Below are 57,671 nucleotides of genomic sequence, written 5' to 3' on the forward strand. Positions count from 1 at the left end.
ACCCGGTCGGCGGCGCCCCACAGCACCAGGGTCGGCACCGGCAGCCGGGACAGCCGTTCGTCCCGTGTGAAGTCCATCTTCCACAGCGCCTTGAGTGACTTCGGCCGCCGCAGCGGCGGGGCCGCGACGACCTCGGGGTCGATGCTGTCGCGGTAGCGGGCGTCAATGACGCTGTCGGGGACGTCGGCGGCGTTGAAGACGAGGTACTGACGGATGAACTTCTCCAGCTTCAGCCGCGAAGGGCCGTCCCCGCCGTAGTAGTTGAGCAGCGAGTTGAGGCCCGGCGTGGGCAGCCCGCGGGTGGTCCCGATGCCGCCGGGGCCCATGAGGACCATGCGGTCGACGCGGTCGGGGGTGTCCAGGGCGAGCCGGAGAGCGCAGGCCCCGCCGTAGGAGTTGCCGACCAGGTGGGCCTTGTCCAGACCGAGTTCGTCGAGCAGGCCGCGGATGCCTGCGGCGAGGCTGCCGAAGGGGTCGGCGGGGTCGATGCCCTTGGAGCTGCGGCCGTAGCCGGGCAGGTCGGGGACGATGACCCGGTGTTCCTTGGCCAGCTCCGCGATGTTGCGGCTGTAGTTGGAGACGCCGGAGGCGCCGGGGCCGCCGCCGTGCAGCAGCAGGACGGGAGGACCGTCCCCGGTCTCGGCAACGAAGATCTTCTTGCCGGCGACGTCGAGCAGGGACTCCCGCATCGACGGCAGTTCGGTGTGCGTGGTCATGACGGTCCTTACCGGGTGAGGGAGGCGGACTTGCGCGGTGAGGGGGTGAATCCGGCCGGAGGCGGGGGGAGTTCGGCACCGGCGGGCGCGGCGGCGTAGACGTAGCCGTCCGGGCGCAGGACGAGGGTGGTGACGCGGCGTTCGGCCATCCAGGGCAGCAGGACACCGTCATCGTCGACGAGGGCGCCCCCGGCCGGGCGGGAGCCGGCGGTAGTGATCCTGAGCGAGGGAATGCCGAGGTGCTCCCATGCGGGCTGGGGCGCGGGCAGTCCTCCGTGCAGGAGCAGCCACCGGCTATCCAGGGCGTCGTCCAGGCGGGCCCGGCTGCCGTCGGGGGTGGTCACCCAGGGCTGCGGTATCTGCTGCCCGGTCGCCTTGGTGCGGGGGCGTGCCTGGAAGCCGTCGGCGTAGTGGGCTATGGGGATCCAGTTGGAGTCCTGGAGCCACTGGCTGAAGCGGGGGACTCGGTTCACGACGGGCAGCACGGAGTCGCGGACCCGGGTGACGGCCGAGCGTCGTTCGGTGATGATCCGCCCGACGAACACCGCACGTCTGGTGATCTCCTTGACGTGCGGTTTGCGTTCGGCCTCGTAACTGTCCAGCAGGCTCTCCGGCAGCTCGCCGCGCAGCACGGCATCCAGTTTCCAGCACAGGTTGGCCACGTCGCGCACGCCGGCGGCCATGCCCTGGCCGATCCACGGCGGCATCGCGTGGGCTGCGTCCCCGGCGAGGAAGACCCGGCCGACCCGGAAGCGGGCGGCGAAGCGGACGTGGTGGCTGTAGACAGTCGCCCGAAGGATCTTGATCTGGTCCCGGCCGATCCCGTACCGCGCCACCATCGAGTAGATCGCCTCGTCGGTGGTCAGGTACGTCTCGTCGTCACCCGGCAGGATCGGGAACTCCCAGCGGTGGTGGCCGAGGGGCGTCGGGCAGTCCACTGCCGGGCGGGCCGGGTCGCAGCGGAAGCGCAGCCGGTCGTGGTCCGGCCAGGGCTTGAGCATCTTGGTGTCGATGACCACCCAACGGTCTTCGTACGTCCGTCCCTCGTAGCCCACGTTCAGCTGTGCGCGGGTGAGGCTGGAGCCACCGTCGGCCGCGATGACGTACGCGGCACGCAGTCGTCGTACCGTGTCGTCGGCGGTACCCACCACCGTCAATTCGACGCCGTCGGCGTCCTGGCGCAGCCGCACGCACTCCTGGCGCAGCAGCACCTCCACGTTCGGGTAGCGGCCGACTCCCTCCCGCAGTACCTGCTCCAACGCCGGCTGGTAGATGAACATCTGCGGTGGATGGCCGTGGCCGCGCGGGGTGGGGTGCGCGCTGATGAAGGCGCGGCCGCGTGCGTCCACGAAGTCCAGCGGCCGCTCGGCCAGCATGTCCCGCTTCAGCCGTTCGGCCAGGCCGACGCGCTGCCAGACCCGTACGACCTCCTCGTCCGTGGAGATCGCCCGGGCACGGGCGAACACTTCGGCGTCGCGCTCCAGCACGACGACCCGGAGGCCCATTGCCCCGAGCAGGTTCGCCGCGGTCACGCCCGTCGGCCCGTAGCCGATCACCGCCACGTCGTACGTACTGCTCTCGCTGCCCTCGGCTCTGTCCTTGGCACTGATACCGCTCACCAGGCCACCTCACTGTCGTCGTCCCTGACGGCTCTTGCTGTATCGTTCATTCCAGTTGGAATGGCCGCTACAGTAAGTTGAGGGGCAGATACGGTCAAGGGCCGACAGCAACAGGAAGGGCACCTTCATGACCACCAGGCCGCAGACAACGCGCAAGAAGCGTGCGAACGGGGTGGAGTCGCGGCAGCGGATCCTGGATGCCGCCGTGGAGATCGCGGGCGAGCGGGGGTACGAGGGCACGTCCATCGCGGCGGTCAGCGCCAAGTGCGGACTGCCCGCCAGCTCGATCTACTGGCATTTCAAGGACAAGGACGACCTGATCGCCGCGGTCATCGAGCGCAGCTTCGAGACCTGGCTCGCGGCCGTCGAACTGCCGGGGGAAGAGACGGGTACGCCCCTGGAGCGGGTCACGGCCATGGCCGCGAACGTGGCGAAGTCGCTGGTCGACGCGCCGGACTTCCTGCGCCTGGGCCTCATGCTCGCCCTGGAGCGGCGGCCCACGGAGCCCCGGGGCCGGACCGCGTTCCTTCAGGTCCGCGGCATCGCGAGCGAAAAGATCACCGAAGTCATCCGGACCTTGCTTCCCGACCTGGACGAAGGCGCCGTGCACACCCTCACGACCTATGCCGTCGCCGGCGCCGACGGGCTGTTCGTCCAGCGGGAGATCAGCGGCGACGCCGTCGACCTGGTGGCCATGTTCGAACTGCATGCGCAACTGGTCTACGAGGCGGCCATGCGCATGGCAGCGGCGAACTCCGGACGTCGCTGACCGACCGGCGGCGAGCCTGCGCCTGAAGAGGCCGGTCAGGAAGGCGTGGCCGAGTCCGACTTGGTCGCGAGCAGATGGCGGTTCAGGGCCACCACCAGCTTGGTGTACCGGCGCGGCATCAGCCGTACGAGGAGGTCGGTGATCTTCGCGTCGGTGCCGACGAGGATCCGCAGACGCTTGGCTTCGATGCCATCGACGATGATCCTGGCCGCCTTGGCAGGGTCCACCTTGAGCACCTTGTCGTTGATGACCTTCGCGCGGGCCCGGTCTCCCGCGGTGGGCTCCAGGCCTTGAGGCTGGACACGTTGATGACGTGGCCGTCGCCCGAGGCGATCAGGTGGGGCAGGAACGCCTTGGTTCCGTGGATCACACCCCAGAGGTTGACCCCGAGAACCAGCTCGTAGTCGCGCAACTCGCTGTCGAGGAAGGCACGCCCGGCACCGATACCAGCGTTGTTGTAGATCTGGTGGACCACACCGAAGTGCTCGGCAATCGTGTGCGCGTAGGTCTCGAACGCGACGGCGTCGCTCACGTCCAGCAGTTGTTGATGCACGCGCGCACCGAGTGCCGCGACCTTGCCCCTCACTGAACTCATAGCGTCATGTGCCCCTGTGCTCGGCGACTGTGATGAGACTCTGGACTTCCTCGCTACTGCGTTCTAAGCAGCAACCAGCGCCGAACCGACGCGGATGACCGGCACGCTTCGCTCCACGGTGTAGGCGTGGACGGCCGTCAGCACTGTCCGCTGCTCGGCCACAATGCCGGCGACCTGCTCGGACTTGAGCAGGTCGTCCATGGCGGCACGGCTGTCGGCTCCCACGACGACGCTCGCGTGATAGCGGCGGAAGGTCGGGTTGTCGTGACAGACGCCGAGCGTGGGGTGCACGAAGCGCGACCAGGGCAGGAAGGTGTACGTCCGCAGATCCTGCGCGCCGGCCTCGTGGAGCGCCGGGCCGATACGGTCGTGGACGAATCGCCGGAAGGTACGGCCGCTCACGCCTCGGCGCCGCCGCAGCATCAGAACGGTGCGATGGCCTACGGCGTCGTCGTGTCCGTCGGTCCACCAGCGGCCTCCGCCGGGACCGGTGACCTGTCCGAGGACGCGTTCGAAGACGTTCTGTTCGTCCAGGTAGACCTCCCGCATGTGCATCGGCATGCCCAGCGCGGCGGCGGTGCTCCCGAACCGGACCTCGGCCACGCCGTCGCAGCGCCAGCTCGGCGGGATCACCGTGCCCACGGTGGGGGACGACGGCCAGTAGCCGTGGTCGGTGGGCGAGAAGTGCCGTTGCACGTACTCGGCCATGTTGGGCAGGCGCCCGGCGATCTGTGCGTGCGGCCCGGACCAGTACCCGAGGGCTGCCTCCCGCGGCAGATCCGCGCGCAGCCAGACGGGGGACATGTAGGAGGTGGTCTTCACAGGTCGGCTCATGTCTACTCCTGTACGGACTGGCGAACGGCAAGGCCCGGGCCCGTCCGGGCACTTGCCGCTCGCCGGGCGCGCGCTCAGCGGCGGGCGCCCCGGATACGGTCGATGACGTGCAGCGGGTCGGCGGGCGCGGTGTCTCCGCGCCAGGCGACGTGCTGGTCCGGTCGTACGAGGACCAGGTCCCGTTCGTAGAGGGTGTGGGCGTGCGGGTCTCGCACGTCGACGACCTCCAGGGGGACGCCACGCTCGGCGGCGGCGTCGGTGAGCGCGGTGACGTCGTGGTCGGCGAAGCGCAGCAGGGTGAAGCCGGTCGGGTGGAGGAGGTCGAACAGCGCGCTGCCGTCGGCCAGCAGGACGCTCGGCGGCCGTGCGCCCGGCCAGGTGCTGGGCACGTACTCGTCCATCGGCTGGCGCGGTGCCCGGGCACCGGGTGCGGTGTCGGGGCAGACGACGGGTGAGGTGTCGTAGCGGTAGCCGAGTTCGATGCCGAGGGCCTCGTTCTCCAGGTTGCCGAGGTCGAGGATCTCGCGGCCGACGCGCTGGCGGGTGCGGGCGCCGAGCCAGCGTTCGCTGTGCAGTTCGGCCCGGTTGGCGGTCATGATGGCGGCCCGGACGAGGGCGTGCCGGGCGGCGGCCGTCCGGTTGCGCAGGGCCACGGCTCGGCGCTCGTGTTCGTAGGCCTCCAGGAGGTCGGGGGTGCCCCAGCCCTGGAGTACCGCGGCGAGGGCCCAGCCCAGGCCGATGGCGTCGCCGACGCCGGTGTTCATGCCGTAGCCGCCGGTCGGGGTCACCTGGTGGACGGCGTCGCCCGCGAGCCAGACCCGGCCACGCCCGAACGAGTCGGCGACGGTCAGGCGCGGCGTCCAGGCGTTGGCGACCAGCACGTCCGCCTCGAAGCGGCAACCGAGGCGGTCGTAGAGGAACTCTCGTGGGTCGATGCGGTCGGCGTCGGTGCCCATGCCGAGCGGGGCGTGGAGGGTGAAGGTGTCGCCGTCGTTCTGCGAGATCAGCGTCCAGCCGTCCGGGGACTGGAGGTGCCAGACGGTGCCGAACCGGTTCAGGACCGCGGGGTCCTTGGTGGTGAAGTGCACCAGGTAGAAGCGGCCGTCCGCGGGTCGTTCGCCCCGCTCCCGGAAGGCGCGGGCGAGGGCCGCCACCGTGCGGGGCAGGCCGATCTCCTTGACGACCAGCTTGCGCAGGTCGATCTCGTCCAGGCCGATGCCCAGCTGTCTGCGGGTGCGGCTGCCGGCGCCGTCGCAGCCGGCGAGGTAGCGGGCGCGGACGGTGCGGCGGCCCGTGCCGTCGGCGGAGACCAGGTGGGCGGTGACGCCGTCGGCGTCCTCCTCGTAGCGTTCCAGGCCCCATCCGTACTGCACGCTCACGTGCTTGGCGCGGTCCTCCAGCAGGTCCCGCAGCGCCGGTTCGAGGATGACCTGGGAGACCCGCATCCAGGGCTCCAGGGGCCCTGTGCCGTCGTTGCGCTCGCGGTTCTTCGCCCGCAGGTCGTCGACGCTGGGGTATTCGAACGACGCCAGTTCCCAGCCGGCCGCGTTCGTCGCCCACGTCACCTTGGTGCGGCGGTCGCCGGGGATGGCGACCTTGCGCAGGTCGTCGGCGACGCCGAGGCGGCGGTAGAGCTCCATGCTGCGGCCGTTGGTGACGTCCATCTTCGGATGCCGGGTGGTGGAGGCGTTCCGCTCCACCAGGAGGGTCTGCACCCCGTGCTGCTCCAGCTCCAGGGCCAGGGTCAGGCCGACCGGGCCCGCCCCGACCACGAGCACCGCGGTCTGCTCGACCGTCGGAGGTGTCGGCTCATTCGTCGCGTGGCTCATCTCGTGGCTCATTTCTGGAGGAGGGCGATCAGGTAGGCCACGACGAGGACGGCCGAGCCGATCGCCGGTGCCGCCGCGGGCAGCCGGTCTCCGGCGCGCAGGTGCGCCAGGACCGCGCCGGCGAGCAGGAGAAGGAAGCCGGCCGCCGCCGCGATCCCCAGACCGGTGACCGCCCATCCGGCGAAGAGGCCGAGAACACCGGCGAGTTCGAGCGCGCCGATGACGCGGTAGCCGCCGACGGTGAATCCCAGATGGGCTGCCCGCTCGGCCATCTGAGCCGTCCCGATGAGTTTTCCGGCGCTCAGCAGCGTGAACCAGAGGGCCAGGAGACAGGTGAGGATGGTGTCGAGAGCGGTCATGTCAGTCGCCCTCCAGCGTGACGATGCGGCAGGGCACGGCGAAGTCGCCGAGCCTGCGCGCCACTTCGGCCTCGGCCGCCCGCGCCCGCAGAGTCACGGTCACCGTCACCGTTCCGGAGTCGGCGTCGGCGCGGATCTCCTCGACGTCGTCGAGGTCGACGAGGGCTTCGGCCAGCACACGGCGGGTGGCGTCGGCACGCAGCGGAAGCTTGTAGGGCTTGCCGACCGCGGTGATGGGCAGAGCGTCGAGGATGCGTACGGCCTTGGGGGCGGCGGCCTTCTCGCCGACGTGTTCGGCGGCCCAGACGAGGAGGTCGGCCTCGCTGACCATGTCGTTGCCGACCGTCACGTATGCCACCGGTACCTCGCCCGCCCGCTGGTCGGGCTGGCCGACGGCCTGGGCGCCCGTGACCGCGGGGTGTGAGAGCAGGGCGTCCTCGATGACCCGTGGGTCGATGTTGTGGCCGCCGCGGATGATGAGGTCCTTCGCCCGCCCGGTGAGGTGGAGGAAGCCGTCCTCGTCCAGGTGACCGAGGTCGCCGGTGTCCAGCCAGCCGTCGACGATCTTGCCCTGTCCGCTGATCCGGTAGCCGTTCTCGTCGCGCCCCTCGACATAGCCGGGGAAGACGGTGGGCCCGCTGATGAAGATGGTGCCGACCTCCCCGGGCGGCAGTCCGTCCCCGATCCGGATGTGCTGGTACGGCATCCGCTGCCCGACCGATCCGGGCCGGCGCACGTCCAGGAAGCTGCGGACGCTGGCGCAGGTCGCCTCGGTCAGGCCGTACCCCTCCAGCAGCGTGATCCCGGTCGCCGTCTCGAAGCTCGTCCGCACTCCCTCGGGCAGTGCGGAGGCGCCGACCACCGCGCCGCGCATCGAGCTGATGTCCGCCTCGCCGACGGGGACGGTGGCCAGGACGGCGTACACGGTCGGTACGCCGCTCATCGTGGCGATCCGGTAGTGCTCGACGATGCGCCAGAACTCGCCGTAGAGCGCGATGTCCCGGTAGCCCAACGGCCCAGCCCACACGACCTGTTGGCCCCGGAACAGAGGCGCGAGCAGCGTGACGACGAGCGCGTTGACGTGGAAGAGCGGCAGCGCGGCGAACACCACCGAGTGCTCGTCCAGCAGCGAGTTGGCCGCGATCGACCAGGCATCGGCGATCTCGTTGGCATGGGTGTGGGCGGCGAGTTTCGGTGCCCCGGTCGTGCCGCCGGTGTGGAAGAAGGAGGCGAGGTCCGCGGCGGCGGGCGGCTCTCCGAGGAACCGGTCGCGCGCGCAGTCGGCCACAGCGTCGGCAAGGTACGCCACGGTGGCGTTCTCCACCGTCGGCAGCACGGCGGGAGTCTCGGCGGCGGTCGGACGCAGCACCAGTACGTGGTCCACCAGCCCTGCCTCGGCCAGCGCCGCGCTCGTTGCGAACGCCTCCGCGTCCAGTTCCGGCGAGGCGGTGACGATCACGCGGGCGCCGGAGCGGCGGATCAGCTCGGCGACGTGGTCGCGGGCGAGTGCCGGGTTGACGGGGGTGACGATGCCCGCGAGCTGGGCCGCCAGGAGGGCGGTGAGCAGCTCGTCGCAGTTCGTCGAGAGCAGCGCGACGGTGTCGTGGCGGCGTATGCCGAGCCGGTGCAGGGCGTTGGCCGTCTGGTGCACGTCGGCGAGCAGCTCCGCGTAGGTGCGGTTCTTCGGCGTACGCCAGGACGCGGCGTCGGGCAGGACGGTGAGCGCGGTCCGCTCTGGCCACTGCTCGGCCGCGCGGCGCAGCAGCTCGTACGAGGTGGCGGGCAGGCCTCGATCGGCGAGCGGTGTGGCCTCGATCGCGGCCAGATCGTCGGGCTGGTCGTAGCGCGGCCACGTCATGGCGGTGTCAGTGCTGGTGGTCACGCGTACCTCACCTTGTTCTGCTGGATGCCCAGGTCGATGGTTCCGTCGGGGGTGCGGATGGACAGCTCCACGACGTCGCCGTCGCGGAGGTATTTGTCGTTCTTCGCCTGGGCGTTGAAGAACGCCTTCCACTTGGCCGCGGGGGGCAGGAGGGAGCCGATGATCTCCACCACCTTCGGCGGGGCTTTGAGAGCCGTCCCGCCGGGCGTGCCCGTGAGGATCAGGTCACCAGTCGCAAGGGCCTGGAAGCGAGACAACTCCTGGAGCGCCTGGAGCGGGTTGTAGATCATTTCGGCGAGGTCGCTGTTCTGGCGGATCTCGCCGTTGACCTTGAGGACGAGCCTGAGCTGGGAGAGCCGGTCGAGCTCGTCGGCGTCGAGCAGGACGAGGGAGGGGCCGACCGGGGTGAAGGTCGGGTACGACTTGGCCTCGTAGAACTGGGTCTTGGGCAGCTGGACGTCGCGAGCGGAGATGTCGTTGGTGATGACCAGGCCGGCGACGTGGTCCTTCCAGTTGGCGGGGGTCACGGTGGCGCCGACCTTCAGCGGGCGCCCGATGACCAGGCCGAGTTCGATCTCGTAGTCCAGGAAACGGACGTGCGCGGGCTTCACGATCTCGTCGAAAGGACCGCTGATCGACCCGGAGGTCTTACGGAAGAACGTCAGCGGGACCGTCGCGGGGTCCATGCCCGAATCGCGCACGTGGGAGACGAAGTTGGTCATCTGCGCGACCACCCGGCAGGGCGCGGTGACCGGGGACACCAGCGGGAGGGTGCTGATGCTGCGCGCCTGCGCGGACGACCCGCCCGAACGGGCCGCACTGACCGCTGTCAGGTCGGCCAGCAGTTCGGCGGTCGTGGTCGCGGTGGTGTCGACGGGGACGGCTTCGCGCTGGTCGAGCGCGACCCACCACGAGTCGGCGGTACGGAGGACGGTGATACTCACGAAGAAGCCACTTTCAGAAGGCCGCGCAGGCGGTCGAGGTCGAACTCGTTGTCGTCTTTTCGCAGAGAGGTGAGGATCGAGCGCAGTTCGGCCAGCGCCTCCCGTCCCGGGGCGATGCCCAAGAAATCCTTGGTCGCGGGCGGCCCCCACTGCGCGAGGCCGGAGGCCGTCATCGGCGCCCAGCCGGGTTCGAGGGTGCTGTCGAACATGTCGCCGTCGGTGAAGTGCTCGACGAGGAAGCCGTCGGGGTCCCGCCAGTAGTCGAAGATCTGGCTGCCCTGGATGTGCCGGCCGATCCCCCAGGAACGCCGGTAGCCCTCCCTCAGCAGGTACTGGCCCCCGGCGGCGAGCGCGTCGAGGTCGGTGACCTCGTACGCCGAGTGCACATACCGGTTGGAGGGCCCCAGCGTCAGGGCGAGGGTGTGGTGGTCGGTGAGCGTGCCGCCGCGGTCGCAACGGATGAAGCTCATGGTCGGGCCGCGCTCGCGCTGACCCTCGTAGTAGAGGAAGTCGCTGACGATCAGGCCGAGGTGCTCCAGGTACCAGTCCAGCGTGCGCCGGTACATCGTCGACTGCAGGACGACATGTCCCAGGCGCCGCACGCCGGCCGGCGCACGGGGCGGTCGCTGGGTGCCGTTGACCCGCTCGATGTCACCGCCGAAGTTGAACCGCTGCCGACCCTGACCTGGCAGGGCGGGCAGCTCGTCCGTGTCGGCGATCACCCGCACGCGCAGCCCATCGGGGGCGGACAGCTCGACCACCGACCCGCCCAGCGCCTCGGGCAGTGGATGCACCCGGGCGCCGAGCGCGTCTCCCAGTCGCAGCAGATCGCGGGTGTCGACGGCCCGGAAAGCCGGACCGAGAAATCGTGACCGACGGCCCTTGCGGACGATCACGCACGGGGCTCCCGCCTGGGTGCCCCGCAGATGAAGCTCGCGACCGTCGCGGTAGGACGTCACGAAGCCGAATGCCCTGCCGAAGACCTCGGCGCGGTCCAGGTCGGGCTTGGAGAACTCCAGCCACGCGATGTCGTGGACCTTGATCAGTGGGTTCGCCGCGCGCCCCGGATGCTCTCCAGGCAGCGCGCCCTGCTCGGAGTGCAGGTCGTTGTGGGTGCCGGGGTGAACAGCCATGGTCACCACCTCCTGAGGAAATCGTCACTTCCGAGAGTGATGTCAGTCAATAGAACTGACGAAACATTCAGAAAACGAGACGGACACGTCCGTGAGGCCGGACCAAAAACAGTTGATGATATCTTCAACTCTGAATCGGCGTGTGGCGTGATGGAGGATGCGATGGCCGAGAGGAGCACGTCCCGGCGAGTCGACCAGCGGCGGGCGCGGACGCGGAACGCGCTGGTCTGCGCGGCACAGCGCCTGCTGGCCGAGGGGCGTACCGACGTCGCGGTCCTGGAGATAACGGAGCTGGCCGACGTCGGGGTCGGCTCGTTCTACAACCACTTCACCACCAAGGAGGACCTCTTCCGCACCGCGGTGGAGGAGGCGATGGAGTGGTTCGGCGGCCTGATGGACCAGCTGACCGCGGAGATCGACGACCCGGCGGTCGCGTACGCGCAGAGCTTCCGCATGACCGGCCGCCTGCATCGCCGCTACCCGCAGCTCAGCAGGGTCCTGCTGAAGCACGGAATGGACGTGGTCCACTCAGACCGCGGCCTGGGGCCCCGGGCGCGCCGGGACATCCAGAACGCGACCGAAGCAGGACGGTTCGATGTGGAGGACCTGGACCTCGCCCTGGCGATGACGGTCAGCGCCCAACTCGCCCTGGGTACGCTCCTGCACGCCCAGCCCGACCGCGACGACGCGCGGTCCTCGGACGTGATCGTGCGCGGGCTGCTGCGACACTTCGGCATGACCGCCGAGGAGGCCGCGCGGATCTGTTCGCTCGAACTGCCCGACCTCGACCTGGTCGACACCCTCGTCACCTGAGCGTCCTCGGCCGGTCCGCGAGCCGCACGGCCCTCGTGAAGCCCTCGTCCCGCCCCAACACCCGATCGGACAGCGGGCCCCACAGTCCACGAAAGAGCAGCAGCGCCTTCCAACGCCCCGGGACGACCAGGGTCTTGCGCGGTACGGCGATCACATCCGCCAGGCCCCGGCCTGCCATGGCGGGACTCAGTGGGGTCTTCAGGAAACCGGGAATCGACGCGCTGTAGCTCTGGCCGGCCTCGTCGGCCCAGACGGCCGCGTTCATGGCGGTGTCGATGTAGGCGAAGTAGGCGATCGTCACATCGACTTGCTGAGCGGCCAGTTCACTCCTCAGCGAACGTCCCAGGGACTCGACCGCTGCCTTCGAGGTGGCGTAAGGGGATTGCAGAGCACCGTTGTTGAAGGCGAGGACCGACGAGACGATGACGTACTGGCCGCGTGCGGCGACGACTTGGTCGAGGGATGCCCTGACCGTGTTGGCGGAGCCGTGAAGGTTGACGTCGATGATCCGCTGGAAGTCGCCCGGTGTGGTGGCGCGGAAGGTCCTCATGCCGGTACCGATACCGGCATTGACGACCACGGTGTCGTAGCCGCCGAACGCCTCAGTCACCTGAGCGAAGGCCCGCTCCAGGGACGGAACGTCGCACACGTCCGTGGTCAGACCGAGCGCGGTCGTCGTGTCGCCCAGCTCGGCCGCGGCCCGGGTCACCGCCTCGGCGTGGATGTCGAGCAGGGCAACGCGTGCGCCGCGGCGGACGGCCTCGCGGGCCGTTTCCAGCCCGATGCCCTGGGCGCCACCGGTGATGACTACCGTGCGGCCGGCGAGGTCGATGGCTTCTTCTCGTCTGGTGCGCATGGTCACTCTCCGGTCCTGGCGCGGTGCTTCTCGACCATGACGTCACGGTCGCGGCGGATCTCGTCGCTGTAGCAGTCCACGGGCAGGCCGCTGAAGCGGGCGATGCAGCCGTTGCAGTAGCCGCAGACCGGCCGGTCGGCGACATCGCCGAGGACGTTCCGGTACAGGTAGGGGTCGGCGATCATGGCGCGGGCCGCTGAGACGGCGTCGGTCCTCCCGTTCGCGATGGCTGCTTCCATGCCTGTTCTGGTGTGGAATCCGCCGACGCAGATGACGGGGACATCGAGGGCGCGGGTGAACTGTTCGGCCTGCGGCAGGTTGAAGCCTTCCAGGGGTGGGCGCAGTCGCTCGGCGACGTGTTCGATCAATGGCGCGACGGCGAGGGTGGCCGCTCGGCGCCGCCCCGAGACGTGCTGCCCTGCCCCCTGGGTGAGGCTGGTCCTGATGAATCCCCGGTATCTGCCCTGGATCATGCCGGGCCAGGACTCGTAATGCCCCCGGGAGATCTCGACGGCGTCGATGCCCTCGTCCTGCAGCCGTACGGCGACCCGGACCAGCTCTTCCGTCGTCGCGCCTCGACGGAAGGGAAGGTCGTCGGTGCCGTTGATCTTGACGAGGATCGGATAGTCGTCGCCGAGTCGTGCGCGCAGCCCTTTGAGTACGTCGACGAGTAGCCGGGCGCGGTTGTCGAGGCTGCCTCCGTAGGCGTCGGTGCGGCGGTTGGTGTGCGGGGTGAGGAACTGGCTGAGCAGATAGCCGTGAGCGGCGTGGATCTGCACCCCGTCGAACCCCGCTTCCCGGGCCCGCTCGCCGGCCGCCACGAACGACTCCACCACCCCGGGCATCTCATCCAGCCGTAGCGGGGACGGCTTCGTCCCGTACAGCGGCTCCCGTACGTCGGAAGCGGAGACGATCCGGTCCGCACCCGGTGCCGCCTCGGCGATCTGCCGACCACCATGGTTGAGCTGGGCAACGATCCGGACTCCGTGTCGGTGGGCCAGACCGGTCCACTCGCGCAGGCCGGGGATCTTGTCGTCGGCGTCGATGCCCGCCTGGCGTCCGGCCGACTTGCCCTGCGGGGAGACGTACAGGTTGCCCGTGACGATCAATGGCGTACCGGCCTCGGCCATCGGTTCGTAGAAGGCGAGCAGCTCGTCGGTGACGAACCCGTCGGCGCTGGCGCGGGTCTCGCTGGTAGCGGACTTGAACAGCCGTCCGGCGACCGTCATCGAGCCGATGTCCAGGGGCGTCGCGAGTCGTTCTCGGTGGGGCGATTGGGGCATGTCCGCAGCTCCCTGCGTCGTCGACGTTGACGTACGGCGTGGTCCGCCGGTCCGCAAGGGGGTAGCGGCGGGGTCGGGACACAGCATTCGACACAGTGTCGATTAAGTCAACGCCCTGTCGATAACGTGATTGGTAGGCTCCCGCCATGGACTCCGCACTCGAGCCGCCCCCCGCCCCGTCGACGAGGGGACGCAGGGCGCGCGTCTTCAGCGGAGACGACCGGGAGCGGGCGATCCTCGCCACCGCGGAACGGCTACTGGGTGAGCGGCCGCTGTCCGAGATCTCCGTGGACCAGCTGGCCAAGGGCGCGGGCATCTCCAGGCCGACCTTCTACTTCTATTTCACGTCCAAGGAGCAGGTGCTGCTGGCGTTGTTCGACCGGGTCGTCGAAGAGGCCCGGTCGAACCGTGGCGACGCACTCCAGCGGCTCGCCGAGGACGAGGAACAGGGCTGGCGCGACGCCATCAGCCCGTTCTGCGCGACCTTCTCCAGCCATCGGGCGATCACCTCCGCCGCGGCCGCCACGCAGTACACCAGCGCCGCCGTCAGGGACCTGTGGTCGCAGGTCATGGAGCAGTTCGTGGTGGAGGTGATGGAGGCGATCGAGTCCGAGCGCCGGCGTGGGGCGGCTCCCGACGGCATCCCGGCCCGCGACCTGGCCACCGTGCTGAACTCCATGGTTGAGCGGTCCTTGTTCAGCACGTTCAGCGGTCAGACGCCGGCTGTGGCTGAGGAGCGCCTGTTGGAAACCCTCGTTTCGGTCTTCATGGGTGCGATCTACGGGCGTGCCCAGGAGTGAGGCCCGCTTCCTGACAAGGGCCGAGAAGGACTGAGTCACCAAACCCCGCCCCACCACTCGATGTGGTCGAAGAAACGATCCATCGATGCGTCATGGCCCCGGCCCAGCCCGCTCACAGGAATCTCCCAGGCCCACCACGCATGCTCACAGCATGTCTGCCGCAAGTGGAGTTCGTGAGGTCCGTCAGGGCGCGGTCCGGGTGTTGATCGTCGATGACGAACCCGAGCTCACCGAACTGCTGTCATGGGCCGTCGTCGATGCGGGATGGCAGCCGTTCCTCGCGGCGGACGGGCGCAGCGCGCTCAGTCTCGCGCGTGGCTGTGCCCCGCACGCCGTCGTCCTCGACGGCATGCTGCCCGACCTCGACGGCGTCCAGGTGCTGCGCCGGCTGCGTTACGAGAACGCCGGGCTGCCCGTGCTGATGCTCACCGCCCGGGACGGGCTCGAACACCGTATCGACGGGCTGTCCGCCGGTGCCGACGACTACGTCACCAAGCCCTTCTCCCTCGAAGAGGTCATGCTGCGGCTGCGCGGACTGCTGCGCCGCTCCGGCGCCGAGGCGGCCGCCGCCGACGAGTCCGTGCGTGTGCTCGGCGACCTCGTCCTCGCCGAGAAGACCCGGCAGGTGCGGCGCGGCGGGGAGACGATCGCGCTCACCGCCAAGGAGTTCGACCTGCTGCACTTCCTGATGAGCCACCCCCGCCAGGTGCTCAGCAAGGCGCAGATCCTCGACCACGTCTGGAACAGCTCGTTCGAGAGCGAGGGGAACCTGGTCGAGGTGTACGTGTACAGCCTGCGCGGCAAGCTCGACAAGGGGCGCCGGCCGATGATCCACACCGTGCGCGGCGCGGGATACGTCATCAGGGCGGCGGGCGAAGGCAGATGAAGACCCTCAGGGCCCGGCTGGTGCTGTTCGTGTCCCTGGCCCTGGTCGTGGTCTGCGCGACGATGGCGGTGGCCACCGTCCTCGTCCAGGGCGCGCACCTCCAGGCGGACCTGGACCAGCGGGTCCGGGACGCGGCCGACCGCAGCCAGGGCGGCCTCGAGCGGCGTCCCGGTGACGCCACGGACCTCGGGTTCCTCAACGAGCGCGGCCAGCCCACCGGGACCGTCGCCGCCCGGCTCACCGACGGCAAGGTGGTCGCCGCCGAGGTGGTCACCGAGGACGGCGGCCAACAGGTCCTCACCGCCGCCCAGCGCACCGCCCTCGCCGGCGTCACCGAGGCGGGCACGCTGTACACCCGGACCATCCCCGGCCTCGGCACCTACCGGCTCACCGTCGCGAGCGGCGACGGCCCCGCCGTCCTCGCCGGACTGCCCGCCGCCGAACTCAAGGACACCGTCGACGACCTCGTCGTGGCCGAGGCCGTGATCGCCGTCGTCGGCCTGGCCGGCGTGGGCACGGTCTGCGCCTGGGTCATACGACGCCAACTGCGGCCCCTCGGACAGGTCGCCGCCACCGCCGTCGAGGTGGCGAACGGCCCCCTCGGCACCGGCGAACTCACCCGCGTCCCCGACCCCGACACCGGCACCGAGGTCGGCCAGGTGGGTGCCGCCCTCAACGTCCTCATCGACAGCGTCGAGTCCTCCCTCGCCGAACTGCGGCGCAGCGAGGACCGGATGCGCCGCTTCCTCGCCGACGCGAGCCACGAACTGCGCACCCCGCTCGCCTCCATCGCCGGATACGCCGAACTCATGGACCAGGGCGCCGCGAAGATCGAGCCCGCACTGGTCTGGCAGCGGGTCTCCGCCCAGTCCGCCCGCATGACCGGGCTCGTCGAGGATCTGCTGCTCCTGGCCCGCCTCGACGAGGGACGGCCCCTGGAGGAGACCGACGTCAACCTCGCGACACTGGTCGCCGAGGCGGTGTGGGACGCGCGGGCCGCCGGCGCCGACCACGACTGGCAGCTCGCCCTGCGACTCGACGAACCGGCCGTCGTCACCGGCGACGCCGCCCGGCTGACCCAGGTCGTCGCCAACCTCCTCGCCAACGCCCGCGCCCACACCCCGCCCGGCACCCGGATCGAGGTGGAGGTCGCGGCGGGACGTACCGAGTGCGTGGTCGTCGTACGCGACGACGGGCCCGGCATCCCGCCCGACCTCCTGCCGGCCGTCTTCGAACGCTTCACCCGCGCCGACGCCTCCCGCACCCGCGCCCCGGGCCAGGGCGGCGGCTCGGGGCTCGGGCTGGCCATCGCCGCGGCGCTCACGGAAGCGCACGGCGGGCGGATCGAGGTGGCCAGCGAGGTGGGGCGTACGGAGTTCAGGGTGACGTTGCCGAGAGCCGCGGCACGGTCCACAGCGACCTCGTAGGAACGCCTGCCGGCCTCATAGAAAGCCTGGTCACAGCCGTCGGAGCGGTCACCAGAAGCCGTCGTGACGGTCACGGAAGGCCTTCGTGGCGAACTCGCTTCAGCGCAGCCTCAGTTACGGCCCCCAGGGTGGTTGTCCGGTGGCCGGTCCGCAGGGGACGTGGCCAGGACGAAGGGAGCGGACCACGATGGCCGAGCTCGACACCGGTGGGCAGCCGCAGCAGGAGGCCGAGGTCGCGCGTCGCGCCCACGCGAGCCGCCGCAACTTCATGCGCAAGGTGTTCTTCGCGTCCGGTGCCACGGCCGTCGCCACGATGGGCGGCGCCGGTGCCTGGGCGGCGCTGGCCGACGACAGCACGGGGACGGCCGACGCGAGCGCCACGCCCAGCGGTGCGCCCAGCGGCGGCCCGGGCGGCGGCACGGGCGGTCCCGGCAACCAGTCGATCACCGAGGACTTCTTCGGACTGACGACCGACGGCAACCGGATCGACGACCTGTTCACGATCCACTCCACCGGCGTGGCGACGGCCCCCGTCATCAGCGCCGCCAACGCCTTCCTCGCCGGGCTGACCGACGACCAGAAGACCTCGACCGTCTTCACCGTGCACTCCACCGAGTGGCGGCTGTGGAGCAACATCGACTCCTACGAGCGGCAGGGCGTCTCGCTCGCCGACCTGAGCGACGACCAGAAGGCCCTGGGCACCGCCCTGCTGAAGGCCGCGCTCAGTGCCGACGGGCTGGAGACCACGGAGAAGATCCGCAAGATCAACCAGGCGGCGGGCGAGGCGATCGGCAACACGGACGCCTTCAACGAGGACGCCTACTACTGGACCGTCATGGGCACCCCGTCCGCGACCGAGCCCTGGGGCTTCCAGTTCGACGGGCACCACCTCGTCATCAACTACTTCGTCCTCGGCGACCAGGTCGTGATGAGCCCCTGCTTCTGGGGTTCGGAGCCGACGACGATGGAGATCGACGGCGAGACCGTGACCGTGTGTCACGAGGAGGTCGTCGCCTCCCTCGCCTTCATCAACTCCCTGACGGAGGCGCAGCAGGCGGTCGCCATCGAGTCGGCCACCAAGTCGAACGAGTCGATGAAGGCCGGCGCCTTCTCCGACAACACCGTCCAGGAATACACCGGCCTGCGCGGCAACAAGCTCAATGCCGCCCAGAAGAAGAAGCTCCTCGCCATCGTCGAGGCCTTCGTGGGCCGCGCCAAGGCCGACGCCGCCAAGGTGCGGATGTCCGAGGTCGCCCAGCACCTCTCCGACACCTACGTCACCTGGGCCGGCGGCACCGGCGACGACGACGCCTTCTACGTCCGCGTCCACAGCCCCGTGGTGTGGGTGGAGGTCGACTGCCAGGGCCCCGGCCCGCTGGCCGGCGCGTACGGCGCCACGCAGGGCAGCGGCGCGACCCAGCTGCACGTCCACTCGATCATCCGCACCCCCAACGGCAACGACTACGGAAGGGAGCTCCTCAGGCAGCACTACCTGACGTCACCGCACCACCGGTGACACCCGTTCCCGTCATCCCGTGGGCCCCGTCACGTCGTCCGTGGCGGGGCCCACGGGCGTGTGCAGATGCGCGAACACGTCCTCCAGGGGCAGGTCGAACCGGTCCTTGTCCCCGTTCCAGCGCCGCACCACCGCCGCCGACGCCTCCGCCAGGTCCGGCGGCAGTCCTACGGCGTCCAGGGCGGCCGCGATCTCCGCCATCTCCGGCGCCCAGCGCCAGGCACGGGCGGCCACGCTGGGGAAGTGGTCCACCTCGGCGAGGATGCGTGCCGTCAACGCCCGCCCCTCCTCGGCGAGTTCCTCGCCCACCCCATGGCTCGCGGCGAGGGCGTGCGAGACGGCCGCCAGGACCCGCGCCGACTTCTGGAACGAGGCGTACGCCATCTTCAGCGCGGACGCCGCGCCGATCTCGGCGTCCAGGGGGCGGGCGACGACCTCGGTGCCGTCGAACAGCGCGGCCGTCCTCGCCACCGCCTCCGCGTCACCGCTCAGATAGAGGCGGGGGCCGCTGCCGTCCGTCGGAGGGCCGCCGATGATCGAGCCGTCGACCATCAGCGCGCCGCGCTCGGCGCAGGCCTTGCCGATGCGGGTCGCGCGGTCCGGGCTGATGGCGTTGGCCTCGACGTAGACGCCCCGGAAGTCGTGCTCCAGGACCTCATGGGCGACGTCCTCGGCGGCGTGCGGCGGGCAGATCGAGAGGACCAGGTCGCTGACGGACAGGGCGGATGCGAGGGACTCGGCGGCCTCCAGGCCCGCCTGACGCGCCCGTTCCACGGAGGCCGGGCCGCGGCCTTCGGGAACGTACAGGACACGTACTCCCGTACGGGCCGCCTGACCGCCGACCGGGGCGCCCATCGCCCCCGGGTGCAGGAGCGTCACCGTTGTCGTCATTTCCGCCTCCCGCCCGGCAACCTTCTGGGATCCTGCGGCGACTGTACGTCGAAGGCTTCCGTCCCCGAAGCCCCACCCGACACACAAGGACCTCAGCCGTGGCACCTCCCTCCTCGCACCGCCGTCCTCGCAAGTCACGTGCCCTTCTCATCGCCGTCGCGGTGGGGGCGGTCGCGATCGTCGCGTCCGTGATCGTGGCGCTCCGGCCCGGTGGCGGCTCGGGGGAGGCCGTGTCGGTGGCCGACGCCGGCCGTCCGGCGACCGCCGGGTCCGGCGCGGTGACGCGTACGCCGTCCGCCACCCCGTCACCGACACCGAGCGCGTCGGCCTCCGCATCGGCCTCCGCTTCGGCTTCGGCGAGCAAGAAGGCCTCCCCGAAGGCCACCGCGTCCAAGCGGCCCAAGGCCACCCCCAAATCCCCTGTGAGCACAGGCTCGTTGGCGGGGCGCATCAAACCCGGCGTCACCTACAGCGGAGTCGCCACCTTCTACGACGCCGGGAACGGCGACGGCGCCTGCACCTTCGGTCCGGCCGGCACCGTCATGACCGCCGCCATGAACACCGCCGACTACGAGACGTCCAAGGCGTGCGGGGCGTACGTCCAGGTCCGGGCCGCGAGCGGCGCGTCGATCACCGTACGGATCACGAACGAGTGCCCCGCGCCCTGCCGGGTCGGTCAACTCGACCTCAGCGCCGAGGCGTTCGCGAAGCTCGCCGCGCCGGTCAAGGGCGAGATACCGATCACCTGGAGCCTGGTGAGCCCCAGCACGAGCGACAAGCTCTCCGTCCGGTACAAGACGGGGTCCAGCCGCTACTGGTGCGGCATCCAGGTCCTTGGCCACCGGAATCCGGTGGCGCGGCTGGAGGTGCGTACCAGTGGCGGCTGGACCGTGCTGCCCCGCGCCGAGTACAACTACTTCCTCTCCGAGCAGGGCGCCGGCTGCGGCGGGGCGATCCGCGTCACCGACATCTACGGGGAGCAGCTGACGGTGGACGGGATCGCCCTACGGCCGAACGTCGTCCAGGCGACGGGTGTGCAGTTCGCCCGGCACTGAGCTCAGCTCGTCGTCACCGCCGTGTCGTCGACGACGAAGCTCGTCTGGAGCGAGGAGTCCTCGACCCCGGAGAACTTCAGCGTCACCGTCGTGCCCGCGAAGGCCGACAGGCTGAACGACTTCTGGACGTACCCGGAGGCCGCGTTGAGGTTCGAGTACGTGGCCAGGGTGGTCGACCCGGCGGTGACCGTCAGCTTGTCGTACTGGGTGCTGGTGGTGGTCTCGGCCGTGTCGATGTGCAGGTAGAAGGTGAACGTGGTGCCGGTGCAGCCGCTCGGGATCGTCACCGACTGGGAGAGCGTGTCGGTGTGGGTGGAGCCGTAGCCGTCCAGCCACGCCTTGTAGGAGCCGCTGCGGGCGGCCTCGTCGCTGTCGTTGGTGATGACACCGCTGGTCGCGGTCCAGGTGGTGTTCCCGGACTCGAAGCCCGCGTTGCCCAGCAGCTGCGTGGAGGTGCAACTGCCGCCGCCACCGCTGGAGTTGACGGTCCAGGTGAAGGATGCGGTGCCGGTCGCGCCGGTGCTGTCGGTCACCGTGACGGTGGGGCTGTACGTCCCCGCCGTGGTCGGGGTGCCGGAGATGGCGCCGGTGGAGCTGCTGATCGACAGGCTCGTGGGCAGACCGGTCGCCGCATAGGTCAGCGTGCCGCTGTTGGTCGAGCTGGCGCTGATCTGGAGGCTCACCGCGGTGCCGACGGTCGAGGTCTGGCTGCCCGGGTTGGTGACCGTGACGCCGGTGGTCGGGACCGTGATGTGGCTGCCGACGTTGATGCCCGCGAAGGCGTTGCCGACCCCGGCGTACTGCGTGGAGCTGGTGCCGTAGAGGGCCGCGGCGGCGTTGAGGGCGGCGGTGCGGGCGCCCGCGTAGTTGGTGCTGGACGTCATGTACGTCGTCAGCGCCTTGTACCAGATCTGCAGGGCGGCGGCCCGGCCGATGCCGGCGACGGCGACCCCGTCGGAGGTCGGGCTGTTGTAGGTGACGCCGTTGATGGTCTTGCTGCCGCTGCCCTCGCTCAGCAGGTAGAACATGTGGTTCGCGGGCCCTGACGAGTAGTGCACGTCGAGGTTGCCGACGCCCGAGTACCAACTGTCCGCCGACGAACCGTCCTTGTCGGGCTCGTCCATGTAACGCAGCGGCGTGCCGTCGCCGTTGATGTCGATCTTCTCGCCGATGAGATAGTCGCCGACGTCGGTGGAGTTGTTGGCGTAGAACTCGACGCCGGTGCCGAAGATATCGGAGGTGGCCTCGTTCAACCCGCCTGATTCGCCGGTGTAGTTGAGCCCCGCCGTGTTCGAGGTGACGCCGTGGCTCATCTCGTGGCCGGCCACGTCCAGCGAGGTCAGCGCGTGGGTGCTGCTGGTGCCGTCGCCGTAGGTCATGCAGAAGCAGTCGTCGTCCCAGAAGGCGTTGACGTACGCCGTGCTGTAGTGGACGCGGGAGTAGGCCGCCACGCCGTCGTTCTTGATGCCGCTCCGGCCGAAGGTGTTCTTGTAGAAGTCCCACGTGACCTGGGCGCCGTAGTGCGCGTCGACGCCCGCGGTCTGGGTGTTGGACCCGGAGCCGGTGCCCCAGGTGTCGTCGCTGTCGGTCATCAGCGTGCCGGTGCCGGACGTGCCGTTGTTGAGGCTGTACGTCTTGTGGCCGCCGCGCGTGGTGTCGTACAGCTGGTACGTCGAACCGGACAGCGTGGTCCCGATGGTGACCGTGCCGCTGTACTGGCTGTTGCCGGTGCCGGTCTCGATGCCCTCGAAGCGGGAGAGTTCGGCGCCGGTCGTGGCGTCGGTGATGACGTGCAGCTTGCTGGGGGTACCGTCGTCCTGGAAGCCGGTGACGACCGTCTCCCAGGCCAGCTTCGGGGTGCCCTCGCCGGCCCAGATCACCTTGCGGGCGCTCTCGGCGGCGGGGCTGGTGGCGTCGAGGGCCTTGGCCGTCTTCAGAGCCTTCGACTGCGCGGCGGACTTGCCGAACGTCGCCGTTGTCGACTTGACCGAGACGGTACGGCGGTTGTTGTTGAAGGTGGTGCTCACGGTGCCGGCGGCCCGCGAGGCCGGGGGCGTGTGCACGACCAGGTCGCCGCCGAGGACGGGGAGGCCGGCGAAGGTGCGCTCGTAACGGGTGTGCAGGGTGCCGTCGTTGTCCTTGACGACGTCCTTGACGACCAGCTTCTCCTTGGCACCGAGGCCGAGGGTCCTGGCGGTCGCGCCCGTCTTGGCGTCGGCGCTCTTGATGAGCGCGGTGCGCTGGGCCGGGGAGAGCTTGGCCTCCAGGCCGCCGGTGCGCAGCGGGCTCGGGTGGGGGGACGCGGGCGCGGCGGTCGCGGGGACCGTCTGGAGGCCGAGGGCCAGCAGGGCGGCGGTGGCCGCCAGGGCTCCGGCGGCGGTCGCCGGCCGGGTCGCCGCTCTGGACGCCTGTCTGGGGGTTCGTCTCACTCTTGCTCCTACTGCGACGGCCGCACGCCGGCGGCCGGTGACAGACCGGGCAGACGGATGTGCTGTCCGGGTCGGACTGAGCAGTGCAGGGCTGAGCAGTGCGGGGTGCGGTTCGGAAGAATGACAGGATTGACGTAGGCATGTCATGCGAGGAGCGGTCATTCGAGGGCCGTACGGGAGCCGTCGAGGGTTAACCCTCTGCGTAGCTGTGAACCGCCTGTGGCGTACCGGGTCGCCGACCGCTCAGCGCAGGCAGCGGCCGACCGCCGTGCGCAGGGCCGTGCGCACCGCCTCGGGCGGCGGCGGGCCGCCGGTCCCCGTGCCGGCGGTGAGCGCCGCGGCGACCGTGCGCAGCTTGGTGTTGGACAGCTGGGAGGTCTCGCGCAGGATGTGCCAGGCCTCGTCGGACGTACAGCCGTGGGCGGCCATGAGGATGCCGCGGGCCTGGTCGATCACCGGCCGGGAGACGATCGCGTGCCGCAGCTGCCGGACCTCCGCGCGCAGGACGCACAGCTGCTCCGCGCGCTCCAGCGCCACCGCGGAGCAGGCCGGCGGACCGGGCTCCGGCTCGGGCTCGGGGCCGGCGGGGGGCGGCTCGGCGGACGGGGGCGTGTGCAGCGGGTCGGTGGTGTCGAGGCCGGCGAGCTCCAGGATGCGGCGCGGCTGGCCGTTCCAGTGCGTGGCGGCCACCGGGATGTGCCGGTGCCGGCCGTAGTGGTCGAGGAGTTCCAGGAACTGCAACCCCGCCGTGTCCATGAACACCACGTCGGCCATGTCCAGCTCGACCCGGCGCACATCGGCAGGCAGTGCCGTCAGGGTCTCGTCCAGGACGTCGGCGCAGCCGTGCACGAGCTCGCCGCGCGGCCTCAGTTCGGCGCGGCCCGCGTGCGTACGTCCCTTGATGACCAGGGGGTTGAACCGCCCCGCGAGAGCTGTGTGCGCCGCTGAGATCATGTCCCCGCCTCGTCGGTCCCCGTCCGTCGTCACGACGTCGTACGCCTGGTCCGGCGTCACCGCCGCGGTCCTCGTACCGCCGCGCCCTGCCGTACCCGAGGAGTGTGGAAACCGCTCCGCGAGGGGCCCGGCGGTGCTGACAGGCGCCTGCCCTGCGCGCGGCGGGCTACACCCGTTCGGCGGGGATTGATCGGCCTCGCGGCGGGTACGCGCGGTTTCGTCCAGGACCAGCGGGGAGCGGCATGAGCGGCAGAAGTGGGCCAGGAGGCCTCGACGGACACGGACCGGGCGGCACCCCCAGCCCCTTCGTCCACCCCGCGCTGTTCTACCGCGACACCCAGGACTACCTCGACGGCACCCTCCGCTTCGTCCGCGAGGGACTCGCCGAGGGTGAGCCGGTCGCCGTGGCGGTGCCAGGCCGGAACCTCCGCCTCATCAGGGAGGGCCTCGGCCCCGCGGCCGGCGCCGTCCGCCTCCTCGACATGGAGCAGGCCGGCCGCAACCCCGGCCGGATCATCCCCGGCGTGCTGCGGGCCTTCGCCGACGCACAGCCGCCCGGACGCCGGGTACGGATCATCGGCGAACCGATCTGGGCGGGCCGCACCGCCGTCGAGTACCCGGCCTGCGTCCAGCACGAGGCCCTCATCAACGCCGCCTTCGAAGGCCGTGCGGCGACCATCCTGTGCCCGTACGACGTCCGGCGCCTCGACGACAGGGTGCTCGCCGACGCCTACGCCACCCATCCCACCGTCATCCACGGCGGATGGACCGCGGACAGCGGGAGGTACGCGCCGGACTCGGTGGTCGCCCGCTACAACGAGCCGCTGCCCGTGGTGCCGGAGGCGTCCGCCGCGATCTTCCCCTTCGACTACGACTCGCTCTCCGAGACCCGCCACCGCGCCGCCGACGAGGGCGCCCGCCTCGGCCTCACCGCCGCCCGCGTACAGGATCTGATGCTGGTCACGGCCGAGCTGACGACCAACAGCGTGGTGCACGGGGGCGGGCGTGGGGTGCTGCGGGTGTGGGGGGAGGGTGGGGTGGACGGGGGCGGCGGGTATGGCACGTCGGACGGGCTGTACGGGATGCGCGGCGCGGTGGTGTGCGAGGTGCGGGACTCCGGGCTGCTCGCCGACCCTCTCGCGGGGCGGCGCCCCGCTCCGCTGGACCAGCGTGGCGGGCGCGGGCTGCTGCTGGTGAACCTGGTGGCCGACCTGGTCCGGATGCACACCGGCCGGGCGGGGACGACGGTGCGGTGCTGGTTCGGGCGGTGACCGGCCAGCGCGCGTAGCGTGAGGTCATGCGGGTGCTGGTCGTCGAGGACGAGGCACGGTACGCCGCCGGGCTCAGGGACGGACTGGAGGCCGAGGGCTTCGCCGTCGACGTCGCGCCCGACGGGGTGGACGGCCTGTGGCTGGCCCGCGAGAACACGTACGACGCGATCGTCCTCGACATCATGCTGCCCAGGCTCAACGGCTACCGCGTTTGCCGGGCCCTGCGCGGCGAGGGCGACTGGACGCCGATCCTCATGCTCACCGCCAAGGAGGGCGAGTGGGACGAGATCGAGGGCCTCGACACCGGCGCCGACGACTATCTGACCAAGCCCGTCTCGTACGCCGTACTGCTCGCCCGGCTGCGCGCGCTGCTGCGCCGCGAGGCACGACAGCGGCCCGCCGTGCTCGCCGCCGGCGACCTGCGGCTCGACCCCGCGACCCGGACCGTGACCCGGGCCGGGCGGGACATCGAGGTCACCGCGCGGGAGCTGGCGGTCCTGGAGTTCCTGCTGCGACGGGCCGGGGAGGCGGTGTCCAAGCGGACCATCCTCGACCAGGTGTGGGGCGACGACTTCGAGGGCGATCCGAACATCGTCGAGGTGTATGTACGGCGGCTGCGCAACAAGGTCGACCGGCCGTTCGGGAGGGAGTCGCTGCGGACGGTGCGGGGGCACGGGTATCGGCTGGTGCGGGATGACGGGTGAGCGGCGGGGACGGGAGGGGGTGCGGGGCCTGCGGCGGCGGGCGGTACGGGGCCGGCGGTTGCCGATGGTGGGTGACCGGGGGCTGTCGGCGGTGGGGGACCGGCGGTTGCGGGCGGTGCGGGTGCGGGCCACCGTCATCGCCGTGCTCGCGGTGGCGGTGGCGATGGTCGTGGGCGGTACGGCGCTGGTCCTCGGGTTGCGGACCGAGCTGAGCAACGACGTACGGGACGCGGCCCGCGCCCGCGCCCGGGAGGTGGCCCGGGTGATCGAGGCCGGGCACGGCGTGCCCGTACCGCGTGTGGCGGACCCCGGTGAGGAGTTCCTCCAGGTCGTGGCCGCCGACGGGACGGTGGTCGCGGCCAGCGCCAACGTCCGGGGCCGGCCCGCCTTCGCCGACCTGCGCCCCGGCGGTACCGCGACTGTGGACACCCCGCTCGACGAGGACCCGTTCCTGGTGGTCGCGGTGGGCGCGCGGTACGGCGGCCGGGAACTGGTCGTCCTGGACGGCCGCACACCCGCGGGGGTCGCGGAGGCCACCGCGACGGTCACCCGCTTCCTGCTCATCGGCCTGCCCGGGGTGCTGGCGCTCGCCGCGGCGGCGACCTGGACCGCCGTGGGCCGGGCGCTCGGGCGGGTGGCACGCGCCGAGTCCGCCCAGCGCCGCTTCGTCTCGGACGCCTCCCACGAACTGCGCACCCCCGTCGCCACCCTCCGCCAGCACGCCGAGGTCGCCCTCGCCCACCCCGACCGGGCCGACACGGGGGCGCTCGCGGGGACGGTGCGCGAGGAGGCCGTACGGATGCAGCGCCTCGTCGACGACCTGCTGCTGCTCGCCCGCGCGGACGAGCGTGCGGCGGGCGGCGTACGACGTCCGGTCGACCTCGACGACCTGGTGCTGGAGGAGGTGCGCAGGCTACGGGCGACGGCCACCGCGCCGGCCGTCGACAGCACCGGCGTCGGGGCGGCCCGGGTGACCGGCGACGAGGAGGCGCTGCGCCGGCTGGTGCGCAACCTCGGGGAGAACGCGGCGCGATATGCGCGCGGGCGGGTGGCCTTCACGCTGGGCGACGGCGGGGACGGGTGGGTGCGGCTGGCGGTGGAGGACGACGGACCGGGTGTTCCGGCCGCCGACCGGCAGCGGGTCTTCGACCGGTTCGTACGACTGGACGAGGCGCGGGTCAGGGACAAGGGCGGGGGCGGCTCGGGGCTGGGCCTCGCGATCGTGGCCGAGGTGGCGCGGGCGCACTGGGGGACGGTGACGGTGGAGAGGGGCGCGGCGGGGTCGGGAGGTGCGGGCTCGGGAGGGGCGGGGCTGGGCGGGGCGCGGTTCGTGGTGATGCTGCCGTCGGGGGAGGGGGACTGACGGGAGCGGAACCGGTCTGTCGGTAGCGGAGCTGAATCGTCCGTCAGGTGTGTTCAGGGGCTGTTCAGCGGGGGCGGCGCAGGCTGTGGGGGTCGGCTTGGGAGGTCGTCATGAGGTATCGGAACCTGCTCACCCTCGGAGCCGTCGTCCTGCTGGCCGGTGCATGCACGGGCACCCAGGGCGCGGCGCAGCGCGACGACTGCGTCCACGTCGTCGACGAGAGCACCGGCCGCACGAGCCCGGCCTGCCTGCCGACCGCACCCGAGAGCGCCCGCGTGGACCGCGCGACGCCCGTCTTCACCCACCCCACCCCCGTCACCAACCCCCTCCACCCCAGCAGCAGGGTCCGGCAGACGATCTACGGCGGCCAGGTCGACGGAAGGCCCTTCCGCACGGAGGTCACGGTGCTGCCCGACCCCGAGCCCATCACCTGGGCCGGCCACACCGTCCCGGCGCTCGCCGTCCAGTACGTCGCGTATGCCGACGGCCGGATCGAGGAGGCCACCGTCGACTGGTTCGCGCAGGCCGACGACGGTGCCGTCTGGTACCTCGGCGAGGACGTCTCCAACTACGACGACGGGGTGGTGAGGGACACCGAGGGCACCTGGCAGGCGGGCAAGGACGGCGCGCCCGGCGCGATGATCATGCCCGGGCAGCCGCGGAAGGGGGACGTCTACCGGACCGAGAACCTGCCCGGGGTTGTCTTCGAGGAGGTCCGGGTGACGGCGGTCGACCAGACCGTGGACGGGCCGTACGGGAAGGTCGAGGGCGCGATCACCGTGCACGAGCTGCACATGGACGGCTCGACGGAGGACAAGGTCTACGCGCCGGGGTACGGGGAGTTCTCTACGGGCGGCGACGGAGACCTGGAGGCGGTGTCGCTGGCGGTGCCGACGGACGCGAAGTCGGGTGCGGAGCCTGGGAAGTTGGGGGAACTGGAGGCGGCGGCGCGGGCTGCTCAGGACGGTGCGGTGACGACGGGGGACGTGCGGGGCGTTCGGGCGGCGTGGTCGGCGTACCGGGCGGTGGACGACGTACCGGCGTTGCTGGAGCGGCAGTTGACGCGGGACGTGGAGGCGCTGGAGGGGGACGACCCGGCCGGGGCCGCGTTGCGGGTGGCGCAGGACGTGACGGATCTGCGGCTGCGGTACGAGGGGATGCGGAAGGTGGACCGGGAGCGATTCGCGGTGTGGGCACGGCAGTTGGGGATCGACGCGCGGGACGGGGACGCGGGTGCGGTGGCGGGTGACGTCAGCAGTCTCGAGCTGGTGTGGGAGCGGCTCGGGGGCGGGACGTACAAGGACCTGGAGAAGGCCAGGGACGCCGCTGACCGAGGCGACTTGGGGGAGGCGGGGCGGATCGCGCGGGCGTTGGGAGGGCCCGGGTTCACAGCGGCGCTTGCCAGGTGACCGTAGTACCCGTTCCTCCGTCCCCCGCCTGTCCGTCGTCGTGCACCGTCAGTCGTACGCCCTCCCGCCCGTCGGGCAATGTCGCCGTCGCGTCCACCGTCACCTCGATGCGGGAGACGCCGCCGCGGCGGGACGCGGTCGCCAGTGCTCGGCGTAGCGCGGTGAGCAGTTGGCCGGCGATCTGTTCGGGGATGCGGCTCTCCACGGGGCCCGTGAACTGGGTCGACGGGGTGAAGCCCAGCAGGGCCGCCGCGCCCGCCGTCTCCCGAAGTACCTTGCCGCGGAACGTGGTTGGCGCATCCGCGGGTGGCTGTTGGAGGGCGAAGATCGTCGTGCGGACCTCCTGGATGGTCGACTGCAACTCGTCGACCGCCTTGCTCAGCGCCTCCTGGACGTCCTCCGCTCCGGGCCGGCGCTGGGTGGACTCCAGCATCATCCCGGTGGCGAACAGCCGTTGGACGACGAGGTCGTGGAGGTCGCGGGCGATGCGGTCGCGGTCCTCGAAGACGGCGAGGAGTTCGCGGCTGTGCTGGGCGTCCGCGAGCACGAGGGCGAGGGCGGCCTGGGAGGCGAACTGGACGGCCAGCAGCCGTTCGACGGAGGTGTACGGGCGGTCGCCGCGGCGGCGGGGAAGGGCCAGGGTGCCGATCAGCCGGCCGCCGGCCTGGAGGGGGAGCATCATGCTGGGCCCGAAGCGGTGGCGGACGTGCGTCGTCATGCGGGGGTCGGTCGCCGAGTCGTCCACGAACACCGGTTCGCCACCGAGGAGTTGTTCCAGCACCGGGCTCCCGGGGGCGATCGTGGTGCCGACGATGTCACCCGGGTCGTCGTACGTCGACGCCGTCACGATCTCCATCCCGCCCTCCTCGGTGGGCTGGAGGATGACCCCGGCGGAGGCGTCGGCGAGGATGCGGGCGCGTTCGGCGACGGTCGTCAGGGCGTCGGCCGCCGGCCCGTCGCTGAGCAGCGCCGTCGTGACGGCCGCCGCGCCCTCGATCCAGCGTTCCCGCTGCCGCGCCGCCTCGTACAGCCGGGCGTTGCCGATCGCGATGCCGGCCTGGGCGGCGAGGACGTGGAGGAGCTGTTCGTCCTCGGCGGTGAACGTCTCCTTCCCCGCGAGATGCAGGGTGCCGAACTCCTCGTCCTGCACGCTGATCGGCACGGTCACCGCGGCCGTCGCCGGCACCGCGCCCGGGGTGCGGATCTCGATGAGCCCGTCCTGGCCGGGGTCGGCGGTCCCGAGTGCGGCGTACCGGGCGCCGGTGAGCTCGGCGGCCGCGTCCACGATGTGCTGGAGGGTGGTGCGCAGTTCGAGGTCGGTGCCGACGCTGAGGACGGCCTCCAGGAGGGGCGGGAGCGGGTCCTCGCCGGTCAACGGGGCGCCTCAGTCGGTGATCGGGTCCAGCGCCAGCGGCTCGATGCGGCCCTCCAGCATCGCGCCCAGGCCCTCCACCGCGCACACCTCGGGGCGCTCCGCGATGTGCACCGGCATGCCGGTCGCCTGGCGCAGCATCTGGTCGAAGCCGGGGAGCAGGGCGCTGCCGCCGACCATCATGATGCCGCGGTCGGCGAGGTCGGCCACCAGGTCCGGCGGGCAGTCCCGCAGCACCTTGCCGATGCCGTCGAGGACGGCCGTGAGCGGGGTCTGGATCGCGTCGCGGACGGCGGCGGTGTCCACCTGCACGGAGCGGGCGAGGCCGGTGGCGACGTCACGGCCGTGGATCTCGGTGGAGGCGGGGCCGGACGCGGTGAGACCGTTGCCGGACAGGGCGAGCTGGAGCGGTCGTACGGACTGGCTCGGCAGCATCAGCTCGTGCTGGTGGCGCAGGTGCTGCACGATCGCGTGGTCCACGGCCTCGCCGCCGACCGGGATGCGCACGGCGTTCACGATCGAGCCGAGGGACAGCACGGCGACCTGGGTCGCCGCCGCGCCGCAGACCAGCACCATCGTCGCCTCGGGCCGCTCCACGGGCAGTCCGCAACCGACCGCGGCGGCGATGAGGGTGTCTACCAGCTCCACGCGGCGGGCGCCGAGGCCGACCAGGGTCTCGATGGCGGCGCGCTGGGCGAGCGGGTCAGCGTCGTGCGGGGTGCAGGCGGCGGCGCGCAGGATCGGCTTGCGGCGCAGCGAGCGGCGGACCTTGTCGCCGAGCAGGTGCCGCAGCATGCGCTGCGCCATCTCGATGTCGACGACCGTGCCGCCGGAGACGGGCCGGACGACACGGATGTAGTCGGGGGTACGGCCCGTCATCTTCTCCGCGAAGTCGCCGACCGCGATCAGCGCGCCGGTGCGGGTGTTGACGGCGGCGACGGACGGCTGGTCGACGACGAGCCCGGCGCCCTTCACGTACACCCGCGTCCTCGCCGCGCCCAGGTCGACGGCGAAGTGGCAGCGGCGCAGCTGCTCCAGACTGGCGGTCATGGCAGGTCCTCCCGAGAGCACAGACCGGGGGGCCGCGCCGGGCGGCGGGCCTCACTGGCATCGTGTGCGGGGCGGGGGTGGGACGCCTGTTGGAGGGGGCTGTGTGGGGCGCGGCTGAATGGGGGGTTTTGCGGCTTATGCCCTATGTAAATGTCAGATAAGTCTTTCGGGGGCCAGGGCTTCTGACAGTGGGTCACAGAGTGCGGGCCGCGTCGAGGAGGGGCTCCAGGGAGGAGAGGGGCGTCTCGTGTCCCGTCTCCCTCAGGCGCCGGGCCGTGGCGGGGATGTCGGCGAAGGCGATGACGCGCAGGCCGAGGCGGGAGGCGGCGTCGAGTTCCGCGGGGGAGGAACTGATCAGCAGGCCGGTGGCCGACGGGCGGCCGGTACGGGCGAGCGCGCGGAGCAGACAGTCCGGGTTCGGCATGAGCAGGCCGAGATCGTCACTGCGGCCGTGCACACCGGTCAGAGGCAGGCCGTGATGGGACATCACCCGCTGGGCGGCCTGCTCGCAGACGTCCGTCACCACCTCCACCCGACGGCCCGACTCGGTCAGGGTGCGGATGAGGGCGTGGGCGTCCGGCGTGGGGTGGGTGTGGCGGACGGCCCGCAGTTCGAGGTCGTCGAGCCGCATGCGCAGCGTCGGACCGACGGAGCTGGTCGCGAAGGCGCGTAGCACCTCCAAGGGGTGGGCGGGAGTGTGGGGGGCGGAGGCGAGGGGGTGACCTTGCAGCGCCTCCTCGGGGTCGCGGTTCTCGACCGCCAGGGAGATCAGCTCCAGGGCGGCGGCGCGGGCGGACTTCGTCGTGAAGAGGCGGGTGAGGGGGCCGTCCAGGCCGATCAGGACGGTTTCGGTGGCGCGGAGGTGGGTGGCGAGGGGGTCGTCGGACGGGGGGCGACGGGTCCGTGGGGTGGTCTGCGGGGCGGCGGGTGAGGGGTCCGGTGCCGGGAGCAGCCGTACCGAGCAGCTGACGGAGAGTCCGGGGACGGGCCACTCGCGCAGGCCGGCGTACAGGGCCTGTTGGCTCGGGGCGAGGCGGTGGCGGCGGGTGACGCGGCCGACTTCCTTGATGACGTGGTCGAGGAGGATCTCGGAGACGTTGCTGATCTCGCCGAGGATGAAGGCCATCGGACCGACGACATGCCAGGACAGCTCGATCTCGGCTGGGAAGCCACGGCGGCCGGAGCTGGGGAGGGTGACCTGGTGGGTGGCCCGGTGGATGGTCAGGTCGACCTCGTAGTACCTGACGGGGCGGCCCCGGGTGATGGCGGGCGGGGCGAGGGTGAGCCGGCCGCCGGAGGGGGCGAAGACGAGGGCGGTACGGGTCGGGTCCGGGGTGAGTTCGGCGGCGGCCCATGTGGTGAACGGGCCGCGCACCAGGTCCCGGGGGTCGCCCTCGGGCTCGGCCGAGGGCAGGCGCAGGGCGCGGTACCACGCGAACGGTTCGGATTCCGTGCCTGCCCGCAGCGGCTCGAAACGGACGGCGTCCGCGGCGGCGGAGCTGCGGACGTACTCCTCGTGCAGGGGTGGAGAAACCAGGAGGGTCACCTTCGCGTCCGTACGCGGTATGAGGTCCCCTGCGTCCGGTGGTCCGGGGGTCCTCGTGTGCCAGAACGTCACCTTGACCCGCGGGGTGTCGGGCAGGGCGTCGAGTTCCTCGGGCAGGCCGCGCAGTACGGCGACCAGGACGGGCAGGACCTGGGCATGGGGCTCGGTCACGACGAAATAGCCGGTGTCGAGGGTCTGGACCTCGTAGTCGTAGGGCACCAGGCCGCCGCGGGCCAGCAGGTCGGTCACGGCCTGACCGAGCAGGGCGTGCGCGTGGGGGTCCTCGGCGTCGACGATCTCGAACGAGATGGTGGCGGCGGCGGTGTGGGTCGCGAGGGTGAGGCGGAGTTCGTTGATGCGCGCGCGAGTGGCCCGCGCGGCGGGGCCGGGGATGTCGGCAAGTGGGGAGCCGTACCAGAGGTTCAAGGCGCGTTGGGCCTCGGTGTGGTCGGGGTCGGCGGCCTGGACCTCCTCGCAGACGAGGACGTCGACGATGACGTTCGCCGGGTGCAGGGCGTACCCGTCCGGGAGTTCGGCGAGGGTGCCGGGGCCGAGGCGGGTCCGTAGCTCCCGGGCGAGACCGCGCAGGGCTTGCGGGGCGTCCGGAGGCGGGGTGTCCCAGATGCCACCGGCCAGTTCGGCGTTGCTCATCCGACGGCCCCGTTCGAGGAGCAGCATGCACAGCATCGCCTGTGCCTCGCGGGACCGGATCGGGCCGCGGTTGAGGCGCAGGGGGCCGAGCATGCCGACGCGCAGGGGCTCGGAGTACGGGCTGCGCCGCGCGGCCAGGTCGTCCAGCAGGACCTGGAAGGCGCGCGAGTCGGTCTGGGTGTTGTGCCGCACCGACTGCCGGCCGAGTGCGAACCGGCTGATCACGGCCTCGCCGTCCGGCCGCAGCACCACCCCGTCCCAGCCCTCCTGACCGCGCACCAGGTCGTGCTCGTGCAACGCCGTCAGTCCGGATCGCACACCCTGCCGTATCCGGTCGAGCACCATCGTGGACACCCCCGGTCCACTGCCCCGCTCCAGTTCGGCGACCGTCACCCCGTCCACGAACCCGGTCACGAGATACGGCCGGGCGCCCTCGGCCCCGAATCCCACGACCGGCACCACGTGCGCATGCCGCAGGCGGCTCAGGACTTCCGCCTGCGCCAGGAAGATCTCCGTCCAGGCCGACTGTTCCGCGTACTCGTGGACGACCACACGCCGCCCGTCCCTGATGTCCACCGCCTCCCACTCCTGCGGCCCCCGCTCCCCGACCACCCGATACCGCCCCCCGAACACCACCCCCTCCTCCTCGCCCCCACCCCCCAGCCGCCGCACCGTCTCCTCACTCACCGTCGCGAACGCCGACCCCCCGTCCCCGGCCTCCGCCCTGAACTCACCCGCGGCGAGACCCGCCCGTTCGTCGATCAACCCGCCCACCCGGGCCAGGAATTCACGGGTCCGGCCACGAGCCGTACGGGGCAGCGTCCGCTGCAACAGGTCCCGTACTCCCGGCCGGAACTCGTACGAACCCGGCGGTCCCGGAACCGTCGTCAGCATGCCGCTGAGGATCACCTCGGCCAGATGCTGCGGGCGCGGCTGGTGGTCCAGGACGCGTTGGACCAGGCGCATGACGGGGAGGGAAGGGACCGCCAGCGACAGATGGCCCGCCAGGCGGAAGGCTTCCGGGGACGCGGTGGAGCGGAAGTGCAGGACCAGGTCACGGGGTGGGAGCGACGCGATGTCGGGGGCTGAGGACTCCGACGGCGGCACCGGGCTTTCGTCCAGCCATGCCACCGCGCCCGGCACCCGCCCACCGCCCGGATCGGCCACCAGGGACGACCAGTTGGCGAGCCAGGTCGGGCCGGGTTCGAGTACGGGAAGCGGCAGGGCGCCGGAAGACGGCGATCCCGGCGCGGTGTCCGGGGCGTAGGGCGTGAAGGTGAGGAGGGAGGTCGGGGCCGCCGGGGACGGGGCCGTCAGCAGGCCCGGGGTGGCCGGCAACGCCGTTGTGTGCCAGAGGAGTTCGGGCAGTGGCTGTACGACCGCCAGTGGCATCCCGTGTGCCCAGCGGCGCAGCGTGCGGTACCAGCGGTCGCCCGCCGGGCCCGGTCGCCACTGCGGGCCCATGCCGTCGCTGACGACGAGCGTGACCGTACGGCCGTCCGCCGCCACCGGCACTCCGTGGGCGCGGCCGTCCGGGGTCGCCCGGTGCAGGGTGACCGTGCGGAAGACGCCCGACTGGGCCAGTACCGCGTGGAGTTCACGGACCAGCGGGCGCCAGATCGGCATCGTGGGGCCCGCGTCGTACACCAGGTTCAGGTGCAGCCAGCGGTCCGGGGCGGGGCGCAGGACCGGCAGCCAGACGTCCGGGTGTGCGCCGAGCCGCGCGATGCGGTCGGCGGTGGCCGCCTCGTCGAGGATCTTGCGGCGGGGGGCCGGGACCCGTCGCTTCAGGGGGCGTAACGCCCGTTGCAGGGCGAGCGGGTGGTGCAGCATCGGGGGTGCGGGGGCGAGGAGGGGGCGGCTTGCCGGGGCGGATCGCGGGGGTGGGAGCCGTAGGGGCACTCGGTTGTCTTCGGTCCCTGGGGGGTGTGCGGGGGGCTCCGGCAGAGGGTCTGGTGGCTCCGGGTGTGCGGCCTTCTCTGCTTTTGGCGCTGTCTCCCTCGCCGGAGTGGCTGCGATGGTTCGATCGGCGCCCTCGTGATCCTCCCCGCCCTCCAACTCCCGTGCCAGCCACAGCAGTTCCGCCAACTCGCGCGGTGTCGGGCCGTCGTCGCCCGGTGATGCCGTGCCGAGGAGCCGGGTCAGCCGTGCCAACGGGCCCCCGGCTTCCTCAGAAGCCATCGCCGTCCGCCGTGGCGCTCAGGTACGGCATCAGCTGTTCGGCGAGGGCGTCCCGGGAGTCCGCGTCCAGGCCCGCCACGCCCGTGAGGTAGATCGCGTTGAGGAGCTGGTCGGTGGCGAGTTCGCCGGTGTTCGCGCGGTCCAGGAAGGTCCTGATCAGGGTCTGCATGCGGTCGTCCGGGGCGCCGAGATGGGCGCGGACGATGTCGGTGAGCTGCTCGCGGCCGGGGCGGCGGAGCTTCAGGCGGACGCAGCGGCGCAGGAAGGCCGGCGGGAACTCGCGTTCGCCGTTGCTGGTGAGGACGACGAAGGGGAAGGCGCGGCAGCGGACCCGGCCGCGGTGCACGGTCACCGGGGTGTCCGTGCCGTCCGCGAGGACCTCGGCCGTGGCGTCGGGCGTGTGGCGGGCCGCGCGGACCAGTTCGGGGATCTCGAACTGGCCCTCCTCCAGGACGTTCAGCAGGTCGTTCGGCAGGTCGAGGTCGCTCTTGTCCATCTCGTCGACCAGGAGGGTGCGGGGCCGGTCGTAGGGGAGCAGGGCGGTGCCCAGGGGGCCCAGGCGCAGATGGTCCTCGATGCCGCCGTGGGCGCGGGGGCCGCCGGGGCGGGCCGCGTAGAGGCGGGAGAGCGGGTCGTACTGGTAGAGGCCGTCGGCGAGGGTGCTGCGGCTGGTGATGTTCCAGCGCAGCACCGGGCCGAGGCGCAGCTCGCGCGCCACCGCGTAGGCCAGCGACGACTTGCCGGTGCCGGGCGGGCCCGTGACCAGCAGCGGGCGGCGCAGACACAGGGCCGCGTTGACGAGCTGGACGCTCTCCGGGGTGGCCACATAGGTGCGGGCGCGGTGCACCCGGTCCGGGGAGACGGCCGCCTCGTCGTCGTCCTCGGCGGGCGGCGGCAGCGCCGGGCCGCCGTCGAAGGCCCGCCACGGGGGCGGCGCGGGCAGGCCGGTGATGCCGTCGTGCGGCTCGCCGTCGCCGGTGTAGACGGACCAGTTCGACTTCGGCATCAGCAGTCCTCACGCTACGGGGGTGTGTACATGGGCCGCGCCCTCGTGCCGGTCCTTGAAGCAGCGCGGGTCGTCCCACAGCAGCTGGATGTCCCGCGCCCAGTGATCGTCCCGGGAGTCCGCCTCGTCGCGCAACGCCAGGACGTGGCGCGGGAGTTCGGCGGGCGGGACATGCCGTACGTGGGTGTCGAGCGCGTCGAGGAACGCCGTACCGGGGCAGGTGTCACGGCAGCCGCCGGCGCCGCCGCAGCCCCGGCGGGACCAGACGATCACCGGGGCGGGCGCGGTCAGGGAGTTCTTGAAGTGCTCGCGGGTGAGCGCGGCGTCGGGTGCGGCGGCGAAGCCGGTCAGGCAGGTGCCGTTCCTGCGCAGGGCGACGCGGAGTTCGCCCGGCTTCTCCGGGGAGTCGCAGGTGACGCGGTGGACCTGGCCGGTGCTGGCGCCGAGCCGGTTCCAGGTGCGGGTCAGGACATGCCGGGTGCCGCGGCCGCGGCGGGTGTGGTCGGTGACGACGACCGGGTAGGCGCAGCCGAGCGGGGCGTCGCCGGGCGCGCACGCCCAGCGGTCCACCGGCCAGTCCAGCCAGTCCCGCGGCAGCGAGAAGGCGATCAACTCGTCGCCGCCCGGCGTGAGATGACAGAACGCCGCGTCGATCCGGTCCTGGAGATAGCCGCACAGACCCGCCAGCGGAACGGTGTCGGAGGCGACCGGGTGCCGGCGTTCCCCGCTGTACACCGACACCTCCAACTGGACGTGGTCCTCGCCCGCTCCGCTGTGCCGGAGTTCGACGAGGATCGGCTCCCAGGCCGGGGCCGTGCCGCCCGGCGGGGCGGCGGGCGGGTGCAGCAGGGCGTCCAGCCGGTCGGCGAACCGGGTCACCGTGTCCGGGTCGTCGAGCTCGGCCTGCACGAACAGGGCCGCCGACCACAGGGAGTCGAAGCCGCCCGGCGGCGGATCGGGGTCCAGGTCGCCCGCCGCGTCCGCGTACAGCCGTACCGGATCACAGACCAGTCCGGTCCGTACGGCCTTCTCCACCAGCCCTCTCAACCGGCGCCGGGCGGCGAGCGGACGGCCCGCCGGCGGGACCAGGCCCTCCAACTCGGCGCAGTGGCGGGCGAACACGTCGGTGGGCAGCATCCGGCCGGTGCGGATGTCCCGGGCGCCGGCCGCCGCCGTGACCATGCCGACGACCTCGCCGGTCTCCACCAGCACCACGGCCGCCCCGCTGAACCCCGCGACCAGCGGCTGCCCGTGGCCGCTCCACGCCTCCAGCTGGATCCACTCACCGCCGACCCGGACCGGGCCCGTGGTGCGGTACTCGGCGAGCTGACCCTCGTCGTAACCCCTCGGGAAGCCGTACGCGATGAGCTTGCGGTCGCCGTGCGCGGTGTCCGCCGGGGCGAGGGCGGCCGGGGTGATCGGCACCTCCGCCGCCAGCTCCAGTACGGCGAGATCGCCCAGGTCGCTGGGGTGCCCGCCCCAGGCGCCGCGCGCCACCACCCGGGCCGGGACCGGGGCGGAGCCGGGGAGCTGCGGGAAGGACACGGTGACCGCGGCCTGGGTCTTCTCCTCCGGGACCACGTGCGCGCAGGTCAGCACCCGGTCCTGGGTCACCAGGAAACCCGCCCCGGCGACCTGGCCCGCGCACTCGATGCGGGCCTGCCACCCGGCGCCGTTCATGAACTCGACGGGGACCAGGTCAACTTGACGACGAGATGGCCCTCGGCCGTCCCCTTCGCGATGATCGCGCCCGTCTCGGCGGCCAGCTTCACCCCGAACTCGATCTCCACACCGTCCGGTTGGAGCGCGCCCTCGCGGAACACCCGCAGCGCCGCCTCGGCCGCCGAGCGGACCCCGTCGAGCGCGGCCTCGAACGTGCGGGCCGCCTGGACGGTCCCGTCCCGCGAGACCAGGCGCGACCCCGCCCCGTCGTCGGCGGCCTCCACCGCGACCACCGCACCGTCACCGGTCTTGAACTCGACCACGCCATCCATGACGCCCCCGTCGTGAGCTGTACCGAGCCGTCCCATTGTCCGGGACGACGGCACGCGTTGTCCCGGTTTCGGCACGCCGGGCTCCGAGGTCGCACGCGGGATCACCGGTTCTCGCGGATCACGCCCAGTTCCGCCAAGTCCTGCGGCCGCACCCGGAGTTGTTCTGCGGTCGCCCGGACCTCCGCCGCCGGTCGCTTCAGGATCGCCGCGGCGAGTTCGGGGGCGATCACCGAGAAGTAACTGTCCGGTGTGGCCCAGGTGTTGCCGGGGGACGCGAGGGCCAGTGCGCCGCCCGAGCCGCCCTCGCCGATGAGGAGCGTGGTGACCGGGGTGCGGGCGGCGGTGACCGTCAGGAACAGGTCCGCGATCGCCGCGCCGACGCCCTGCCGCTCGGCCTCCGCGTCATTGGCGGCACCGGGCGTGTCCACCAGCGTCAGCACCGGGATGCCGAGCCGGTCCGCCAGCCGGATCAGCCGGGTCGCGGTGCGGTAACCGGCCGGGCGGGTCGCCGTCCCGTCCTGCGCCGCGTACGCGACCGTACGGCCCTCCCGCTCGCCGAAACCGCAGAGCATGCCGGGGTCGACGCCGCCGCAGCGGTCGCCGGAGAGCGGCAGCCGGTGCGTGAAGTAGGCGTCCAAGTAGGCGGCGGCACGCGGCCGTTGCAGGGCGCGGGCCCGGCTCACCGCGTCCCAGCCGGTCGCGGGCAGGTCCGGCGCGCCGAGCGGGGCCGGCACCGGGGCCGGATCACCGCTCGGCCGGGTCAGCAGCCGCAGCCACCGCCCCAGCACCTCGCGCAGCTCGCCAGGGCGCACGACCGCGTCGACCGCCCCCGCCGCGAACTGCGCCTCCGCCGTGTACGCCGCCGGGTCCGCGTCCGCCGGACGGACCCGGGAACCGGCGAAGCCGACCTGGGCGCCGGGCAGGGCGAGGGTGACATCGGCACCGGCGCCGAGGGTCGCCCAGCCGCCGCCGGTCGTCGGGTCACGCAGGACGGCGATCTGCGCGAGGCCCGCCTCCCGCGTGAGCGCCGACTGGCGTGCCACCCGCTGGAGTTGGGTGAGCGCGAGCATGCCCTCCTGCATCCGGCTGCCGCCCGTCGCGACCAACGGGACGACCGGCAGCCGGTGTTCGCGCGCGTACTCGTACGCCGCCTCCAGTCGGTCTCCGGTACGGAGGCCTAGCGAGCCGCCGAGAAAGCCGAACTCGAACGCGATCAGCACAGCCGGGGTGCCCTCGACCCGCCCGGTGCCGCACACGACCGACTCCTTCTCCCCGGTGCGCTCGGCGGCGCGGGCGCGCGAGGCGTCGTAGCCCTGCCAGCCGAGCGGCCCGTCCGGCGGGAACTCGCCGCTGGGGTCGGGGAGTTCGGTGAAGGTGAAGTCGTCGGTGACGAGGGCGAGGATGTCGCGGGCGGAGAGGCGCTCAGCCATTCAGGGCCCGCTTCATGATCTTGCCCATGTCGTTGCGGGGGAGGGCGTCCAGGTAATGGACGACGCGGGGGCGCTTGTGCGGGGCAAGGCGGCGGGCGACATGGTCCGCCAACTCATCTGCTCCCGGCGGTGATTGAGGGTCGGCCGGCACGATCCAGGCGACGATCCGCTCGCCCAGGTCCGCGTCCGGCTCACCCGTCACGGCCGCCTCCCGCACCCCCGGGTGCTCCAGCAGCGCGTTCTCGATCTCGCCCGCCCCGATCTTGTAACCCCCGCTCTTGATCAGGTCGGTGGCCTTGCGGCCGACGATCCGGACGTACCCGTCGGGATCGCGCACCGCCATGTCGCCGGTGCGGAACCAGCCGTCCGCCGTGAACGCGGCGGCCGTCGCGTCGGGACGGTTGAGATACTCCGTGAACAGGTTCGTCCCGCGCACCTGGATCTCGCCCACCGTCTCGCCGTCGTACAACGTGATCGGCGCCCCGTCCTCCTCCACCAGCCGCAGCTCCACGCCCGGCAGCGGCACGCCGACGGTGCCCGCGCGCGGCTCCCCGTCCGCGCGCACGCTCGTGTTCATCAGCGTCTCCGTCATGCCGTACCGCTCGATCACCCGGCGGCCCGTCGCGGCCGCGATGCGCTCGTGGTCGTGCACGGGGAGGGCCGCGGAGCCGGAGACGAGCAGCCGGGCCCGGCCCAAGGCCTTCGCCAACTCCGGGTCGTCCGGGAGGGCTTGGGCGATCCGGTGGTACATCGTCGGCACCCCGAACAGCATCGTCGCGCCGTCGTTCAGCTCCCGCGCCACGCCCTCCGTGGAGAAGCGGCCCAGATGGCGCACCGAACCGCCGCGCCGCAGCGGGCCCAGGGTGCCCAGCACGAGACCGTGCACATGGAACAGCGGCAGCCCGTGCACGAGCACGTCCTCGCCGGTCCACTGCCAGGCGTCGGCGAGCGCGTCCAGGGTCGACGCGACGGCCCTGCGGGGGATGACGGCGCCCTTGGGTGGGCCTGTGGTGCCGGAGGTGTAGACGATCAGGGCGGGGGATTCGGCGGACACGTCGGCGTCGAGGGCGGTCGTGGTGTGCGGTGCGGTGGCGTGTGTTTCCACGTCCAGGCGCTCCAAGTTCCGCAGGGGGAGCGGGAGTTCGTCGTCGGGCGCCGCCAGGACCAGGGTCGGTGTGCTGTCGGACAGGATGTGCCCGAGTTCCTTCTCCCCGGACTTGGGGTTGAGCGGTACGGCGGCGACACCGGCCTCCAGCGCCGCCACCACCGCCACCGCGGTCTCCAGCGCCGGTGTCGCCCACACCGCCACTCTGCCCGCCCCGCCGATCCGTCCAGCGAGGGCACCGGTGGCGGCGGCGAGTTCGCCGTACGTCAGGGAACGGTCGCCGAACCGCAGGGCGGGATCGTCGGTCCGGTCGGCGGTCAGGGCGGGGAAGAGCGAGGACACGCGGCGTGCTCCTTCGTAGGGTCGGTCAGCTGCTGGTCAGGCAAGTGTTCACATCGGCTCGACGGGGTCTACCCCCAGCCCGGCACGACCATCACCAGCCACACCGCCGCGGGGACCACCGCCACCACGATCCCTCCGTACATCATCAACTGCCGGAAGAAACGCTCACGGTCCACGTCCGGCGCCGCGGCCAGGACCAGCGCCCCGTTCGTCGAGAACGGGCTCACGTCCACGACCGTCGCCGACACCGCCAGCGCCGTCACCATGCCGACCGCCCCGATCTCGCCCTGCGCCAGGAACGGCACCGCGAGCGGGATCAGCGCCCCCATGATCCCCACGGAGGAGGCGAACGCCGAGACGATCGCGCCGATGTAGCAGAGCAGGACCGCGGCCAGCAGCGGCACGCCGATGCCGCTGACGCCCTCCCCGGCCCACGTGATGGTGCCCATCTCGTCCAGGACGCCGACGTAGGTGAGGACTCCGCAGATCAGCAGGACCGTGGACCAGGCGATCTGGCCGACCGCCTTGCGGCTGTCGTCGGGCCAGACGGTGCTCAGGACGACGGCGAGGGTGATGGCGGTCAGGCCCGCGTCGAGATCGAGGACGAGTACGGCGACGACCAGGGCGACGAGGGTGGTGAGGGTGGCGATACGGGCGGGGGTGAGGCGGATGGTGTCCGGTTCGGTCGCTACGGCGGTGAGGGTGCCCGTGCCCGTGCCCGTGCCAGTGCCGGTGCCAGTGCCAGTGCCGGTGCCGGTAGCGGTGCCGCCGGTGCCGGAAGCGGGGGTGGCCGGCGGGGTGTCAGCCGTGGCCGTCCTGCCCAGTTTCGTGCCGCCGAACAGGACGAACACCACGCCCGCGATCACGATGTTGACCACCAGTGACGTCAGGAACAGGAACACCTCGTTGCCCGGCAGCTTCTCGCGCTCCACGATGCCGTTGACGATCGTGCCGTAGATGCTGATCGGCGAGAAGCCGCCGCCCTGCGCGCCGTGCACCACCATCGCGCCCATCAGCAGCGGGCTGATCCCGTAGCGGGCGGCGAAGCTCAGCGCGATCGGCGCGACGATCGCGACCGCGGCCGGACTGACCGCGCCGATCGCGGTGAGCGCGGCGGTCAGGGCGAACATCACCCAGGGGATCAGCGCCACCCGCCCCCGCACGAGCCGGATCGAGGCGTGCACCAGCCAGTCGGTGGTGCCGTTGGCGCGCGCGATCGCGAACAGGTAGGTGACGCCGACGAGCACGACGAACAGGTCACCGGGGAAGCCGGCGAAGATGCCGTCCGCGTCGAGGTCGGCGACGAGTTCACCGACCACGAACGCGGCGGCGAAGGCCAGCGCGCCCATGTTGACGGAACGGGTGGTGGCGATGACGAACACCACGACGAGGACGAGGATCGAGATGAGTTCGGGGGACATACGGGCTCCCGTCTTTGGGTCCCGGAGCGGATGATTGGCTGAGTGGCTCAGCCACTTGGCCGCCACATCGCCGTATGGGGGGATGGCTGGTTAGCGTGGTGCCGACGGTGCGGCCCGTCAAGAGCTCAGGCAAAATTGGCTCAGCCACTTTGCCACTAAGCCACTCATCCACGGGCTGCCCGACCCCCGTCCACAGCCCACCCGCCCACCACCCCACCCGGTGTTAGCCTCCCGACGAGAGAGGGGGACCTCATGACCGACGCCCTGCGGCCCATGACCAAGCAGCGCCTCTACGAGCAGGTGCTCGACCGGCTCCGGCAGTACGTCGCCGAGTCCGGCCTGCGGGCCGGCGACCGCCTCCCGCCCGAGCGCGACCTGGCCCAGCGGCTCGGGGTCAGCCGGGCCTCGGTGAAGCAGGCGATCGTCGTCCTGGAGGTCCAGGGACTGGTCGAGGCGCGGCACGGCGGCGGCACGTATCTCGTCCGGGACAGCCTCGACGTCGAGCCCGTGGAGAAGCTGGTCGAGCGTCGGCGCAGGCTCCCCGACGTCCTGGAGGCCCGCGAGGCCCTGGAGACGAAGCTCGCCGAACTGGCCGCGGAGCGCCGCACCGACGAGGACCTCGCCGCGATGCGTCTCGCGCTCGCCCGGATGGCCGGCGAGGTCGAGGACGGCGGTCACGGCATCGAGGGCGACCGCCTCTTCCACGCGGCGGTCACCGCGGCCGCGCACAGCAGCCTCCTCGCGGAGTTCATGCGCTCCATCGCCGACCAGATCGCCGAGAGCCGTACCGAGTCGCTGCGCCAACCCGGCCGCCCCGGCCGTTCGTTGGCCCAGCACCAGGCCATCCTCGACGCGATCGCCCTGCAACGCCCCGGGCAGGCGGCGGCCGCGATGCGCCGCCATGTCCGTACGGTGGCGAAGGTGCGGCTGCTGGACTGGGAGCCGGAGGGCGAGCAGTAGGCAGGCAAGCAGCAGGCGGGCAGGAGACCAGCGGTACCGGTCAAGGCGCCGCCGTCCTCACCACGTCCGCCACCACGCAGCTCACGTTGTCCGGGCCGCCCGCCTCGTTGGCCGCGCCGATCAGGGTGTGGACGGCCTCTTCCGGAGTGCCCGCGGTGGTGAGGGCGGTGCGGATGCGGGCGTCGGGGACGACGCTCGACAGGCCGTCGGAGCAGAGGAGGTAGCGGTCGCCGGGGGCCGTGTCATGGAGGCGGAGGTCCGGGGCCGCGGTGCCGAGGGCCTTGAGGAGGAGCGTGCGCCGGGGGTGGGACGTGGCCTCCTCCGGGGTCAGCCGGCCCTCGTCGATCAGGGACTGGACGAGGGTGTGGTCGTGGGTGATGCGGAACAGGGCGCCGTCCCGCAGGAGATAGGCGCGGGAGTCGCCGATGTGGACCAGGGCGAGGCGGGAGTCGGTCCAGAGGAGGGCGGTGAGGGTGGTGCCCGAATCGCCATCGCCGGCGTCCCCCGCGCCGTGCACCGTCTCCTGAAGGAGGTTGAGCACGTCACCGGCCGGGATCTCCTGTGCCTCCAGTGTCTTCAGCGCTTCCACGGCCGCCCGGCTCACCGGCGCGCCCCCGGGCCCGAAGCCGTCCGCGACGGCGAGCACGCGGGTGCCCGCGTAGGCCGTGTCCTGGTTCTGGCGGCGGACGAGGCCGGTGTCCGAGTGGGCGGCGTAGCGCAGTTCCAGCATGGGGGTCTCGTCCCTTCGCCCGTCCGTCGTGAGGTGGTCGATCAGGAACTCGGCGAGGTCCCGGCGCTGGGCCGTCTCCGCCTCCACCTGCTGCCAGTAGGCGCGGATCTCCCCGGCGGCGGCCTCGGGTGTGAGCGCGCACACCTCGCGGATGCGGGCCAGCGGCATCCCGATCCGCCGCAGCCACGCCACCAGCCGGGCCTGCTCCAGCTGCGCCGCCGCGTAGTAGCGGTAGCCAGTGTCCGGGTCGACCCGGGCGGGGCGCAGCAGGTCCAGTTCGTCGTACAGCCGCAGGGCCTTGGGCGACAGCCGGCACGCCTTCGCGAAGGCACCGATCGTCAGCACGCGCCACCACCTCCCCTTCCGGTTCCCGTCCCCGATGCTGGGGCTTCACCATGGGGGAAGGTCAAACGGGTTGCCGCGGTTGCGGGACCCCCGGTTAGCCTGCCGGGACTGCGCAAAACCCCGTCTGAAGGGACCCACCCGTGCCCCGAGTCGCCCTCGCCACCTACGACCCCCGGCCCGAGCCCTCCCGTGACCGCGACCTGCCCGTGCTGGTGGACGCGCTGCGGGCCGCCGGGGCCGGCGCGGAGGCCGTGTTCTGGGACGACGCCGAGGTCGACTGGGGCGGTTACGACCTCGTCCTCATCCGGTCCACCTGGGACTACAGCTGGCGGGCCGCCGAGTTCACGGCGTGGACCGAGCGGGTCGGCAAGGTGACCCGGCTCGCCAACCCCGCCGACGTCGTGCGCTGGAGCAGCGACAAGCGGTACCTGGGGGAGCTGGCCGCGGCCGGGGTGCCGACCGTGCCCACCTCGTACCTCGCGCCCGGTGACGCCGTCGAGCTGCCGGGCGAGCACGAGTACGTCGTGAAGCCGACGTCCGGGGCCGGGGCGCGGTATGCCGCGCGGTACACGGCCGAGCAGCACGACACGGCCATACGGCATCTCGAGCGGATGCACGCGGAGGGGTTCACCGCGATGATCCAGCCGTACATGCGCGGCATCGACGCCGGCGGGGAGCGGGCGTTGCAGTTCTTCGGCGGGCGGCTGCTGCACGCCAGCCGGAAGCGGGCCGTCCTCGCGCCCGGCACGGCCTTCGACGCGGACAAGGTCGCCCACCCGGGCCTGGAGCCGTGGACGGCGACGCCGGCCGAGCTGGACGTCGCCGAGCGCGCCCTGGCCGCCGTACCGGACGCTCCGGAGCTGCTGTACGCGCGCGTGGACCTGGTGGACGGGGACGACGGGGCGCCGGTGGTGATGGAGCTGGAGCTCGTCGAGCCGAACCTCTTCCTGTTCCTGCACCCGCAGTCGCTGCCGCGGGTGGTGGAGGCGGTGCTGAGGGCGGCCGGGGCGCCGGACGCAACCCCTGGTCACCCGTAGCGGCGGCAATTCCGCGAACCGCGCCTCACCTGGGCGGAAGGTGCCTACCCTGCGGGGGACAACAGCACGTGCGGGGACCACTACAGAGGGCGTGACTGGTCGTGGGCGGATCAGAGGCGCGGCGTACGTCCGGCTTTCCCACGGAGCTGACGAGCTTCGTGGGGCGCCGGGACGAGGCGGCGGAGGTCAGGCGGTTGCTGGCGGCGGGCAGGCTGCTGACGCTGACCGGGCCGGGCGGGGTGGGCAAGACGCGGCTCGCCGGGCATGTGGCGCGGCAGGTCGCCCGGGTCTTTCCGGACGGGGTGTGGCTGGTGCCGCTGGCCGCGTTGCAGGACGAGGCGTTCGTGCCGCACGCCGTGATCGAGGCGCTCGGGGTGCGCAACGAGAGCGTACGGCCGCCGCTGGACGTCCTCGTGGAGTATCTGCGCGAGCGGCAGGTGCTGATCGTTCTCGACAACTGCGAGCATCTGCTGCGCAGTTGTGCCGTTCTCGCGGCGACCGTGCTGGCCGCGACCGAGGGGGTGCGGGTGCTGACCACGAGTCGGCACCGGCTCGGACTGGCCGGTGAGCGGCTGTTCGAGGTGCCGCCGCTGTCCGCGCCCGCGCCGGAGGAGGTCACCACGGGCGCGGTGGCCGCCGAACGCTTCCCGGCGCTCCGGCTGTTCGCCGACCGGGCGGCCGCGGTCGTCCCCGGCTTCACCGTCGGCGAGGGCAACCAGGCGGCCGTGGCCCGGCTGTGCCGCCGCCTCGACGGACTGCCGCTCGCCATCGAGCTGGCGGCGGTCCGGGTGCGTTCGCTCGGCGTGGACGGGCTCGTCGAACGGCTCGACGACCGCTACCGGTTGCTCACCGGCGGCAGCCCCGCCTCCGCGCCCCGGCACCGCACCCTGCGCTCCGCCGTCGACTGGAGCCACGAACTGTGCACTGCGCAGGAGCAGTTGGTGTGGGCGTGGCTGTCGGTGTTCGTCGGCAGCTTCGACCTGGCCGCCGCGGAGGCGGTGTGCGCGGGCGAGGGCATCGACGCCGCGGACGTCCTCGACGCCGTCGCCGGACTGGTCGACAAGTCGGTGCTCGTCCGCGAGGAGTCGTGCGGGCAGGTGCGCTACCGGCTGCTGGTGACCCTGCGCGACTACGGGCGGGAGAAGCTGGCGGAGCTCGGCGAGGTCACCGCGACCCGGCGCCGGCACCGGGACCACTTCGCGCGGCTGGCCGCCGAGTACGAGCGGAGCTGGTTCGGGCCCGACCAGGCGGAGATCACCGACCGGTTGCAGGCCGACCGGCACAGCATCGGCTCCGCCCTGGACTTCTGCCTCACCACCCCGGGCGAGGCCCGGCACGGGCTGCGGCTCGCCTCGTCGCTGTGGTTCCACTGGGTCGCCGACGGCATCTGGGGGCAGGGCCGGCACTGGATGGACCGGGCGCTGGGCGCCGGGGCGCGGCCGGACGACACGCTGACCCGGGCCATGTGGGCGGGCGCGATCATGTCGCTGGTGCACACCCGCTCCGCCGCCGTCCTCGCGGGCACCGCGGCACCCCGCGCGGCGGCCGACGACGAACTGCCGGTGCCCACCCCGCCGCCCGTCCCGGCCGGGCTGCTCACCCCGGGCAAGTCCCGGGCCACGCTGGCCAGTTTCGTCGTCCTCACCCGTATCGAACTGGCCTGCACCCTGGTCAGCCGGGGCCGGCCGGAGCAGGCGGTGCCGCTGTGCCGGGAGGCGATCGCGCTGTGCGAGGCGCACGGCGAACAGTGGGCGCGGGGCTGGGCGTTGCGCACCCTCGCGCTCGCGCACTGGGCGTTGGGGGAGTACGACAGCGCCGCCGAGCAGGCACGCGCGTGCTTGCGGCTGCCGTACACGGTCAAGCAGCACCAGAGCCTCGCCCGCACCCTGGACCTGCTCGCCGCGGCCGAGGCGTCGGCGCTCGCGGGGTCGGCCGAGCGGGTGGGGGTGCTGCGGGGCGCGGTCGACCGCATCTGGCGTGACATCGGCGGCGATCCGGTGGAGCCCTGCCGGCCGGGCCGGGAGGCGTTGGGGGATCCGGCGTACGGGCGGGCGTATCGGCGCGGCGGCGGGCTGGCGGTGGACGAGGCCGTCGCTTACGCCCTGGGAGAGGCGGCGCGGCAGGTTCCCCGGCAGGAGAGCGAAGTCACGCCGGACGATGTCGTGTTGACGCCTCGGGAGACCCAGGTCGCGGAGCTGATCACACAGGGCCGGACCAACAAGCAGATCGCCGACGCCCTGGTCATCGCGCAGCGCACCGCTGAGGGGCATGTCGAGCGGATACTCGTGAAGCTGGGGTTCAGCAACCGGTCGCAGGTGGCTGCGTGGTTCAGTGCGCGCCGGGGGGACGGGCCGGCCGAGTGCTGAGTGCGGCGCCGTCGTGGCTGGTCGCGCAGTTCCCCGCGCCCCTTGACGGCGTTGTCCAACCGCAGATGACTTCGCGCCGCCCGGTCAGTGTCGGCGCAGGCAGACCCTGCCCCGCCGCCATGACCTGGTACCCCAACTCACCCGCCGCCACGTGTAATTCGACCGCCCCGTGCCCCACACCGTGCACCACCGCATCGCCGCCACCTCCAACACCACCCGTCCGAAACCCCGTTCACACCGTCACCTCGTCCTCCTCCACGCCGATCACCAGCTGCGGCACCTCGTCGGCGCCCAGCTGGCGCAGCACCATCCCGAGCAGTTCCCCGCAGCGCACGGTGACCTCGCTGCCGGTCGGCAGTGACCCGGCGAGGCTGAGCAACTGCCAGGCGCAGTGGGCCTCCATGAAGCACAGGGCCCGCAGGTCGAGGACGTGCCGGACGGGTCCGGAGGCGTCGCGGCGGCTCAGCGCCTCGCGCAGGGCCCGGACGAACTCGGTACGGGTGTCGAGCCCCGCGGACCCGGCGATCCGGCCGCCGTCCGCGGTCCGGGTGACCTCCAGCTCGTCGAGGCTCTCCATGACCCGCAGCGGATGCACCTTGCCCATGTCGTCGAGGAGCCGGTCGCCGAAGCGTTCCCGGTCGTACCAGCAGATCGCGGTGAACAGCGGATCGGCGAACAGCGGTGCCACGGACGCCTCGTAGTCCAGCAGCCGGTCGTGGTCGATCCCGACCCGCGGCGCCCAGCTCATGTCCGCGGTGAGCCGCAGCCCCGCCCAGCCCTCGCTCTGGGCGCGGTTGACCTCGTCGGTGTAGAGGTCGATCGTGCGGTCCTCGCGGAAGCGGCCGTCGGGGACGTACATCTCGGTGTTCCGCTTGAGGGAGAGCTGGCCGCTGTTCCACGCCTCGGCGACCCGGCCGCCGCCGTCGTCGAGGAGGGAGACCACGTCGCCGTCGGCCAGGTCGTCCGGGTCCATGACGAGCAGGACCTTCTCGCTGCGGGCCAGGCTGGTGCGGGTGTAGGCGGTGAAGACCTTCCACGGCGCCTCGCCCCCGCGCAGCGCCATGCAGGCGTGGTCGCCCATCTTCAGCCGCTCGACCGGCACGGTCCGGCCGGGAGGGTCCGGGTGCTCGGTCGTCTCGGTCATCGGGTCGCCTCCCACGGGCTGCCTCGGCTCGGAACTCACCTTCGGACCGTAGGACGAAGTGGAGCGACGGCTGCCGCATGTCCGGCATTGTCCGCTTTTCCTGTCCGTTCAGGAGCGGGCATGGGCCAAGGATGATCGAGTACGTCCGTACGAGGGTTGCGCGTGACCGTGTCTGTACGGTGCTCAGCGCACCGCCAGCCGTTGCAGCAGCCCCCAGGTGAACTCCGCCGCGCACTCCCGTCGTACGCCCTCCGCGTCCGGCGCCGTGAACGCCAGCCCCCACCTCGTCGGGGCGGTGCCCTCCAGGGGGCGGGCCGGGGCGAAGGCGCGGGCGGCCTCGTCGACCGTGCACGACCAGGGGGTGAGGTCCTCCAGGGTGCGCAGGGTCGGGGCCGGCGCGCCCGGTGCCCGGACCAGCCACTCGTTCCACACCGCCGACCCGGTCGGCGCCAGCAGCACCTCGAAGCGCAGGTCGGGCCAGAGGGGCAGCGGCCACAGCCAGGCCTCGCACTCCATGTCGCCGACCTTGCGGGTGAGGACCGACTCGGGGGTGCCGAGGACCGAGCGGTAGCGGGAGGCGGCGGCACGCGCGCGCGGGGAGTGGAGCATCGCCCGCCAACGCTTGTTGGCCTCGCGCATCTCGGCGAGCGAGGCGCCGAGTTGCCGGCGGGCGTCCTCGACCAGGTCCGGGTTGTGGTCGGCCATGCGGCGCAGCAGGACCAGCTGGAAGTCAGCGGGGCCGAAGGGGCTGGCGGGGGGCTTTGCGGAGGGCATGCGTCCCATGGTCGCCGACGGCACCGGCCGGACGGCGGCCGTCCGGGAGAAACAGGACCGAGTTGACGTACCGCGGCCCCCGGAACGGCAGCACGCGCCGCAGCAGCCCGTGGGAGACGACGTACGAGGCGCCCTCCTGGTGGGCCTCCAGCGGGAAGGAGCGCAGCGGCACCCAGGTGTCGCCCGGCAGCACCCAGCCCTCGTAGTCCAGCAGCGCCAGATACGTCACCACCGGGCCGATCGGCTGGATGCGGGACTCCAGCTCGACGAAGAGCGCCGGGCGGTCGCGGGCCAGGATGCCGGTCGCGCCGCGCAGCACCGCCAGCTCGCTGCCGTCGACGTCGACCTTCATGAACCCGACGTCCTTCAGGCCGAGTTCGTCGAGGGTGACACAGCCGACGGGCAGCGCCCGCTGGTGGATGTCCCGGCGGACCAGCGAGGACACCCCGCGTTCGCCCGTGTCGTCCGGGGGCAGCCAGAGCCGGGCGGTGCCGGGGCGTTCGGCCGCGGCGGCCTGCACGACCCGGACGTTGGGCGGGGCGGTCGCGGCGAGCAGCCGGGCCAGCCGCGGCACCGGCTCCACGGTCACCACCCGGCGGGCCCGCCCGGCGAGGCGGCGCGTCCAGGGGCCGTACCAGCCGCCGACGTCCACGGCCGTGCCGCAGCCGTCCGGGCACAGCTCGGGCAGCCGCGCGAGCTCCGGCTCGAAGCGCGGATAGACAGCCCGGGCGACGGCGGCGACCAGCCGGTCGGGCAGCAGCGGGGCGATCCTCGCGGCCAGCGTCATGGCGCCGTTCCCGTCGTCCGGGTCATCCGCTTGAGCAGGTCCTCGTGCTCGTCGTCCGTCACCTGCTCCCCGGACGAGGGCAGCAACTGCGGGATGCCGTCCACGATCGGGTAACGGCGGTGCAGCCGCGGGTTGTAGAGGACCTCGTCCGGTGCCGCCGGGCCGTCCGGCAGGACGAGGTGCAGCGGACCTTTGTCGAGCGGGCACGCCAATATCCGCAGCAGCGGGTCGTCGGGGTTCATGGGGGTGTCAACTCCTTGGCACCGATGGGGGGTTGTGGGGCGGGTTGCTGATCGTGCTTGGGCATGGACAGCAGGACGGCGACGGCGAGGACCGTGCCCGCGAGGCGCAGGGCGAGCCGCAGCGGGTCGTGCGGCAGCGTCTCGCCGAACGACAGCGTCCCGAGCACCGCCGTGAACAGACACGTCACTGTCGTGCACACCGGCACGATCAGCGAGGCACGGCACCGTTGCAGCGCGGCCTGCGACATGACGAGGCCGAACGCGCCGGTGAACAGCAGGAGATACGGATAGGGGGAACGCAGGACGTCAACGACCGCCGCCCCGAGCCCACTTGAGGTCAGCCGCGTCGACACGCCCTTGATGGCCAGCGAGCTCACCCCGTAGAGCAGGCCCACCGCCACGCCGTACTCCACACCGGTCGTGGGCAGCCGGTGCCGGTGCCGGGAGCGGCGCTCCGCCGACCCGTACAGCCATACCCCGGCGGCCAGCGACGGCACGCACACCAGCAGGATCAACGGATAAGGCGCCGCCTGACTCACCGAGTCCGCGCTCTCGTCCAGCGACAGCACCACCATCAGCAGCGCCCCGAGGATCGCGCCGAGCGCGTACCGCTCCCGCCCGGTCGTCTCCTCGCCCAGCAGCCGGGCCGACAGCAGCACCAGCAGCACCAGCCCGGAGACGAAGATGCCCTGCGCGGCGGCGATCGGCAGCGTCCGGTACACCACGAGCTGCGCCCCGAACCCGGCGGCCAGCGCGAGCGACCCACCGATCCAGAGAGGACTGCCGAGCACGAGCCGCAGCAGCCGGGCGGGCTGCCGGATCGACACCTCGGGCAAGGAGGTGAGCGCCCGTTTCTCCAGGACGAAACCGATGCTGTACAGGGTGTTCGCCAACAGGGCCGCCGCCACTCCCCACCACATGGTCCACGCCCCCTAGGTCTTCCGCGCGTGCAACAACAGGATCGAAGCGAGCGACGGTCTGCGACACGCCAGCCGGTCCAGCGGCCGCAGCGGACGCGGTACGCCGTGGAAGGGGGCCCCTTCCAGTCGTACGACGGTGAAGCCGGCCGCGGCGACGAACTCCCGCAGCGCGCGGGCGGTGTAGAGCCGCAGATGCCCCACGACCTCACGCCCCGGACGCCCGTGGATCGCCCGCAGACTGACCTCGGAGAACACCGGCTGGACCCCGGCGAGCAGCAGGGCGCGGTTGTACCAGGCGGCCAAGTTCGGTGTGGACAGCATGAGATGACCGTCAGGGCGCAGCACCCGCCGGATCTCGTCCATCGCCGCGTCCGGGTCGACGAGATGCTCGATGACCTCGCTGAACAGCACGGCGTCGACCGAGCCGGTCCCGAACGGCAGCCCGCCGCCGGTGAGTTCACCGCGCACCGCGTACGGGATCCGGGTGCGGGCACGGCGCAGGGCGTCCTGGGACCAGTCGACGCCGACGAGGTGGTGACCGGGGAGGAGAGGCGCGGCGGTGGCCGCGGCGGTTCCGTCGCCGCAGCCGATGTCCAGGATCGTCTGCGCGGGGCGCGTCTGGAGTGCCGTCGCCAGCATGCGGGCCTGGCGGAGGCTGCGGGGAGTGCCGGAGGCGACCGGGACGGCCGGGTTCTCGTAGAAATCGCGCAGTTCACGGGGCTTGGCGGCGGCCCGGTCGGTCTGGGCGGTGGTCATGACTGCTCCACGTCCGTGGTGTGCAAGTAGTGCTCGAACAGGTCGCGCAGATGGGCGCCGTCGCCGTGGCTGAGCAGGGACCGTGACCAGCGCAGGGCGAGGTGCAGCCGGCCGGCCGTGGACGCGGTCGTGACGGTCAGGCCGCGCGGCATCCTGGCCGGCGCCGAGAACCACACCGCGTGCGCGCGGCCCGCGTCCTCGCCGAAGTCCAGGGGGTACGGGATGCGGCCGATGTTGCTGAGGAGCGTTGTGGACGTCCAGGGGGCGGCGGCCCTGCGCAGGCCACGGGTGAGCGCCGCCCGCCATGCCACGGGGGTGACCGGGGCGGTGAGGAGGGTGGCGCCGTGTCCGAGTTGGGGGCGGGGGAGGGACTTCAGGGCTCGGGTGCGGGTGGCTGTGCGGGTGAGGAGGCCCTGGATGTCGGAGGTCGTCAACTCGCTCGGGGCGAAGGGGACTTCTACCAGGCGGGTGCCGTTGCCGATGGGCATGGTGAGGTCCCGGGGGCGGTCGTCCACGGGCATTGTGATGCGGAGTGGGCGGGGGTGCGTGCCGTGCTCCCTGTTCCAGTGGGCGATCGTCAGGGCCGTGGTGACCATGAGCTGGTCGTTGACGGTGTAGGGGGCGCCCTTGGGGCGGTGGGGGAGGGGGAGTTCGGTGACGAGCATGCCGTTGCCGGGGGAGGGTTCGGGGGTGCCGGGGGCTACTCGGGCGGGGGGTGACCAGTTGGAGGGGGTGTCGGTGGGGGCGGGTTGAGGTTCGGTGGTGCGGGTGGGGGGTGCGGTGGGGGAGTTGTCCTTGCCGCCGTAGATTTCGGCCGCGGTTGCTAGTACGCGGAGGCAGGCTGGGCCGTCCAGGGCGGTGTGGTTGATGGTGAGGAACAGGACCGTGCCTTGTTGCTGGGCGGGGGTGGGATTCGCTTGCCCGCGCTGGCGGGGTGCCGCTGCGCCCACCCGTGCCGCCCCAGCGGCACGACTGCCCGCAGCTGCGCCAGGAGAGCCGGTAGCTGCGGCGGGGGAGCCGGTGGCGCCGACCGCGTCTGTTGCCTCGCTGCCCTCCGCCCGGCCCGCCCCCTCCACCACCTCCAACCGCACCGGCGGTGAATCCGTCAGCGGCGGAGCCGTCGTCAGGGCGCGCGTTCGTGCGTCCCGCAGTGCGTCCCTCCCCGGCGTCGGGAACGTCACCACCTCCACGTCCGGGCGATCGGTCAGTTCCCACTCGTAGCGGCGGCGGTACCACGGCCCCCGCGCCTCCCGCATCAGGATGCGCGGGTGGCGCAGCAGGGCCTCGTGGAACGCCTTGCGCAGGCCCGCCGGGTCCAGGCGGCCCGGGAGGTGGACCTCGATGTGGACGGTCTCCGGTTCCTCCTCCTGGAGGCAGTGCCGGGCGACCTCGTCCACGACCGGGAACGGAATGGTCCTCACGCTCACGCCTTCTCTCCCCCTTCGACCCTGGGCAGGACCTGCGTCGGTGCCTCCGACTCGCCCGCACCCCCGTCCTCGTCCGGTTCGCGCACGCTCACCACCGCCGCGAACAGCCCGATCAGCGCCAGCAGTTGGGCGGCCCGGCTGAACGCCCCCTCGCCCGTCGCCACCGGCTCACCCGCTCCCGTCGCCGCCGCGATCCCCGCCCCCGCGAGGGCCACGAACGCGATCGGGACGAGCCAGGAGTGGCGGCGATACGCGAGCAGCGCCAGCACCGGGATCAGCAGGGCGAACCAGCCGGCGATCACCACGCCCACCAGCGTCAGCGCGACCGTCCCCAGCCACAGCCCCGGCGGCGGCGCCACCGGCTGCGGTTCGTCGGGGTTGGGGGCGCGCCGCCGCCACAGGGCGAGGCCCAGCAGGAGCAGCAGCGCCACACCACTGCCGATGAGGGCGCCGTCGTAGGTCACCGCCGGTTCGTACGACAGCTTGACCGTGCCGCCCGCCCCGGCCGGTACGCGCCAGCCCTGCTGCCAGCCGTCGAGCCGTACCGACGACAGTTCCTTGCCGTTCAGCGTGGCCTTCCAGCCGTCGTTGTAGTTCTCGTACGTCGTCAGATAGGTGGCCGCGCCCGAGCCGACCGTCACCTCGCGGCGGTCGCCGAGCCAGTCCCGTATCTTCAGGTCCCGGCCCGCCGGGGTGGGCTCGGTGACCGTGCCGCGGGTCAGGGTCAGGTCGGTGAGGGTCAGGGGTCCGGCGTCGCCGCCCTCGACTCGGTGGGCACCGGCGGTCAGCTCCAACTCCGGGTCGGAGCGACCCTCCTGACACAGTGTCACAGACACCGGGCGCCGCTCCCGCAGGTCCGCGATCGTGCCCTTCACGCTCGTCCGGTACAGCTCGCCGTCCACCGAGACCACGGGTCCCTCGCCGCACGGCAGGGAGAACTTCCGGGTGTCGCGGGGCTGGGGCGTGCGGTACTGGTCGAGGGACGGGATGTAGGCCTCGGTCAGGCCCACCGGGAGGCGCAGGTTCTCGTCGACGACCGGGTTGTAGAGGGTGACCGGGGCCGTGTCGGTGATGGTGATGTCGAGGCGGTCGGTGGTGATGGCCGGGAAGCGGACCCAGCCGTTCTCGTCGACACCGGCGGTCGTGGAACCGTCGGGGGAGCTGATGGAGACCTGGGTGGGGCGGGTCGCGAGGCCCCCGGCGGGGGCCAGGACCAGCTCGCTGACCGGCTGTTTTCCGTCCCAGCTGAGGTGGATGGTGGGGCGGTCGCCCGCGATCCACGCCGTGGTCAGGTCGCCGTCGGTGAGGTTGCGGGCCGACAGGCCGGTGCCGAGGGCGGAGGTGGAGTCGGCGGTGGCGACGATGCGGTTGTCCTGGTCGGGGGCGACCTCGTACAGCAGCTTGTCGAGCTCCGCGCCCGGCACGGTGGTCGCGCTCGCCTTCACCGCGTACGTCCCCGCCGTGGCCGTCGAGAAGCGGCGGTGCAGGCCGGCCTCCGTGCCGTCGGCCGCGCGGTGCAGGGAGATGAGTTCGGCGCCCGCGTCGGTGTCGTCGGCGTCCGTGGGCAGCCGAAGGAGCCGGGTCACCTGGACGTCCGGCAGATCGATCTCGGAGAAGCCCGCACCCAGCAGTCCGGAGCGGCGTTCCACCGAGTCGAGGATGGTCAGCTTCATCCAACTCGTCGGCCCTGGCGGCGCCTTGACGCTCTGCGTCATGCCGTCGGGGCGCAGGAAACTGGTCCGCGAGCCGTTCTCGGTCTCCACCCGCACCTTGGTCGGCGCCGCGCGCACGCTCTCCTGCGGCAGCGGCGTCACCTTGAACGACGACGGCATGTCGTACGCGTCGCCCGTGAACCCGATCCGCAGCCACTGCCCGTCCGCCGAGCCCAGCGAGCCCTCCACCCACGCGGTGTCGGGGTTGCCGTCGAAGGCGTTGACGGGGTCGAACTGCGGAAGGTGGAACAGCCAGTTGCCGTACGACGACGCCGTCACCGAGCTCGCGCCGCGCAGTTGGGCGACCGTCTGGTGGTCGAGGCCCTTGGCCGGCAGGATCTGGTGCGGTTTCTCCCCGGCGTCCTCGGAGGCGTCCGGCGCATTGCGCTCGTCACTGGTGTACGTGTACGACGTGTTGGAGTTGACCAGCCCGAACCGGGTGTCGGCGCGGCGCAGTCCGTCACCGGTGATCTGGAGCTGCGGAGTGCCGAGCCCGGGGTGGTTGTCGCCGGTCAGGACCGTCGCCCGGCCGCGCAGTTCGGAGGCCAGCGGCAGCAGCGACTCGGGGCCGCCGGAGACGGTGGCGGTGTCCGCGACCGGCAGCAGTCCGGCGTGCCCGGGGTTCGGGGTGCCGTCGGGCGGCATGTAGATCTCCACCGCCCGCTGCCTCGGGTACAGTCCCTCCACCGCGAGCGGCGCGTCGTGCACGATCCGGCCGCCGGTCATGATCGGCCCGTAGCCGATGACCCGCTTGTACCCGGACTGCTCCAGCGTCCGCTTGACGACGGTCGTCGGCACATAGCCGATCTGGTCGGGGTCGAGGTCGTTGCGGACGACGACGTACCGGATGCCGGAGCGGGCCAGGAAGTCGGCGAGCCCGGGGACCTCGCCGCCGCTCGTCAGGGCGTCCTCCACGGCGTCCATGGCACGTCGGTTGCCGGCCGTGCCGAAGGGGACGTAATCGCGTTGCGCCCAGCGGGACTTGGCGACCACGTCCAGGGGCTGGTCGATGGTCGAGCCCCAGGTGTAGATGCCGTGCGCGGTCGCCGGGACGACGAGCGCACGGGAGTCGGGTGAGAACTTCTCCAGCCAAGTGGCCGTAGATTTCCAGTACTTGGGGATCTCCTGGAAGGACCCCGGGTTCAGGATCGACCCGTTGAGGTACGGCCACATCAGCCCCGGCAGGATCAGCACGGCCGCGACCAGCGGAGCGAACCGCCGCCCCCGTACCGGCCGCGCCCCGCGCGTCTCGGCGGCGACCCCGACGAGATGGGCGAGCCCCAGCACCAGGGCCAGCGCCAGCCCCGTCTGGAACTTGTAGATGTTCCGGAACGGCGCGAGCCCCCCGTTCAGCCAGTCCTGCACGACCCCGTGGAAGGGCGCCCCGAACCCGCCGCCGTACCCGGCGAGCAGGATCAGCGCGGCCACGATCACCGTCAGCGTCAGCCAGCGCCGCTCCGGCAGGTCCCGGCGCGCGAGGCCCGCGAGCCCGAGCCCGGCGGCCAGCGCCGAGCACACGATCACGATCACCGACGACGCCACCGTCCACCCGGCCGGCAGCCACGCCTCACCGAAGTGCAGATAGGCGACCCAGTTACCGCCGCCGCGCAGCGCCTCCGTCGCCGACATGGTCTCGGTGGTGGTCTGCGCGCTCTCGACGTACGGCAGGAAGTTCTCCCCGTAGACGCCGAGCAGCAGCAGCGGGATCCACCACCAGGCGGTCGCCAGGATCACGCCGGGGATCCACCAGGCGAGCAGCTTTCTCTGCCGGGGCCCGGAGGGCCGGGTGAGGAGATACAGGCCCACCGGCAGCAGGGAGGCGAGGGTGGCGGCCGCGTTCACGCCGCCCATGAACGGGATGAGCAGCGCCGAGCGCACGGCGGCGACCCGCGCGCTGTACCGCTCGTCCGTCAACGGCAGCAGCACCCACGGCAGGAAGGCGCCGGGCAGCGCGGCGGCGGACGTCGACCCGATGACGATGGTGAAGACCGGCCAGAGCGCATACGCGAGAGCGGCGAGCAGCCGGGAGGACGGGC

The 57,671-nt window shown here is 72.2% G+C and carries 46 protein-coding genes and 1 pseudogene (2 of these 47 only partly in view); 14 read left to right on the forward strand and 33 right to left on the reverse strand.

Annotated elements, in window-relative coordinates:
• Both IQ210_RS03510 and IQ210_RS03515 read right to left on the reverse strand, forming a co-directional pair.
• Positions 1-716, reverse strand: the 5' portion of a protein-coding gene (locus tag IQ210_RS03510) for an alpha/beta fold hydrolase (RefSeq protein ID WP_194076764.1). It extends 148 nt beyond the left edge of the window; 716 of the gene's 864 nt are visible here — the first part of the coding sequence; its start codon is at positions 714-716; its stop codon lies off the left edge, out of view.
• Positions 717-724: 8 nt separating this feature from the next.
• Positions 725-2,335, reverse strand: a complete 1,611-nt coding sequence (locus tag IQ210_RS03515) for a bifunctional 3-(3-hydroxy-phenyl)propionate/3-hydroxycinnamic acid hydroxylase (RefSeq protein WP_322656306.1) — start codon at positions 2,333-2,335, stop codon at positions 725-727.
• 127 nt (positions 2,336-2,462) lie between these two features.
• Here IQ210_RS03515 and IQ210_RS03520 point away from each other — a divergent pair, with 127 nt between their 5' ends.
• Positions 2,463-3,104: a TetR/AcrR family transcriptional regulator gene (locus tag IQ210_RS03520; RefSeq protein ID WP_194076766.1), complete on the forward strand. Its 642-nt coding sequence runs from the start codon at positions 2,463-2,465 to the stop codon at positions 3,102-3,104.
• A gap of 35 nt (positions 3,105-3,139) precedes the next feature.
• Here IQ210_RS03520 and IQ210_RS47850 read toward each other — a convergent pair whose 3' ends face one another.
• The 8 genes and pseudogenes from IQ210_RS47850 to IQ210_RS03555 all read right to left on the reverse strand — a co-directional run bounded on the left by IQ210_RS47850 (position 3,140) and on the right by IQ210_RS03555 (position 10,680).
• Entirely contained in the window at positions 3,140-3,331 is a 192-nt protein-coding gene (locus IQ210_RS47850; RefSeq protein WP_265584681.1) for a hypothetical protein, read from the reverse strand.
• Positions 3,332-3,450: 119 nt separating this feature from the next.
• A pseudogene (locus tag IQ210_RS48430) lies at positions 3,451-3,699 on the reverse strand (SDR family NAD(P)-dependent oxidoreductase); the annotation flags it as partial.
• A gap of 63 nt (positions 3,700-3,762) precedes the next feature.
• On the reverse strand, positions 3,763-4,533 hold the full coding sequence (locus IQ210_RS03530; RefSeq protein ID WP_194076769.1) for a hypothetical protein: 771 nt from the start codon (positions 4,531-4,533) through the stop codon (positions 3,763-3,765).
• A 74-nt stretch (positions 4,534-4,607) separates the two neighbouring features.
• Positions 4,608-6,362, reverse strand: coding sequence for an FAD-dependent monooxygenase (locus tag IQ210_RS03535; protein WP_194076771.1), 1,755 nt, complete (start codon positions 6,360-6,362; stop codon positions 4,608-4,610).
• 8 nt (positions 6,363-6,370) lie between these two features.
• Positions 6,371-6,721, reverse strand: coding sequence for a DoxX family protein (locus tag IQ210_RS03540; protein ID WP_194076773.1), 351 nt, complete (start codon positions 6,719-6,721; stop codon positions 6,371-6,373).
• 1 nt (position 6,722) lies between these two features.
• On the reverse strand, positions 6,723-8,603 hold the full coding sequence (locus IQ210_RS03545; protein WP_322656307.1) for an acyl-CoA synthetase: 1,881 nt from the start codon (positions 8,601-8,603) through the stop codon (positions 6,723-6,725).
• Positions 8,600-9,547: a fumarylacetoacetate hydrolase family protein gene (locus tag IQ210_RS03550; RefSeq protein WP_194076776.1), complete on the reverse strand. Its 948-nt coding sequence runs from the start codon at positions 9,545-9,547 to the stop codon at positions 8,600-8,602. The genes IQ210_RS03545 and IQ210_RS03550 overlap by 4 nt, the downstream gene beginning before the upstream one ends.
• Complete coding sequence (locus tag IQ210_RS03555) at positions 9,544-10,680, reverse strand: VOC family protein (RefSeq protein WP_194076778.1); 1,137 nt, start codon at positions 10,678-10,680, stop codon at positions 9,544-9,546. The genes IQ210_RS03550 and IQ210_RS03555 overlap by 4 nt, the downstream gene beginning before the upstream one ends.
• Before the next feature lie 162 nt (positions 10,681-10,842).
• Here IQ210_RS03555 and IQ210_RS03560 point away from each other — a divergent pair, with 162 nt between their 5' ends.
• Positions 10,843-11,493, forward strand: a complete 651-nt coding sequence (locus IQ210_RS03560; protein ID WP_194076780.1) for a TetR/AcrR family transcriptional regulator — start codon at positions 10,843-10,845, stop codon at positions 11,491-11,493.
• On the opposite strand, the gene IQ210_RS03565 is transcribed toward IQ210_RS03560, so the two are convergent.
• Positions 11,486-12,349, reverse strand: a complete 864-nt coding sequence (locus tag IQ210_RS03565) for an SDR family NAD(P)-dependent oxidoreductase (protein WP_194076782.1) — start codon at positions 12,347-12,349, stop codon at positions 11,486-11,488. The genes IQ210_RS03560 and IQ210_RS03565 overlap by 8 nt on opposite strands.
• Positions 12,350-12,351: 2 nt before the next feature.
• Positions 12,352-13,632 (reverse strand): NADH:flavin oxidoreductase, encoded by a 1,281-nt coding sequence (locus tag IQ210_RS03570; RefSeq protein WP_194076785.1) that lies wholly within the window; start codon positions 13,630-13,632, stop codon positions 12,352-12,354.
• Between the two features lie 146 nt (positions 13,633-13,778).
• Here IQ210_RS03570 and IQ210_RS03575 point away from each other — a divergent pair, with 146 nt between their 5' ends.
• The 4 genes from IQ210_RS03575 to IQ210_RS03590 all read left to right on the forward strand — a co-directional run bounded on the left by IQ210_RS03575 (position 13,779) and on the right by IQ210_RS03590 (position 18,261).
• On the forward strand, positions 13,779-14,432 hold the full coding sequence (locus IQ210_RS03575; protein WP_194076787.1) for a TetR/AcrR family transcriptional regulator: 654 nt from the start codon (positions 13,779-13,781) through the stop codon (positions 14,430-14,432).
• Positions 14,433-14,583: 151 nt separating this feature from the next.
• Positions 14,584-15,318, forward strand: a complete 735-nt coding sequence (locus IQ210_RS03580) for a response regulator transcription factor (RefSeq protein ID WP_194076789.1) — start codon at positions 14,584-14,586, stop codon at positions 15,316-15,318.
• Positions 15,315-16,745, forward strand: a complete 1,431-nt coding sequence (locus IQ210_RS03585; protein WP_194076791.1) for a sensor histidine kinase — start codon at positions 15,315-15,317, stop codon at positions 16,743-16,745. Before IQ210_RS03580 ends, IQ210_RS03585 begins: the two co-directional genes overlap by 4 nt.
• Positions 16,746-16,932: 187 nt before the next feature.
• On the forward strand, positions 16,933-18,261 hold the full coding sequence (locus IQ210_RS03590; protein WP_194076794.1) for a DUF3500 domain-containing protein: 1,329 nt from the start codon (positions 16,933-16,935) through the stop codon (positions 18,259-18,261).
• 12 nt (positions 18,262-18,273) lie between these two features.
• Here IQ210_RS03590 and IQ210_RS03595 read toward each other — a convergent pair whose 3' ends face one another.
• A complete protein-coding gene (locus IQ210_RS03595; RefSeq protein ID WP_194076796.1) occupies positions 18,274-19,152 on the reverse strand; it encodes an NAD(P)-dependent oxidoreductase in 879 nt (292 codons plus the stop codon).
• 98 nt (positions 19,153-19,250) lie between these two features.
• Between IQ210_RS03595 and IQ210_RS03600 the strand changes: the two genes are divergently transcribed.
• The gene (locus IQ210_RS03600) at positions 19,251-20,207 is read left to right on the forward strand and encodes an expansin EXLX1 family cellulose-binding protein (RefSeq protein WP_194076798.1); all 957 of its coding nucleotides are present in this window, start codon (positions 19,251-19,253) and stop codon (positions 20,205-20,207) included.
• Between the two features lie 2 nt (positions 20,208-20,209).
• Here the strand turns inward: IQ210_RS03600 and IQ210_RS03605 are convergent, their stop codons facing one another.
• Both IQ210_RS03605 and IQ210_RS03610 read right to left on the reverse strand, forming a co-directional pair.
• Complete coding sequence (locus IQ210_RS03605; protein ID WP_194076800.1) at positions 20,210-22,636, reverse strand: M4 family metallopeptidase; 2,427 nt, start codon at positions 22,634-22,636, stop codon at positions 20,210-20,212.
• 243 nt (positions 22,637-22,879) lie between these two features.
• Entirely contained in the window at positions 22,880-23,590 is a 711-nt protein-coding gene (locus IQ210_RS03610; RefSeq protein WP_194077107.1) for an ANTAR domain-containing protein, read from the reverse strand.
• A gap of 242 nt (positions 23,591-23,832) precedes the next feature.
• On the opposite strand from IQ210_RS03610, the gene IQ210_RS03615 reads away from it, so the two are divergent.
• The 4 genes from IQ210_RS03615 to IQ210_RS03630 all read left to right on the forward strand — a co-directional run bounded on the left by IQ210_RS03615 (position 23,833) and on the right by IQ210_RS03630 (position 28,337).
• Positions 23,833-24,861, forward strand: a complete 1,029-nt coding sequence (locus IQ210_RS03615) for a sensor histidine kinase (protein ID WP_194076802.1) — start codon at positions 23,833-23,835, stop codon at positions 24,859-24,861.
• A gap of 26 nt (positions 24,862-24,887) precedes the next feature.
• Positions 24,888-25,565, forward strand: a complete 678-nt coding sequence (locus IQ210_RS03620; protein ID WP_194076805.1) for a response regulator transcription factor — start codon at positions 24,888-24,890, stop codon at positions 25,563-25,565.
• Positions 25,555-26,928: a sensor histidine kinase gene (locus IQ210_RS03625; RefSeq protein ID WP_228046732.1), complete on the forward strand. Its 1,374-nt coding sequence runs from the start codon at positions 25,555-25,557 to the stop codon at positions 26,926-26,928. The genes IQ210_RS03620 and IQ210_RS03625 overlap by 11 nt, the downstream gene beginning before the upstream one ends.
• 110 nt (positions 26,929-27,038) lie before the next feature.
• The gene (locus IQ210_RS03630) at positions 27,039-28,337 is read left to right on the forward strand and encodes a hypothetical protein (protein WP_194076807.1); all 1,299 of its coding nucleotides are present in this window, start codon (positions 27,039-27,041) and stop codon (positions 28,335-28,337) included.
• Here IQ210_RS03630 and IQ210_RS03635 read toward each other — a convergent pair.
• From IQ210_RS03635 to IQ210_RS03675, 9 genes are all read right to left on the reverse strand, one after another.
• Positions 28,315-29,712 carry a sensor histidine kinase gene (locus IQ210_RS03635; protein WP_194076810.1) on the reverse strand — a complete coding sequence of 466 codons (1,398 nt, stop codon included), beginning with the start codon at positions 29,710-29,712 and terminating at the stop codon, positions 28,315-28,317. The genes IQ210_RS03630 and IQ210_RS03635 overlap by 23 nt on opposite strands.
• Before the next feature lie 9 nt (positions 29,713-29,721).
• On the reverse strand, positions 29,722-30,759 hold the full coding sequence (locus IQ210_RS03640; protein ID WP_097263758.1) for a rod shape-determining protein: 1,038 nt from the start codon (positions 30,757-30,759) through the stop codon (positions 29,722-29,724).
• Between the two features lie 193 nt (positions 30,760-30,952).
• The gene (locus tag IQ210_RS03645) at positions 30,953-35,137 is read right to left on the reverse strand and encodes an SAV_2336 N-terminal domain-related protein (RefSeq protein ID WP_265584683.1); all 4,185 of its coding nucleotides are present in this window, start codon (positions 35,135-35,137) and stop codon (positions 30,953-30,955) included.
• Positions 35,127-36,143, reverse strand: a complete 1,017-nt coding sequence (locus tag IQ210_RS03650; protein ID WP_194076814.1) for an AAA family ATPase — start codon at positions 36,141-36,143, stop codon at positions 35,127-35,129. Before IQ210_RS03650 ends, IQ210_RS03645 begins: the two co-directional genes overlap by 11 nt.
• 9 nt (positions 36,144-36,152) lie before the next feature.
• On the reverse strand, positions 36,153-37,823 hold the full coding sequence (locus IQ210_RS03655; RefSeq protein ID WP_194076817.1) for a VMAP-C domain-containing protein: 1,671 nt from the start codon (positions 37,821-37,823) through the stop codon (positions 36,153-36,155).
• Entirely contained in the window at positions 37,820-38,137 is a 318-nt protein-coding gene (locus tag IQ210_RS03660; RefSeq protein WP_194076819.1) for a CU044_2847 family protein, read from the reverse strand. The genes IQ210_RS03655 and IQ210_RS03660 overlap by 4 nt, the downstream gene beginning before the upstream one ends.
• 101 nt (positions 38,138-38,238) lie before the next feature.
• Positions 38,239-39,567 (reverse strand): carboxyl transferase domain-containing protein, encoded by a 1,329-nt coding sequence (locus tag IQ210_RS03665; RefSeq protein WP_194076820.1) that lies wholly within the window; start codon positions 39,565-39,567, stop codon positions 38,239-38,241.
• Positions 39,560-41,014 carry an acyl-CoA synthetase gene (locus IQ210_RS03670; protein WP_194076821.1) on the reverse strand — a complete coding sequence of 485 codons (1,455 nt, stop codon included), beginning with the start codon at positions 41,012-41,014 and terminating at the stop codon, positions 39,560-39,562. Before IQ210_RS03670 ends, IQ210_RS03665 begins: the two co-directional genes overlap by 8 nt.
• Positions 41,015-41,082: 68 nt before the next feature.
• Positions 41,083-42,435 (reverse strand): SLC13 family permease, encoded by a 1,353-nt coding sequence (locus IQ210_RS03675; RefSeq protein WP_194076822.1) that lies wholly within the window; start codon positions 42,433-42,435, stop codon positions 41,083-41,085.
• A gap of 252 nt (positions 42,436-42,687) precedes the next feature.
• Between IQ210_RS03675 and IQ210_RS03680 the strand changes: the two genes are divergently transcribed.
• Positions 42,688-43,395, forward strand: coding sequence for a FadR/GntR family transcriptional regulator (locus tag IQ210_RS03680; RefSeq protein ID WP_194076823.1), 708 nt, complete (start codon positions 42,688-42,690; stop codon positions 43,393-43,395).
• Between the two features lie 40 nt (positions 43,396-43,435).
• Here IQ210_RS03680 and IQ210_RS03685 read toward each other — a convergent pair whose 3' ends face one another.
• On the reverse strand, positions 43,436-44,470 hold the full coding sequence (locus tag IQ210_RS03685) for a MerR family transcriptional regulator (protein ID WP_194076824.1): 1,035 nt from the start codon (positions 44,468-44,470) through the stop codon (positions 43,436-43,438).
• A gap of 140 nt (positions 44,471-44,610) precedes the next feature.
• Here IQ210_RS03685 and IQ210_RS03690 point away from each other — a divergent pair, with 140 nt between their 5' ends.
• Together IQ210_RS03690 and IQ210_RS03695 are read left to right on the forward strand one after the other, a co-directional pair.
• On the forward strand, positions 44,611-45,507 hold the full coding sequence (locus IQ210_RS03690) for an ATP-grasp domain-containing protein (protein WP_194076826.1): 897 nt from the start codon (positions 44,611-44,613) through the stop codon (positions 45,505-45,507).
• A gap of 101 nt (positions 45,508-45,608) precedes the next feature.
• Positions 45,609-47,873 carry an ATP-binding protein gene (locus tag IQ210_RS03695; protein ID WP_194076829.1) on the forward strand — a complete coding sequence of 755 codons (2,265 nt, stop codon included), beginning with the start codon at positions 45,609-45,611 and terminating at the stop codon, positions 47,871-47,873.
• Between the two features lie 232 nt (positions 47,874-48,105).
• Here IQ210_RS03695 and IQ210_RS03700 read toward each other — a convergent pair whose 3' ends face one another.
• The 8 genes from IQ210_RS03700 to IQ210_RS03735 form a co-directional block, all read right to left on the reverse strand.
• Positions 48,106-49,017 (reverse strand): MEDS domain-containing protein, encoded by a 912-nt coding sequence (locus IQ210_RS03700; RefSeq protein WP_194076831.1) that lies wholly within the window; start codon positions 49,015-49,017, stop codon positions 48,106-48,108.
• A 183-nt stretch (positions 49,018-49,200) separates the two neighbouring features.
• Positions 49,201-49,800 (reverse strand): hypothetical protein, encoded by a 600-nt coding sequence (locus IQ210_RS03705; protein ID WP_194076833.1) that lies wholly within the window; start codon positions 49,798-49,800, stop codon positions 49,201-49,203.
• Complete coding sequence (locus IQ210_RS03710; protein WP_194076835.1) at positions 49,748-50,578, reverse strand: FkbM family methyltransferase; 831 nt, start codon at positions 50,576-50,578, stop codon at positions 49,748-49,750. Before IQ210_RS03710 ends, IQ210_RS03705 begins: the two co-directional genes overlap by 53 nt.
• Entirely contained in the window at positions 50,575-50,820 is a 246-nt protein-coding gene (locus IQ210_RS03715) for a Trm112 family protein (RefSeq protein WP_194076837.1), read from the reverse strand. The genes IQ210_RS03710 and IQ210_RS03715 overlap by 4 nt, the downstream gene beginning before the upstream one ends.
• Positions 50,817-51,728: a DMT family protein gene (locus IQ210_RS03720; RefSeq protein WP_194077111.1), complete on the reverse strand. Its 912-nt coding sequence runs from the start codon at positions 51,726-51,728 to the stop codon at positions 50,817-50,819. Before IQ210_RS03720 ends, IQ210_RS03715 begins: the two co-directional genes overlap by 4 nt.
• 24 nt (positions 51,729-51,752) lie before the next feature.
• Entirely contained in the window at positions 51,753-52,496 is a 744-nt protein-coding gene (locus IQ210_RS03725; protein ID WP_194076839.1) for a class I SAM-dependent methyltransferase, read from the reverse strand.
• Positions 52,493-53,923, reverse strand: coding sequence for a condensation protein (locus IQ210_RS03730; RefSeq protein WP_194076841.1), 1,431 nt, complete (start codon positions 53,921-53,923; stop codon positions 52,493-52,495). Before IQ210_RS03730 ends, IQ210_RS03725 begins: the two co-directional genes overlap by 4 nt.
• Positions 53,920-57,671, reverse strand: the 3' portion of a protein-coding gene (locus tag IQ210_RS03735; protein ID WP_194077113.1) for an alpha-(1->3)-arabinofuranosyltransferase domain-containing protein. The gene runs 415 nt beyond the window's last position; only the last 3,752 of its 4,167 coding nucleotides appear in the window; its start codon lies beyond the right edge, outside the window; its stop codon occupies positions 53,920-53,922. The genes IQ210_RS03730 and IQ210_RS03735 overlap by 4 nt, the downstream gene beginning before the upstream one ends.

Origin of the sequence: Streptomyces justiciae, from assembly GCF_015163075.1 — a bacterium.
GTDB classification, from domain to species: Bacteria; Actinomycetota; Actinomycetes; order Streptomycetales; family Streptomycetaceae; genus Streptomyces; species Streptomyces justiciae.

What these genes read in the sequence shown, in the direction of transcription:
- IQ210_RS03675 (WP_194076822.1), bottom strand. Translation starts at nt 42,435, where the DNA reads ATGTCCCCCGAACTCATCTCGATCCTCGTCCTCGTCGTGGTGTTCGTC.
- IQ210_RS03535 (WP_194076771.1), bottom strand. Translation starts at nt 6,362, where the DNA reads ATGAGCCACGCGACGAATGAGCCGACACCTCCGACGGTCGAGCAGACC.
- IQ210_RS03530 (WP_194076769.1), bottom strand. Translation starts at nt 4,533, where the DNA reads ATGAGCCGACCTGTGAAGACCACCTCCTACATGTCCCCCGTCTGGCTG.
- IQ210_RS03655 (WP_194076817.1), bottom strand. Translation starts at nt 37,823, where the DNA reads ATGAACGGCGCCGGGTGGCAGGCCCGCATCGAGTGCGCGGGCCAGGTC.
- IQ210_RS03660 (WP_194076819.1), bottom strand. Translation starts at nt 38,137, where the DNA reads ATGGATGGCGTGGTCGAGTTCAAGACCGGTGACGGTGCGGTGGTCGCG.
- IQ210_RS03620 (WP_194076805.1), top strand. Translation starts at nt 24,888, where the DNA reads ATGCGGGTGCTGGTCGTCGAGGACGAGGCACGGTACGCCGCCGGGCTC.
- IQ210_RS03665 (WP_194076820.1), bottom strand. Translation starts at nt 39,567, where the DNA reads ATGGCTGAGCGCCTCTCCGCCCGCGACATCCTCGCCCTCGTCACCGAC.
- IQ210_RS03555 (WP_194076778.1), bottom strand. Translation starts at nt 10,680, where the DNA reads ATGGCTGTTCACCCCGGCACCCACAACGACCTGCACTCCGAGCAGGGC.
- IQ210_RS03705 (WP_194076833.1), bottom strand. Translation starts at nt 49,800, where the DNA reads ATGGGACGCATGCCCTCCGCAAAGCCCCCCGCCAGCCCCTTCGGCCCC.
- IQ210_RS03590 (WP_194076794.1), top strand. Translation starts at nt 16,933, where the DNA reads ATGGCCGAGCTCGACACCGGTGGGCAGCCGCAGCAGGAGGCCGAGGTC.
- IQ210_RS03610 (WP_194077107.1), bottom strand. Translation starts at nt 23,590, where the DNA reads ATGATCTCAGCGGCGCACACAGCTCTCGCGGGGCGGTTCAACCCCCTG.
- IQ210_RS03580 (WP_194076789.1), top strand. Translation starts at nt 14,584, where the DNA reads ATGTCTGCCGCAAGTGGAGTTCGTGAGGTCCGTCAGGGCGCGGTCCGG.
- IQ210_RS03570 (WP_194076785.1), bottom strand. Translation starts at nt 13,632, where the DNA reads ATGCCCCAATCGCCCCACCGAGAACGACTCGCGACGCCCCTGGACATC.
- IQ210_RS03645 (WP_265584683.1), bottom strand. Translation starts at nt 35,137, where the DNA reads ATGGCTTCTGAGGAAGCCGGGGGCCCGTTGGCACGGCTGACCCGGCTC.
- IQ210_RS03560 (WP_194076780.1), top strand. Translation starts at nt 10,843, where the DNA reads ATGGCCGAGAGGAGCACGTCCCGGCGAGTCGACCAGCGGCGGGCGCGG.
- IQ210_RS03725 (WP_194076839.1), bottom strand. Translation starts at nt 52,496, where the DNA reads ATGACCACCGCCCAGACCGACCGGGCCGCCGCCAAGCCCCGTGAACTG.
- IQ210_RS03650 (WP_194076814.1), bottom strand. Translation starts at nt 36,143, where the DNA reads ATGCCGAAGTCGAACTGGTCCGTCTACACCGGCGACGGCGAGCCGCAC.
- IQ210_RS03715 (WP_194076837.1), bottom strand. Translation starts at nt 50,820, where the DNA reads ATGAACCCCGACGACCCGCTGCTGCGGATATTGGCGTGCCCGCTCGAC.
- IQ210_RS03640 (WP_097263758.1), bottom strand. Translation starts at nt 30,759, where the DNA reads ATGACCGCCAGTCTGGAGCAGCTGCGCCGCTGCCACTTCGCCGTCGAC.
- IQ210_RS03710 (WP_194076835.1), bottom strand. Translation starts at nt 50,578, where the DNA reads ATGACGCTGGCCGCGAGGATCGCCCCGCTGCTGCCCGACCGGCTGGTC.
- IQ210_RS03575 (WP_194076787.1), top strand. Translation starts at nt 13,779, where the DNA reads ATGGACTCCGCACTCGAGCCGCCCCCCGCCCCGTCGACGAGGGGACGC.
- IQ210_RS03520 (WP_194076766.1), top strand. Translation starts at nt 2,463, where the DNA reads ATGACCACCAGGCCGCAGACAACGCGCAAGAAGCGTGCGAACGGGGTG.
- IQ210_RS03680 (WP_194076823.1), top strand. Translation starts at nt 42,688, where the DNA reads ATGACCGACGCCCTGCGGCCCATGACCAAGCAGCGCCTCTACGAGCAG.
- IQ210_RS03630 (WP_194076807.1), top strand. Translation starts at nt 27,039, where the DNA reads ATGAGGTATCGGAACCTGCTCACCCTCGGAGCCGTCGTCCTGCTGGCC.
- IQ210_RS03700 (WP_194076831.1), bottom strand. Translation starts at nt 49,017, where the DNA reads ATGACCGAGACGACCGAGCACCCGGACCCTCCCGGCCGGACCGTGCCG.
- IQ210_RS03615 (WP_194076802.1), top strand. Translation starts at nt 23,833, where the DNA reads ATGAGCGGCAGAAGTGGGCCAGGAGGCCTCGACGGACACGGACCGGGC.
- IQ210_RS03540 (WP_194076773.1), bottom strand. Translation starts at nt 6,721, where the DNA reads ATGACCGCTCTCGACACCATCCTCACCTGTCTCCTGGCCCTCTGGTTC.
- IQ210_RS03595 (WP_194076796.1), bottom strand. Translation starts at nt 19,152, where the DNA reads ATGACGACAACGGTGACGCTCCTGCACCCGGGGGCGATGGGCGCCCCG.
- IQ210_RS03625 (WP_228046732.1), top strand. Translation starts at nt 25,555, where the DNA reads ATGACGGGTGAGCGGCGGGGACGGGAGGGGGTGCGGGGCCTGCGGCGG.
- IQ210_RS03565 (WP_194076782.1), bottom strand. Translation starts at nt 12,349, where the DNA reads ATGCGCACCAGACGAGAAGAAGCCATCGACCTCGCCGGCCGCACGGTA.
- IQ210_RS03585 (WP_194076791.1), top strand. Translation starts at nt 15,315, where the DNA reads ATGAAGACCCTCAGGGCCCGGCTGGTGCTGTTCGTGTCCCTGGCCCTG.